The sequence below is a fragment of the Tenacibaculum gallaicum genome, assembly GCF_003387615.1.
GTDB lineage: Bacteria > Bacteroidota > Bacteroidia > Flavobacteriales > Flavobacteriaceae > Polaribacter > Polaribacter gallaicus.
Genome location: NZ_QUNS01000004.1, coordinates 57,672 through 115,342, shown reverse-complemented (window position 1 = coordinate 115,342; position 57,671 = coordinate 57,672). Strand labels below are relative to the sequence as shown.

Genomic DNA, 57,671 nt, shown 5'->3' with positions numbered 1-57,671 from the left:
GTAAAATCGTAAGAACGGCAACAGAACCACTAGCTAAAGTGAAATCAACAAAACGTAACAACCATCTAATTAAATAACTTCCAAAAGTGGGTTTAGAACCATCTAATTTAACCACTCTTATTTGATTAAAGTATTTACCAGGCGTTTGTCCATTCATTAAAACTTCAAAAAGTAAGCTATAAAAGAATACAGGAAGTCCTAACAAAACAAATAGGCTCATATATTCCATACTCATAGGAACGTCTAACATTCCTATTATAATGGCAATGATAATGTAATACCCAAGAATAAATAACGCATCAATTAAATATGAACCAATACGAGTGGTAACATGAGCTACATTTTGACTGATAGCAATGTTTTGGGCTGTTTCTATTTGAAATTTATCCATTAATTAGTTTTTCGCTTTTTTTTGTTGATATTTATGCAACTTTTTTTAGTTTAGCGAAGATAAAAATAATCTATGATTAGAGAAATTTCTCAACAAATATGCTTTAATTTTTTTAATACATGAGAGAAGCCGCTTTTGTAAATAAAAATAAAGAAAAGTGGCAGCTTTTTGAAGATGCGCTGTATAATAAAACAGTTATTTCACCAGATAAACTATCTGATTTATATGTGGAGTTAACTGATGATTTGAGTTACGCCAAAACCTTTTACCCTAACGGAAATACGGTGATATACTTGAATTCGATAGCATCCGCAGCACATCAAAAAATATATAAAACTAAAAAAGAAAGTAAAAATAGGTTTGTTAGTTTTTTTAAAACAGAATTTCCTTTGATGTTTTATAACCATCAAAAACAATTATTGATTGCATTTTTAGTATTTGCTTTTTTTTCTATTTGTGGTGCTTTTTCAGCAGCAACCGATATTGATTTTGTCCGTTTGATTTTAGGTGATGGTTATGTAAACATGACCCTAGAGAATATTGAAAACGGTGACCCAATGGCTGTTTATAAAAAAGCTAATGAAGTAGACATGTTTATTGGAATTACTGTAAATAATATAAAAGTTGCCATGTATGCCTTTGTATTAGGAATGCTGTTTTCGGTAGGAACCTTATACATTATGATGCAAAACGGAATAATGTTAGGCTCTTTTTTGTATTTTTTTTATGAAAAAGGATTGTTTTGGGAATCGTCAAGAACTATTTGGATTCACGGAACTATAGAGATATCAGTAATTGTTATAGCAGGCTGTGCAGGTTTGGTATTAGGTAACGGATTACTATTTCCTAAAACCTACTCACGATTAGAATCGTTTAAAAGAAGTATGAAAGATGGATTAAAAATAATGGTTAGTACCATTCCGTTTTTTATTGTTGCAGGTTTTTTAGAAGGGTTTGTAACCCGTCATACAGAAATGCCCGATTGGTTAGCAATCTTAATTATAGCTACTTCGTTAGCACTCATTATATTTTATTACGTTATTTACCCAATTAAAGTTTATAAAAATCAACAAACCCATGCATAAAGAATACGTAGAGTTTAAAAAAGAAAGAGACTTAGGAAGTATCATTTCAGATGCTTTTAAGTTTATACGATTAGAAGGAAAACAATTCTTTTTAACGATATTAAAAGTAGCTGCAATACCAATTGTTATAGCGGTGGCTTCTATGATTTATTACATGATGTCTATTTCTTCAATAATGAGTCAAGATACAAGTGCAGTTGCTGGTATGGTAGGAGCTGTGTTTATTATGATGATAGCTTATTTAGTAGCTATTGTTTTTATAAACTTGGCAGGTATGTATTATATTAAATCGTATATAGATAATAAGGGGGTAGTTAGGAAAGAAGATGTTATAACCAACACAAAAGCTAAGTTTTGGTCGTTTACAGGCTTCGGTATTTTAGCAGGGTTACTATTATTTGCTAGTGCAATGCTATGTGTATTACCTGTATTTTATACTTGGCCAGCATTATCTTTAGGAGCTTCAATTTTAGTATTTGAAAACGAAACAGCGTCTGGAGCAGTAGGGAAATGTTTCAACTTTATAAGTGGATATTTTTGGGAAACTTTTGGTGTGGTTTTCGTTGTTTCTATTCTAGTAAGTATCCTTGGTTATGTATTTCAAATACCAGCAACCATATACCAATTAATAAGTATGGGAATAGGTTCGGGAAGTGATGATCCAGCACAGATTTTTGGTTTTTTTAGCGATCCTATTTATTTAATTTTAAATGTTATTTCAATAGCAGGTCAACTACTATTTTATTCAATTACTTTAATAACCAACGTACTTTTATATTTCGATATTAATGAAAGAAAAAACCTTACAGGAACCATTGAAAGAATTGATAGTATAGGACAATAATCTTTTGAAGCAGTTTCTTTTTTACATAGCGTTTTTTATTTGTTCAATCACTGTTTTTTCTCAGGAAGAAAAAACAGAGGTTCGATATGATGATACTATTATTGAACAAAAAAAGTTTGATGCTCAAAAAATAGAGGAGTACAAGCAAAAAGATGAATTTATATACATCGTAGAAAAAAGAGAACCTACTATTTTAGAAAAAGTATGGGATTGGTTAAAACGAACCGTCATAAAAATACTCTCTTATATTTTTGATGATATCACCCCAGCAGTGGGGTTCTTACGTGTTGTTTTAAAGATTTTACCTTATGTAATTGCAGGCTTAGTATTATTTTTTATTATAAAATTCTTTTTAAAAGTAAATGCACGCAATATTATTGATGGTAAAAAGGCTAAACCTATTGTGCACTTATCGGAGGAAGAAGAGTTAATTAAAGACAAAGACTTACCAAAGTTAATTCAAGAAGCAATTTCTGTAAGAAATTATCAATTAGCTATACGTTATTACTACTTGCTATTGTTGAAAAGTTTGTCAGATAAAGAGTTTATTTCTTGGCAACAAGAAAAAACAAACGAAGATTATATAAAAGAACTAGCATCTAAAAAACAATTGTATAGCGATTTTAAAAAGCTAACTTATTTATACGATTATGTGTGGTATGGTGAGTTTTCAATAGATGAAGAAAAATTCATACAAGCAGAGAGTAATTTTAAAAATACACTAGCTAAAATTTATTAATTTGGATAAAAAACTTAAAATATACATTGGTTTATTAGTGCTTATAGTGCTCGGGATTTTTTATGTCGAGTCTGTAAAGTCTAAAGAAATCAATTGGTATCCAAGTTATGCTGCAAAACATAAAATTCCGTATGGTACGTATGTATTGCATAAAGAAATGTCGAGCTTATTTCCAAAAAGAGAAGTAAAAGATGTATATCAAAATCCGTATGTATATTTAAAAGATGATAAGAATAACGGAACCTATTTTTTTCTTGATAATAAAGTAAGTTTTGAGAAAGATGAGTTGAATGAGCTTTTAGAGTTTGCAGATAGAGGAAATGATGTGTTTATTGCAACTAATGGAATTTATTTAGATACATTGCAAACAAAGACAAGTTATTTAACTACTTCCGCGTTTGAGGAAAAAGCGTACCAAAAAATGAATAATCCTATTTTTGGAGGAAAAGAGTATCATTTTGATAGAGATTTTTCAAAACTATATTTTTCAGAAGTAGATACGCTCAACACAACTATTTTAGGTGAGTTAGTAATACGAAATGAAAAAGATTCCATCATCAGTAAAAAGCCAAATTTTATCAAAGTAAAACACGGGGAAGGAAATTTTTATTTACACACTTTTCCGCAAGCTTTTACCAATTATAACATGTTGTTGGATAATAATTATGAGTATGTAGCTAATGTATTGTCGTATCTAAATAGCCCGAATAAAGAAGAAGAAGGAGTTGGTTCTAACAGTAGCAAGGCTATTTTATGGGATACCTATTATAAGACGGGAAAAAGTAGAATTACTTCTCCAATGCATTATATTTTATCAACCCAATCGTTAAAATGGGCATATTACATAGCGTTGATAGGCGTATTGTTTTTTATCATTTTTAAAGGAAAACGTAATCAGCGATTAATTCCTGTAATTACACCATTAAAAAATCAAACACTGGCTTTTACACGCACCATAGCCAATATGTATTACGAAAAGTCTGATCATAAAAATATAGTAGAACATAAAATCAATTATTTTTTAGAATATATTAGAATCAAATACAGATTGTCAACCTTAAAAATAGACGAGCGATTTTATAAGAACCTTGCTAACCGAAGTGGTAATTCAGAAGAAAAAGTAGTTGCTTTATTTAAAACTATACAGCAAATACAAATAAAATCAAGTATAACCGAAGAAGATTTAGTAGCCCTAAATAAAGCTATTGAAAATTTTAAAGCATATAAAAAAGAGTAGGATGCAAACAGAAAACAATCCAACAGAAAACACGAACGAGCTATTTTCAAGTAGAGTAGACTTGTCGAAATTAAAAGAAGCTGTGATTAAAATTAAAGAGCAGTTAGGAAAAGTAATAGTTGGGCAAGAAGAATTTATGGAGTTGTTGTTAGTTTCTTTACTTGCAGATGGTCATGTATTGATAGAAGGAGTTCCAGGAGTAGCCAAAACAGTAACAGCAAAGTTATTGGCAAAAACCATTGCAACCGATTTTAGCCGAATTCAGTTTACACCAGATTTAATGCCTTCGGATGTATTAGGAACTTCGGTACTAAACATGAAAACATCTGATTTCGAGTTTAAAAAAGGGCCTATTTTCTCAAACATTGTATTGATTGATGAGATTAACAGAGCGCCTGCAAAAACACAAGCAGCGTTGTTTGAGGTGATGGAAGAAAAACAAATTACTATGGATGGAACTCAATATACTATGAGCCCTCCATTTATGGTATTAGCAACTCAAAATCCAATAGAACAGGAGGGAACGTATGCTTTACCAGAAGCACAATTAGACCGTTTCTTATTCAAAATAAATGTTGGGTATCCAAATTTAGATGAAGAAATACAAATTATCACAGCTCATAACGAGCGTAAAGGAGCCTTACCACAAACTCAAGTGGAAGCAGTATTAACTGAAGCTGAATTGTTAGAATATAGAAGCAAAGTTTTTGAGGTATTAGTAGAGGAAAAAATTATCAAATACATAGCACAACTTATTTCTAATACACGTAACAATGCACATTTGTATTTAGGAGGTTCACCAAGAGCAAGTATTGCTGTGTTAATGTCGTCTAAAGCATTTGCAGCGATTAACGGACGCGATTTTGTAATTCCTGAAGATGTAAAGAAGAGTATTTATCCAGTATTACGTCATAGAATTATGTTAACTCCTGAACGTGAAATGGAAGGAATGACAGCCGATAAGGTTATTGAAATGATTGTACAATCTGTAGAAGTTCCAAGGTAGTGATTCAATTTTTTAAATCGTTATACGTACACAATCGCTTTTTTATCTATATAAGCACTGTTTCGGCTTTATTCTTACTGTCGTTTTGGATTCCTGCACTTTATGCAGCAACGTGGATGTTGGTGTGGCTATTTTTGATAGCAATGTGTATTGATGTGCTTATTTTATATCGGTTTAAAAACGGATTTTCAGCTAAAAGAATCGTATCAGAAAAATTATCAAATTCTGATGATAATGAAATAGCTATAACCTTAGAAAATAACTATCCGTTTCAAGTTTTTATTTCATTGATTGATGAATTACCACCGCAATTTCAAAAAAGAGATTTTGAGCATGCAACGTCATTACAATCAGGAGAGAGATCAACCTATACATATAATGTCCGACCTGTTGAAAGAGGAGAATACAAATTTGGAAGAGTAAATGTGTTTGTATCTTCTTTTTTACAGATATTTTCTAAACGTTATTCGTTTTCTGCAGAAGAAAGTGTGAAAGTATACCCGTCGTACATACAGATGAAAAAGTACGAGTTTTTGGCAATGCACAATAACTTGACGGAATTTGGTATGAAGAAAATCCGACGTATTGGGCATACTATGGAGTTTGAACAGATTAAAAACTACATTCCTGGTGATGATGTACGTACCATAAATTGGAAAGCAACTGCTAAGAGAGCTGAATTGATGGTGAATCAATACCAAGATGAAAAATCCCAACCTATTTATTCTATTATTGATTTAGGTCGTGTCATGAAAATGCCTTTTGAAGGGTTGAAGTTACTAGACTATGCAATTAATTCAACCTTAGCCTTTTCAAACATAGCTTTATTAAAAAATGATAAAGCAGGTATGCTGACGTTTTCTAAAAAAGTAGAAAAAATAGTAGCAGCCAGTAATAAGAAAACAAATCTGTCGGTCATAAACGAAGAGTTGTATAATATTACAACCGATTTTTCAGATGCTAATTTTGCGTTGTTATATGCAAATATTAAACGGAAAATAAATCAGCGAAGTTTACTGATTTTATATACCAATTTTGAGCATATTTCAGCTTTAAAAAGACAATTACCATATTTAAAAGTAATAGCTAAAAAACATTTATTAGTAACCGTTTTCTTTGAAAATACAGAGTTAGATACGTTAATTACTGAAAATGCAGAGGACTTGCAAAGCGTATATCATAAAACTATTGCAGAAAAATACGCCTACGAAAAACGTTTGATGATAAAAGAACTAGAGAAAAATGCGGTACATGCTATTTTAACCAAGCCACAGCATTTATCCGTAAATGTAATTAATAAATATCTGGAGTTTAAAGCAAAAGGAATGATATAAAAAAGCGACCATTTGGTCGCTTTTTTATATAATTATTTATTATTGATACTGTTCTAAAGCTCTGTTGTACTCTTCCATAAGAACATCCCAATCTGTTGTAGCGACTCTATATATAGTCATTGATAAATAAATTGCATTTAGTATCAAAGCAATCATAGCTACAGTTTTAGCTGTTTTTATAGATTTTATTGTAGCAGCATTATATTGCTCAGGGTTCGCTTCAGCTTCTTTTAGTTTGTTGTTAGCCATTATAAAAGCTGGTGCAGCTAATATAATACCTAAACCAGCAAAGCAACAGCATAAAAAACTGATTATCGATAATACATAAATAGCAGTTGGATTGAATTGTTTTTCCATAGTTTTTACTAAAATTTAAATTAATTGATTTATTTTTATAACATAACTACTTACAATGATAATTATGTTAATAATAGCCAATATACTGATTATTTTTTGTGCATATTTCATTTTATAGAAGAAGTTAATCCCCACAATAAAAGCTAAAAGTAGTAAAGTGTATATAGCTGGATACATTTTAAAGGCAGCTACAAGTTCTCCTTGAAAAATTAGACTTAAAGCGCGCTGTATACCACAACCTAAACAATCGATTCCAAAGAATTGTTTGTTTAAGCAAGGTAACATATAATCTTCTAGTTGTAAGAACATAAGATATTATTTAAACATATCCATTCCAGGAATGTTAGGCATCCCGCTTTTAGCGGCAACAGCCAATTCTTGCTCATTAATTTCACCAGCACGTTTCAATGCTTTATTTAGGGCTAAGATTAAGTAATCTTCTAATTCTTCTTTATCTTCTAATAAAGATTCATTAACGCTAATAGCTTTTACTTCACGATTAGCAGTCACCGTAACTTTTACGTTTCCATCTGCAATTGCTTCATCTATTAAAACGGTATCTAATCGCTTTTTTGTTTCTTCCACCTTTTGTTGGGCTTCTTGTAATTTACCCATCATTCCAGAAATATCTCCGAACATTGCTGTACAGTTTTTTATGATTTACTTAACAACAAAAATAGTATTTTCACAAGAAATATAAAACAACTTAAAAAATGAAAAAAATAATGCTACTGGCTTTGTTTTTTAGTCTTATTTTTGGTTCTTGCAAAAAACAAGAAATGAATAAAGATATCAAAGCCCCAGTTGCTGAAAAGCAACCAACTACCTTAGAGAAACACGGAGATATACGTACTGATGATTATTTTTGGATGCGTTTAACTGATGCTCAAAAAAATACAGAAGCTAAAGACGAACAAACTCAAAAAGTATATGATTACTTAAATGCTGAAAATGCCTATTATGATGAAATGACAAAAGAAACAAAAGAGTTTCAAGAGGAGTTGTTTCAAGAAATGAAAGGTCGTATTAAAGAAGATGACGAGTCAGTACCGTATAAAAAAGACGGATATTTTTACATAACTCGTTATGAAAAAGGACAACAATACCCAATTTATAGCCGTAAAAAGGAAACTTTAGAGGCTGAAGAACAAATTATGTTCAATGTAAATAAAGAAGCAAAAGGATATGATTATTTTCAGTTAGGCGGATTAAGTGTATCACCAGATAACAAAATGGTGGCTTTTGCTACTGATACTGTAAGTCGTCGTCAATATTTTATCAGAATTAAAAATTTAGAAACGGGTAAGATTTATAAAGATATTATTGAAAATACCACAGGTAGCTCGGTTTGGGCAAATGATAATAAAACGTTGTTTTATGCTAAAAAAGATCCTGTAACGTTACGCTCATCAAAGATTTATAAACATACCTTAGGTTCTGATGCTTCTTTAGATGAATTAGTGTATGAAGAAAAAGATGATACGTTTGGAGCTTTTGTAACTAAATCAAAATCAAAAAAATATATTATAATTGGTTCTTATAGTACCGTTTCTACAGAGTACCATGTGTTAGAAGCGGATAATCCTGATGGAGAATTACGAGTAATTCAACCTCGTGAACGTGATTTGGAATATGACGTGGCACACTACGGAGATCATTTTTACATTAAAACTAATAAAGATGGAGCAACCAACTTTAAGTTGATGAAAACTCCTGAAGATAAACCAGGAAAAGAAAACTGGGTAGATGTTATTCCACATAGAGATGATACGTTATTTGAAGATTTCTCAATTTTTAAAGACTATTTGGTTTTAGAAGAAAGAAACGAAGGGTTGAATAAAATCCGTATTAAGAGATGGGATGAAACTGAAGATTATTATTTACCTTTTGATGAAGAAACCTATTCAGCAGGTGTATATGGAAATCCAGAATTTGATACTGAGGTAATTCGTTATTCATATAACTCAATGACTACTCCAAGTTCGGTGATTGATTTCAATATGAAAGACAAATCAAAAGAAATTAAAAAAGAACAAGAGGTTTTAGGAGGAAAATTTGATAAGAACAATTACGTAAGCCAGCGTATTTGGGTGCCTGCACGTGATGGTAAAAAAATAGCCTTATCAATCGTACATCATAAAGATACGAAGCTAGATAAAAACACGCCAATATTACAATACGCTTATGGTTCTTATGGATATACAATTAGTGATGGATTTTCAACAACACGTTTAAGCTTATTAGATCGTGGATTTGTATACGCTTTAGCACATATTAGAGGAAGTCAATATTTAGGGCGTGAGTGGTACGAAGATGGTAAAATGTTGAATAAGAAAAATACATTTACCGATTTTATTGATTGTTCTAAATATTTAATAGATAGCGGTTATACATCACCAGAACATTTATATGCTATGGGAGGCTCAGCAGGAGGTTTATTAATGGGAGCAATTGTAAATATGAACCCTGAATTATATAACGGAATTATTGCTTCAGTACCGTTTGTTGATGTGATTTCTACGATGTTAGACGATAGTATTCCGTTAACAACAGGTGAGTATGATGAGTGGGGTAACCCGAACGATAAAGAATACTACGATTACATTAAGTCGTATTCTCCATACGATCAAGTAGCAGCAAAATCATACCCAAACATGTTGGTAACCACAGGTTTACATGATAGTCAAGTACAGTATTGGGAGCCTGCAAAATGGGTTGCGAAACTACGCGATGTAAAAACAGATAATAACCTACTATTCTTACATACAAATATGGAAGCAGGTCATGGAGGAGCCTCAGGAAGGTTTGATGCTTTAAAAGAAACTGCAGAAGAATATACGTTCTTTTTAATGTTAGAAGGTAAGTTAAAAAAATAATTATATTTTTGCGCTCGATTGAGTGTAAGTGTCATTGTGAAAGCAACGAACAATCTCAACAGATTTTTCGTGTCTGTTTTTCGTAATGACACTTTTTCTTATTTAAAAACTATAATGGAGAGACATCAAGGTATAACCAATTCAATAATAGATTTAGTAGGTCAAACCCCCATGATTCAACTGCATCGAATTACCCAAGACTTACCGGGTACATACTATGCAAAAGTTGAAGCATTTAACCCAGGGCACTCTGCTAAAGATAGAATTGCATTGCATATCATAGAGACAGCAGAACAAAAAGGAATAGTAAAAGAAGGAGATATTATTGTTGAAACAACTTCTGGTAATACAGGTTTTTCATTAGCAATGATAAGTATTGTAAAAGGATACAAATGTATTTTAGCAGTAAGCGATAAGTCTTCTCAAGATAAAATAGACATGCTAAAATCGATGGGAGCAGAGGTGCATGTATGTCCTGCGAATGTTACACCAGATGACCCTCGTTCGTATTATGAAGTAGCCAAACGATTGCACAGAGAAAATCCAGGATCTATTTATATCAATCAGTATTTTAATGAATTAAATATTGAAGCACATTACAAGAGTACAGGACCAGAAATTTGGAAACAAACCGACGGAAAAGTAACCCACGTAGTTGCAGCAAGCGGGACAGGAGGAACGATTTCTGGAACAGCACGTTATTTAAAAGAACAAAATCCTGATATTCAAATTTTAGGAGTTGATGCGATGGGCTCAGTGATTAAAAAGTATCATGAAACAGGTGAGTTTGATTCAAATGAAATCAGCCCCTATAAAATAGAAGGTTTAGGTAAAAACTTAATTCCAACCTCTACTGATTTTGATGTAGTAGATGTGTACGAAAAAGTATCAGATAAAGAGGCGGCTTTAAAAGCTAGAGAATTAGTAAAAGCAGAAGGAATTTTCGCTGGATATACATCAGGAGCAGCCCTACAAGCTACACAACAATATGCAGATAACGGATTTTTTGATGATAATAGTGTGGTGGTGGTAATTTTACCAGATCATGGTTCTCGTTATATGAATAAAATTTATTCGAATAACTGGATGAAAGAACAAGGTTTTTTATAAAACTCTTATTTGTTATCGTTGTCTTCAGGAATATTTAAAGTGAATTGTTTCATTTTCCTCTCTTTTAATTGACAATCTAGCAAACTGGGGAATTGAATACAGGCAATTGGTGTATAAGGAAGAGGAAATTAAAAAAATGGAATAACGTTTATCAGGCTGTGGTTCTTGTTATGTGAATAAGGTTTATTAGTGAGGTATAAATAGGCTGATTTTTTTTATTTGTCAATGGAATAGGGGGATTAAGTGTTATGAAAAAAATGCATAGCCTTTTGTAGAAGAAGGGAGAAAGATACTTTAAATTTAAAGAAACTATTTTTTTAATTCACGTTGATAGAGAAATAAAGGTAATCCAGCAGAAATACCTATAGTAAAAGTAGCCAAAATTGGAATCCAGTAGTTTTTAACACCAGTTTTTTCATTTAAAATAAAAACTAATAAAACGATAGCTGAAATTATTATATCGTAAGCAAAAAACCTACTTATTCGAGTTGCAATCAATTGATCTAAAAGCAGCTTGAAATCAAATCCATTTTCAAAAATAAAACTAATAAATTCATAGTATGGAACAACCACACCTACTATAAAAAGTAAAAAGTATATATTTTTTATTTTCATAAAAACAATAAATTACAGTGTTTCATTACTCATACAACAAATACTGTTCACGCACTTTTTTAAAGTCGTTTAAACCTTGTTGCCAACTTTCTTTAATTTCCTCTTCCGAAAGTCCCTGTTCAATTTGTTGTTGTAATTTTTTAGTTCCTGCAAGTTTGGTGAAAAAGGAATTGAAAAATTCTTTTTTAGGAGATTGTTGATAAGCTTTTAACAACCAACTAAGGTTCAGGTTGACCAAGCTTTCAGAAGCGCTTAAATCCTCTCCAAAGCACATCTTTTCTTTATGTTTTGGATGTTTTGCACCTTCATTGGATTTTGGAGTAAAATTAAAACTGCTTTTTTCTAAAAAAGGTGAGCCATACACTTGAAATTGTTTGTTAGTTCCTCTTCCAGCAGATACGTTTGTTCCTTCAAAAAAGCACAAACTAGGGTATAAGTTAATCGAAATATCGTTCGGTAAATTAGGCGATGGTTTTATTGGTAAACTATAGGTTGATTGATGCGTATAATTTTCTAACGGAATTACGGTTAAGTCACACTGAACACCATTTGCTAACCATTTTTCTCCATTTATCATTTGTCCGTATTCACCAATGGTCATTCCATATACGACAGGTACAGGGTGCATTCCTACAAAACTTTTGTGTTCCAATTCTAAAACAGGTCCGTCAATATAATGTCCGTTAGGATTGGGTCTATCTAATAAAATCACAGGAATATTTGCCTCTGCACAGGCCTCCATTACATAATGTAAGGTAGAGATATAGGTGTAAAAACGCGCTCCTACATCTTGAATATCAAAAACAACAACATCAATTCCATTCAATTGTTCTGGTGAAGGTTTTTTGTTTTTTCCATACAAAGAAATAATAGGAATCCCTGTTTTTACGTCTTTTCCATCCGCTATGGCTTCACCAGCATCCGCTTTTCCTCTAAAACCATGCTCAGGAGCAAAAACTTTTTGTACGTTAATTCCTTCGTAATTATGGAGGTAATCCACTAAATGATGTGTAATTTGCTTAGATTCCATTACATTTGGTGCAACTTCCGCTCTTTGTAAAACTTGTAAAGCTGAAGTTTGATTAGCAACAATGGCTATGTTTTTATTTTTTAACAGTGAAAGGTATTGGTCGGTTCTATCAGCACCTGTTTTAATAGTTTTTGATTCTTCTTGTTTTATAGCTTCTTTAGTGGTAGATTTTTTTTGTTGTTGTGCACAAGAATAAAATTGAAAACTGAATACTAAAAAAAGTAAAAAAATGGAATTAAAAGAAAGCTTCATCTATAAAAAATTAAAAGATAAAGGTACAGATTTCTATTTTTTAAGAATAAAAAAAGTTAAAGAATTAAAACCTAGGTATTCTTCTCTTTCTTTACACAAGAATTAGTTACTTTTGGTTTTGTAAAAAATACAACCATTTGAATTTCGAACTATTCATAGCAAAACGAATCATTGCTGGAAAACAGTATAAAAGCAGTATTTCATCACCTATTATTACCATTGCTACCATTGCTATTGCTTTGGGGGTAGCTATTATGTTAATTGCGGTGTCAATTACCTCAGGATTTCAGAATAAGGTGCGTGATAAAATGACAGGCTTTAAAGGGCATATTCAGATTGTAAATTATGATAATAACAATTCGGATGTTTCTACGGTTCCGATTGATATTAACCAAGAGTTTTATCCAGAATTTAAAAATATTGACGGCATAAAAAAAGTGCAACCTTTTGCCAATGTGGGGGGAATCATTAGAACTCCAACTGATTTTGAAGGAATTATTTTTAAAGGCGTTTCGAGTGATTACGATTTTACATTTTTTAACGAGTGTTTAGTTGAAGGTCGTATACCAGATTTTACTCAGGATAGAAACCGAGAAATTCTAATTTCTGAATCTATAGCAAACCGATTACATTTTAAGCTCAACGATACAATTCAAACTTGGTTTGGAGCAGAAAATAGTAGTTTAAAGTTCAAATCTAGAAAACCAATTATTGTAGGCATATACAACACAGGTTTTGAACAGTTTGATAAGATTATGCTGTTAGGGGATTTAAGAGAAGTACAAAAAATTAACCGTTGGCAAGACAACGAGGTAGGAGGTTTTGAGGTATTGATTGATGATTATAATAAACTCAAAGAAAAAGGAGATGAAGTGTATACAAGCATTGGCGCAACCTTAAATAGTATTACAATTGTAAGTAATTACCCAGCTATTTTTGAGTGGTTAAAACTACTAGACAATAATGTGTGGTTTATTATCGGAATCATGGTATTAGTTGCAGGAATAAATATGGTAACAGCCTTGTTAGTACTTATTTTAGAGCGTGTACAAATGGTTGGTATTTTAAAAGCATTAGGAAGTGTAAATTGGAGTATCCGAAAAATATTTTTATACAATGCTTCTTACTTAATTTTAAAAGGATTGTTCTGGGGAAACCTTATTGGGCTTAGTATTCTTTTAATTCAGAAGTATACGAAGTTAATAAGTTTGGATCCTGAAACTTACTATGTATCAACAATGCCTGTAGATATTAATTTCTTAGCAATTCTATTGTTGAATATAGGTACGTTAGCCTTGTGTTTTTTAATGCTAATTGTTCCTTCATACATCATCACAAAAATCCGACCTTCAAAATCCATTCGATTTGCTTAGTTTTGCATAACATTATTTAAGATATGAAGTACGCAAAAAATATATTAGAAACTATTGGTAACACACCTTTAGTTCAATTAAACTCAGTAACAAAAGAAGTAGATGCTTTAGTATTGGCTAAAGTAGAAACATTTAATCCAGGAAACTCTGTAAAAGACCGTATGGCACTTAAAATGATTGAAGATGCCGAAGTAGATGGTCGTTTAAAACCAGGCGGTACTATTATTGAAGGTACTTCAGGAAATACAGGAATGGGATTAGCATTAGCGGCTATTGTAAAAGGGTACAAGTGTATTTTTGTAATTTCAGATAAACAATCTAAAGAGAAAATGGATATTCTACGCGCAGTAGGAGCAGAGGTAGTTGTTTGCCCTACAAATGTAGAGCCAGACGATCCTCGTTCATATTATTCTGTATCTAAGCGTTTAGGTGAAGAAACACCAAACTCTTGGTATGTAAATCAATATGACAATCCATCAAATGCACAAGCGCATTATGAGCAAACAGGACCAGAGATTTGGGAACAAACAGATGGTAAAATCACGCACTTTGTAGTTGGAGTAGGAACCGGTGGAACAGTTTCTGGGACTGCGAAGTTTTTAAAAGAAAAGAATCCAAATATTAAAATTTGGGGAGTTGATACGTATGGTTCGGTTTTTAAAAAGTATCACGAAACTGGTGTTTTTGATGAGAATGAAATCTACCCATATATTACAGAAGGAATTGGAGAAGATATTTTACCAAAGAATGTTGATTTCTCTTTAATTGATGGATTTACGAAAGTAACCGATAAAGATGCTGCTATTTACACACGTAAAATAGCGAAAGAAGAAGGTATTTTTGTTGGAAACTCAGCAGGATCAGCCATTAAAGGATTGTTACAGTTAAAAGATGAGTTTAAACCAGATGATGTAGTGGTAGTATTATTCCATGATCATGGAAGTCGTTATGTAGGAAAAATGTTTAACGATGATTGGATGCGTGATAGAGGTTTCTTAGATGAAAAAATTACGACTGCAGAAGATTTAACTAAAGATCATATAGATAAACCATTAGTAACTGTTCAAACAGAAGAATTAGTGTCGCATGCTATTGAAAGAATGCGTGCATTTAAAATATCACAAATCCCGGTAAGAGATGTAAATGGTTTTGTAGGTTCTGTAGATGAATCAGCATTATTACATAGTTACTTAGAAGATAAAAATATAGCAGAAAAGCCTATTAAAGATATAATGGGTAAAGGATACCCAATAGTTAAAAAATCAGCTTCTATAGACGAAGTGTCGAAGTTAATTAACAAAGAAAATCAAGCTGTGTTAGTTGATTTAGAAAACGGAAAACACCATATAATTACTAAGTATGATATTATCAGAGCTATTTAAGTAGTTCTATAATAAATAAAAAAACAGGAAGCCCGCTCAATTGAGCGGGCTTCTTTGTTAATCAACTAATTCAAATAATTTACACAATGAAAACAATGTTACTTGCTTACGGTATTGTTGTTTCCAATATCTGTGCCAAAATTATAAATAAAAAGCTGTACTTTATTTAACTTTTAATTATTTGACATTTTTTTAACGTTAAAGCGTTAAAAAGTTAATAATTCTTTAATTTAATGTTAGCTAGCGTGTTTATGTGCTTTATATGATGAACGTACTAAAGCACCGCTTTCCACGTACATAAAGCCCATTTCTAACCCTAATGTTTCGTATTTCTTGAACTGGTCAGGTGTTATGAATTCCTTAACAGGTAAGTGTTTTTTACTAGGCTGTAAATATTGACCAATGGTTATAACATCTAATCCAACACCGCGTAAGTCTTTCATGGTTTGTATTACTTCGTCTTCTGTTTCACCTAAACCAAGCATAATTCCAGATTTGGTACGCATTCCGCTATCTTTTAGGTATTTTAAAACACCTAAACTACGATCATATTTCGCTTGAATACGAACTTCACGAGTTAAACGACGCACAGTTTCCATATTGTGAGAAACTACTTCAGGAGCTACTTCAATAATACGGTCTATTAACTTTTCGTTTCCTTGAAAATCTGGAATTAAAGTTTCTAAAGTAGTATTTGGATTAGCTCTACGGATAGCTTGTACCGTTTCAGACCAAATAATAGAACCTCCATCTTTTAAATCATCACGGTCAACCGAAGTAATTACCGCGTGCTTAATATCCATTATTTTTATTGAACGAGCCACTTTTTCAGGTTCATCCCATTCTACAGTATCAGGACGTCCAGTCTTAACACCACAAAATCCACAAGAACGTGTACAGGTATTCCCTAAAATCATAAAGGTAGCTGTACCCTCTCCCCAGCACTCTCCCATGTTAGGACAACTTCCACTGGTACAAATGGTGTTTAGTTTATATTTATCAACAAGCCCTCTTAGTTCTGTGTATTTCTTTCCTACAGGTAATTTTACACGCAACCATTTTGGTTTTTTCGTTCTTTCTGGTGTTGCTACAGTTTCGTTTGCCATTCCATAAAAATTGAACTGCAAATTTACAAAGAAAAGATTTATAAACTAAGTAAAAACCAAATACTAAATCCAAACAAAAAAACAATACCTACAAGACTTAAAATACGTAAACCTATACCTGGTCTGTGTTTTTTGGGTGTATACTTACCAGTGATTAAAATATAGTTTAGGATTGCATAAAAAGGAGCTGTTAGAAAAGATAATACTGTGGCTATTCGTACAAGAAAAATCATATCACTTAAAAAATAGTACAAAATAACTGAGGTTCCAAGCGTTAGCAGTATTAACCAAAACCAATAACCTAATTTTATTTTTTTAGGGAAAAGTAAAAAAGAAGATTTTTCCATGGCTCTTGGAGAAGCATCTAAAGTTGTAATAGTAGTACTAAACATAGTTGCAAAAGCTGCTACTCCAATAAAAACAGAAGAAAATTCTCCTAAGTTTTTAGTATATAAGTTGATGAGTTGAGAGGCAAAAGTGATTCCTTTACTAGAGAAAGATTCTCCTGATTGATACATAACCAATGCTCCTAACATAACGAAGCATACTCCTAAAAATAAAGCTCCTATATAGCCAAAGTTAAAATCAAAAATAGCTTGTTTAGGTTTTATTTTTTCAAAAGTAACTTTGTCTTTTTCTACCGACCATAAAGAATGCCAAATAGAAATATCTAACGGTGCAGGCATCCATCCTAAAAAAGCAATTAAAAATGTTACTTGAGCAGTTCCGCTAGGTATTATTTGTTGAAAACTAAAACCTTTATTGGTTTTAAATAAAGCAATGTTTACTGCTACTATAGTACTAATGGTTAAAATAGCAATAATGTACTTCATTAGGTCGTCTAAAAACTTGTATTTTCCTATGCCTAAGAGTACAATACTAACGAACATAATTAGTACAGACCAAGTAACTAAATCAAAAGAAATACCAAAAAGGTTTGAAGCCAAACTAGCTGTAACAATGGTAACAGCTGCTTGAATGGTAAACATGGTAGCGATATTTAAGATAAAGTAGCTTATTAAAACTCCTTTTCCTAATTTTTTATATCCATCTAACAACGTTTCACCTGTTGCAGCTGCATATCTAGGCCCAAACTGAAAGAATGGGTATTTAATAATATGTACTAAGAGTAATGCCCAAAGCAAACCAAATCCAAAATCGGCACCAGCTCTGGTTGATTGTACTAAATGAGAAACACCTATGGCAGCTCCAGCAAATAAAATTCCAGGACCCAATAAGTTTAAAAGAGACTTTTTCATTGATTGGAGAGGATTTTAGTTTACTATAAAACCTGTTTAGGTTCTTTTAAGCTGTTAGAAAATAATTTTAAAATCATAAAAACCTGAATTTTAAAGGTTTTTGCAATTTATGATTTCTTTATTATTTCAGCTAATAATTTTTTGGCACGAAGTAATTTTACCTTTACATTATTCATGGGCTCTCCAATTTGTTCAGAGATTTCTTTATAACTTAACTCTTGAAAGTAACGAAGATTGATGACTTCTTGATATTTTGGTTTTAATTTTTTTATGTCCTTTAGAAGCTTTGCTAAATTTTGCTCAGTAATAATTTTGTCTTCTGGAGAAGGAGCATTATCAACAACAGCATATACCTCTTTTTCTTGCTCTTCAGTTGTTTGTGTGTAGATGGTAGATTTTTTCTTTCGAAGAGAATCTATATATACGTTTTTAGAAATTGTAATTAACCAAGTTTTAAATTGATAACTCTCATCGAAAGTCTCAATTCTATCAAAAGCTTTAGAAAAAGTTTGAATGGTAATATCTTCAGCATCGTTATCATTTTTGGTTTTTTTCAGCTGAAAAGCGTATACAGTTCCCCAAAAAGTGTCTAACAAATAATTAAATGATATTTGATTCCCGTTTTTTGCTTGTTGAATGTGATGAAGAACTTTTTCTTGATTTATTTCCAATGCTTAGGTTTCGAAATTTGACTTGATATAAAGATACTAATTTGCAGCAATACTAAACAAATATCAAGGAATGGTAGCAATAAAACAATATTTTTTATGCAGTTTTGATTTTCTAAGAGGGATATCTTGAATAAGATAACAAGTAATCATAAAGGAAAAATACATCACTTGCACAGCCATAACTACTACAAAAGTGTAGAACAGGATAATAAATATCATAAAAAAAGCAAAAGGTTAGTTGAGAAGTGTTATGCTTAATTATGTTCTGGTTCACTACATGTATCGAACTGATCTGGGGTTTTACCACAAAATCCACAAGCTTCACCACTTTCGTTTAACATCGGGTTTTGGCTAGCACAAGTACCAGCAAACTCTCCGTCTTTTTTTGCCCAAATTTTAATGGCAATTCCAGCAAATGCTAACGCTAATAATCCTATGGTAACAAAAATTAATTTCATGACGTATTGTTTTGTAGTGCAAAGATACGAACTTCCTGTTTTTCTATATAAAATAAAGAGAGATTTATAAGATTGTGACTTTTATGTATTTGAGGGTCTTAATTGTATAATCAATTAATTTAAAGACATAGATATGAAAAAATATTTTGCTGAGTTTTTCGGAACATTTTGGTTAGTTTTTGGAGGTTGTGGTAGTGCTATTTTTGCAGCAGGTTTTCCAGAGTTAGGAATTGGTTTTGCAGGCGTTGCATTGGCTTTTGGTTTAACAGTGTTAACAATGGCATATGCTGTTGGACATATTTCTGGAGGTCATTTTAATCCTGCCGTTACTATAGGTTTATGGGTAGGAGGAAATCATACAACAAAAGAGGTATTTCCTTACATTATTTCTCAATTAGTTGGTGCTGTTTTAGCAGCTACTTGTTTGTACATAATCGTAACAAATAATAGCGGGTTTGAATCATTAGGTGGTTTTGCTGCGAATGGCTATGGAGAGTTGTCTCCTGGAGGGTATAACTTAACAGCAGCTTTTGTAGCGGAGTTTTTGTTAACCATGTTTTTCTTGCTAATAATTTTAGGAAGTATTCATAAAAACGCACCTAAAGGTTTTGCTCCAATTGCTATTGGTTTAGGATTAACTTTAATTCATTTAATAAGTATTCCTATTACAAACACTTCTGTGAATCCAGCACGTTCTATGAGTCAAGCATTATTTACTGGTGGAGGTTATTTGTCACAAGTATGGTTGTTTTGGGTTGCACCAATTGCAGGAGCAGTTGTAGGAGGCTTAATTTATAAAACTTTATTAGATAAAGAGTAGTGTAAGTGATATAGAAATAAAAAAAAAGAGAATCTTAGGGTTCTCTTTTTTTATTTAATAATATTAACTTCTATTTCAAGATTTATGTCAAATTTATCTTTAATAGTCTGTTGGATTTTTTGCGCTAATTCGTAAATTTCTTTGCCCGAAGCATTACCATAGTTAACTAAAACTAAAGCTTGTTTTTCATGAACTCCGTAATTACCAAAACTCTTTCCTTTAAATCCGCTTTGTTCAATAAGCCAACCAGCTGGTACTTTAATTTCAGTGTCTGAAATTACATAGGAAGGAATATTAGGGTGTTTTTCTTTAAGCTTTTCAAAATGATCTTTAGAAACTACTGGGTTTTTAAAGAAGCTTCCGCTATTACCAATCTCTTTTGGGTCGGGTAATTTAGATTGACGAATAGCAATAACAGCATCAGAAATATCTTTAATAGTCGGATTTGTAATTCCTTTTGAAGATAACTCAACCTCAATAGCTCCGTAAGAAGTATTAAGTTTATGGTTGTTTTTTGTCAATTGAAAACTAACAGAAGTTAGTATGTATTTTCCTTTAGCTATATTTTTAAAAATAGAATTTCTATATCCAAATTTACATTCTTCCGAAGTAAAAGAAATTAGCTTTCCTGTTTCAATCTCAATAGCATCTACTTTTGTTATAGTGTCTTTTACTTCAATACCATAAGCTCCAATATTCTGGATTGGGCAGGTACCTACATTCCCAGGGATAAGTGACAAATTTTCTAACCCACCATAATTTTGAGAAACACACCATAAAACGAACTCATGCCAGTTTTCACCAGCATTTACAGTTATGTGGATATCGTTATGATTTTCTCGATCTATTGAAATTCCTTTAATATCAATATGTACAACTAGTGTTTCAATGTCTTTAGTAAGTAACATATTACTACCACCAGAAATTAAAAAGATGTCTTTTTCTTCTTTTAGAAGTTGTTGTAGTTGGTATACAGAAGTAATAGAAACAAAACGTTTGGCATTTACATTAATACCAAACGTGTTGTACTCTTTTAAAGATATGTTTTCTTGAATATTCAATTAACTATTATATTTTTCTAAGGCGATTTTTAATATTTCAACCGAACGTTTTAAATCAGTTTTGTTTAAAACATAAGCAATACGAACTTGATTTTTTCCTTCACCTTTGGTAGAGTAAAAACCACTTGCCGGGGCTACCATTACAGTTTCGTTATTATCATTAAATTTTTCTAAAATCCACTGTGCAAAATCGTCAGTATCTTTAACTGGTAATTCAGCCACACAGTAAAAAGCTCCTTTAGGGTTGGCAACTTTTACACCATCAATTTTCTGTAAATCAGTAATTAATGTATTTCTACGATCTTCATACTCTTCAATAACTTCATCAAAATAACTTTGAGGAGTCTCTAAAGCAGCTTCACTAGCAATTAGAGCATATGTTGGTGGGCTTAGACGTGCTTGTGCAAATTTAAGAGCAGTATTAATGAATTCTTCGTTTCTTGAAACTATACAGCCAATTCTTGCACCACACATACTATAGCGTTTCGAGACAGAATCAATCATAATAGCATTTTGCTCTAAGCCTTCCAAAGTCATTATTGAGTTGTGTTTTTCTCCACCGTACGTAAACTCACGATACACTTCATCAGCGATTAAAAACAAATCATGTTTTAATACAATTTGTTTTAACTTTTCAATTTCCTCCTTACTATATAGGTACCCGGTTGGGTTTCCTGGGTTACAGATTAAAATTGCTTTGGTTCTTGGAGTGATTAATTTTTCAAAATCTTCAATTGCAGGTAGGGCAAAATTATTTTCAATTTTAGAAATAACAGGAACCACTTTTACTCCTGAAGCAGTAGAAAACCCATTATAGTTAGCATAAAAAGGTTCAGGGATAATTATTTCATCACCTGGATCAGTTATACTACCAATACTAAAAAGTAGAGCTTCTGACCCTCCAGTAGTTGCAATAATATTATTTGCAGTTACATGAATGTCGTTTTTAGCATAGTAGTTTGCTAATTTTGTTCTGTACTCTTCAGAACCTTCAGATCTGGCGTATGATAATACTTCAATAGTATTATTTTTTACGGCATCTAAAGCGACTTGAGGTGTATTAATATCTGGTTGACCAATGTTTAGGTGGTAAACCTTTGTTCCGTTTTTTTTAGCAGCCTCAGCAAAAGGAACCAATTTACGAATTGGTGATTGAGGCATAGCATTTCCTTTACTAGAAATAAATGGCATTGTGTATTAAATTAGTCGTTTGAATGGCAAATTTGCGAAATATATTTGATAAAGTTAGATTGTTTTTAAGGAAAAAAACGGTTAAAAAAATCATAAAAACCAGAATTTCTAAAATGAAGATTGTATCTTTAAGTATATAACCATAAAATAAGTTCTTTTGAATAAAACATTACTCTACTTTTTTACACTTCTTTTAAGTGTGTCTGCCTTTACTCAACAAGATTTTCAGTTTTTAGGCAATGAAACAAATAAACAATCAATAAGATTTCAATTAATCAACAATTTAGTAGTTGTTCCATTGGAAATTAACGGGCATCAGTTATCATTTATATTAGATACAGGTGTAAATAGAACAATCTTATTTAATCTAACTTCTAAAGATAGTATTGGTTTACACAATGTAAAAAAGGTATTTATAAGAGGTTTAGGTAGTGGAGAACCAGTAGAAGCCTTATTTTCTAGAGGGAATAATTTTAGAATTAAAAATATTACTAGTTCTAATCAAGGCTTATATGTTATTTTAAAAGATGCATTTGATATTTCTGCTAAAATGGGGACAACTATTCACGGTATTATAGGGTATGATTTATTAAAAGATGTTATAGTTAAAATTAATTATGTAAATAAACGAATTGACTTTTATAATCCTAAAACATATGATCTGAATGTATGTAATAGGTGTGAAAGTTTTCCTCTACAATTTTATAGAAATAAACCTTATATAAATGTTAAGGTACAGGTTGATACGGTGGGAACTACAATGTTACCAGTAAAACTTTTGATAGATACAGGAGGTAGTGATGCTGTTTGGTTATTTGAAGGAACAAAAGAAGAGCTGAAAACGCCTAAGAAGTTTTTTAAAGATATAATAGGGGAAGGTTTTAGTGGTACTATTTATGGAAACCGAAGTAGAATTCAGAAAATTTCTATCGGAAAGTTTAAAATAGGTGAACCAACAGTGTCTTTCTTAGACTCTTCATCAACTTTTAATGCAAGACAATTTAAAGAAAGAAATGGTAGTATTGGTGGAGGTATTTTAAAACGATTTAAGGTTTGGATTGATTATCCGAATAAAAGAGTTGTTCTTAAAAAGAATGCTTCATTAAATAAAGGGTTTTATTACAATATGAGCGGGTTGCATATTGTGTATGATGGACAAGAGTTAATAAAAGAGAAAGGAACAACTAAATTTACAGATAGTTATAGTACAAATAATCAGACTCCAAAAAATAATATAATCTCTTTAGTAAGCACTTTCTTTTATCGTTTTAAGCCTAAGTACAAAATAGATAAAGTAGTAGAAAACTCACCTGCTTTTAAAGCTGGTCTTCTAGTAGGAGACGTAATAAAAAGAATTAATGGGAAAGCTGCACATGAATATCATTTGAATGAAATTATAGATATGTTTCATACAAAACCTAATAAAAAAATAAGGATGGAGGTTGAAAGAAATGGTGTTAAACTTAAATTTATGTTTAGGTTAGAACAAAGAATATAAAAAAAAGCTCAACTTAAGTTGAGCTTTTTTTTATAATAAGATAAGTTTTTAGCTATCACTTACTGTACTTTTCTCTTTTGCAGGAGTAGCATCTTTTACAATAAATCCTTTAATTTTAACTCTTTTTCTCTTGTTTTTAGCATTTGAAATAACAGTTAAAGTTTTAGAGAAACCTCCTAATCTTTTTGTGTCGTAAGAAACTTCAATTTGTCCTTTCTTACCAGGCATAATTGGTTCTTCAGGTTTAGTAGGTACTGTACATCCACAAGGAGATACAATATCCTTTATGATAATTGGAGATTCTCCTACGTTTGTGAATTCAAATACGCGTTTTCCTTCAGACCCATGAGCTATTTTTCCATAGTCAATAGTTTCAGATTCAAATTTAAATTCTTGAGCGCTTACTGTTAAGGTAATAAAGCAAACAGCGATAAATGATAAAATTGTTTTCATAATGGTAAAATTAATTTTTTAGGGTATTAACCGCTACAAATTTAGTATTATTTCTTTAAGTTCTAAAAAAACAACCTCTAATTTTCTGTACCTCATAGATAGTTGTATTTTTGCTAATCGAATTTCAAAAACAATGCCAAAGGTTAAAAAATGTTAAATTATTAACCATAAAGATACACATAACATATGAATATTCCATCAAAATATAATTCTAAAGAAGTAGAAGGAAAATGGTACGATTACTGGATGAAACATAATTACTTTCATTCAGAAGTAGATGAACGCGAACCTTATACAATTGTTATACCGCCACCAAACGTTACAGGAGTATTGCATATGGGACATATGTTAAATAATACAATTCAAGATGTGTTAATTCGTCGTGCCCGTTTGCAAGGAAAGAATGCATGTTGGGTTCCTGGTACCGACCACGCTTCAATCGCTACTGAAGCAAAAGTAGTAGCGAAGTTAAAAGAACAAGGAATTGATAAGAATGATTTAACTCGTGAAGAGTTCTTGGCACATGCTTGGGAATGGAAGAACGAGTATGGAGGAATCATTTTAGACCAATTAAAAAAGTTAGGAGCTTCTTGTGATTGGGAACGTACCGCATTTACTATGGATCCTGCATTATCAGAATCGGTAATTAAAGTGTTTGTCGATTTATATAATAAAGGATTAATTTATCGTGGTTACCGTATGGTAAACTGGGACCCTGAAGCAAAAACTACACTTTCTGATGAAGAAGTAATCTACGAAGAACGTCAAGGAAATTTATACTACTTACAGTATAACATAGTTGATTCTGACGAAAAGGTGATTATTGCAACAACACGTCCAGAAACTATTTTAGGAGATACTGCAATCTGTATCAATCCAAACGATGAACGTTTTACACATTTAAAAGGTAAAAAAGCAGTTGTACCTTTATGTAATAGAGAAATACCAATTATTGAAGATGAATACGTAGATGTTGAATTTGGTACGGGGTGTTTAAAAGTAACTCCTGCACATGATGAGAATGATAAAGCTTTAGGTGATAAACACAAATTAGAAGTAATTGATATTTTTAATGAGGATGCTAGTTTAAACTCATTCGGATTACATTATGAAGGAAAAGATCGTTTTGTAGTTCGTAAAGAAATTACCAAAGAATTAGAAGAAAAAGGGTTTTTGGTGAAAACTGAAGTTCATACCAATAAAGTAGGAACCTCTGAAAGAACTAAAGCGGTAATTGAACCAAGATTATCAGATCAATGGTTCTTAAAAATGGAAGACTTAGTAAAACCAGCTATCGATGCTGTTTTAGGAGAAGATAGAGAGGTAAAGTTATTTCCAAAAAAGTTTGAAAATACCTATCGTCACTGGATGGAAAACATTCGTGATTGGAATATTTCTCGTCAATTATGGTGGGGACAACAAATTCCTGCGTTCTATTTTGGAGATGGTAAAGAAGACTTTGTTGTTGCTGAGAATATTGAAGATGCAGTAAAACTAGCTCAAGAAAAAACAGGAAATACATCGTTAACTGCTTCTGACTTAAAACAAGATCCAGATGCCTTAGATACATGGTTTTCTTCTTGGTTATGGCCGATGTCGGTTTTCGACGGAATTCGTAATCCTGAGAATGAAGAAATCAAGTATTATTATCCAACAAACGATTTAGTTACTGGACCAGATATTTTATTCTTCTGGGTAGCACGTATGATAATTGCTGGATACGAATACAAAGATCAACGTCCGTTTGAAAATGTATACTTAACAGGATTGGTGCGTGACAAGCAACGTAGAAAAATGAGTAAATCCTTAGGGAACTCACCAGATGCGTTAAAGTTAATTGAAGATTTTGGTGCTGATGGAGTTCGTGTAGGATTGTTATTAAGTGCTGCTGCTGGAAACGATTTGTTATTTGATGAAGATTTATGTCAACAAGGAAAAGGCTTCGCTAACAAAATTTGGAACACTTTCCGTTTAATTAAAGGATGGGAAGTAGATGAAAGTTTAGCCCAACCAGAAACTGCTAAAATAGGACTAGCTTGGTACGAAGCGAAGTTTAGTAAAATATTACTAGAAATAGAAGATCACTTTAGTAAGTATCGTTTATCGGATGCATTAATGGCTATTTACAAGTTAATTACTGATGATTTTTCTTCATGGTTATTAGAAATCGTTAAACCAGGGTACCAACAACCAATTGATGCAAAAACATACAAGGCTGTAATAGAAGTATTAGAGAATAATTTAAAAGTATTACATCCATTTATGCCTTTCTTAACAGAGGAAATTTGGCAGCATATTACAGAAAGAACTCCAGAAGATGCTTTAATTATAGCAAAATACCCAACTGTAGGAGAAACAAACGAAGAATTAATTACAAATTTTGAGTTTGCTACAGGTGTGGTTTCAGGAATTAGAACGATTAGAAAAAATAAAAATATTTCATTTAAAGATGCGATAGAATTATCTGTTGTAAATAATGAAAACTTTACAAAAGAGTTTGATGTAGTAATTCAAAAGTTAACCAATGCTTCAGAAATTAACTATGATGTTACTGATAAAGTTGAAGGAGCAGCATCATTCCGTGTGAAATCAAACGAATATTTTGTTCCAATTTCATTAGATACGATTGATGTAGAAGCTGAAATAACGAAGTTAAATGGAGAGTTAAAACGTGCTGAAGGCTTCTTAACAGGAATTCAAAAGAAGTTGTCTAACGAACGATTTGTAAGCAATGCGCCAGAGCAAGTGATCACTTTAGAGCGTAAAAAAGAATCAGATACCTTAGCTAAAATTGAAACTATTAAAGCTAGTTTAGCTTCGTTGCAATAAGAAAATAAATTTAGGTGAATAAAAAATCCGCTGTAAACTTACAGCGGATTTTTTGTAGTTGGTAAAGGTGTTTTAATTTCTATCAATGACGCTTCCAGAACCTAATGCAGTCTTGTCTATATCTGATGGTTTCCCTTTATAATATATACTCCCAGAACCTACTATTGTAGCTTTAATTCTATTATTAACAGTGGCTGATACATCACCAGAGCCAGCAATGCTAGCTTTTAAAGAGCTTGTTTTTAAATCGTATGCTTTTACATTTCCCGAACCACCAATAGAACATTTTAAGTTGTCACTTTTTCCTTTTAGCATAATGTTTCCTGAACCGCCAATAGAAGTTTTAACAGTATTAGCGTCTACACTAGCTATAATGTTTCCTGATCCTCCTAAACCAAAAGAAACTACATCTGCTTTTATACGCTTTTTTGCAATTACATTTCCTGAGCCTCCCAAAGCAACAGCTTCAATTTTTTCAAAAGGAATGGTTACAGTTAATTTTTTTGTGGCTTTAATATTGGTATTTTGTTTAAAGTGCACATTTAATTTTCCGTTTTTAACTTCAGTTTCAATATATTTTAAAATGTTTTCTTCTCCTTCTAAAGTAAGTTTACCCTCAGTTCCATCTATTAAATAAACATCAAAGGAACCTCCAACGTTTACTTTATCAAAAGAACTAATCTTTCTAGTTTCTGTAATAACTTTTCCGTTACCTTTAATTTTTTTTGAATTCCACCAGCTTTGTGCCTGTATTTGGAAACTAATAAAAAGAGTTAATAATAAGATTGCTGATTTTTTCATCGTAGTATAATTTATAAGTTGGTTAATCATTTAATTTTAAAGAAACGCCTCCATATTTAGATTTTATAGTAATGGTAGAATTAGAATTCCCTTTACCAAAAGCCCCTTCATAATATTTTTTTGACGATTTATTAATGCTTTTAAACATGTCTACATGGTTTTCAGGATATCCAAATCCGGCATACCCCAAGTCAACAGTAAAATTAAAGCTGTTATTGCTATTAGTACCAAGTTTAATTCCAGCATAACTTCCATCAATAACAATGTTTTCAAACCCTTTTTCAATATTTCTAACTCTAACACTACCATAATCGGTATTAATCTTTAAGTTTTTTCTAAGAGTTCCTATTTTTATACTTGCGTAATCAGAGTTACCACTAATATTAGAAGCATCACCTATAGAAATACTTCCATAATCAGTATTAAAATCAACATTGGTTGCAGTACCAATTTTCATAGTAGAATAATCGGCATTAACTTTTAAGTTTTCTGATTTTATAATAGCTAACTTTGAGTAATCAACACTTAAGCTTCCAGATTTCATAAAGTTAATTTCAGAAGTACCACAGTAATCTAAATTAATATTATTAGTTTCATTTAATAACTGGTCTATTTGAATTTTACCATAATCACAATTAATATTGGATTTACCTTCTAGTTTATCTAATTCAATGTTTCCGTATTTATTATTTAAATCGGCATTATTGGTAATTGGCATCTTAACAAAGTAATTAATCTTATAGTTTGTGTTATTACTGCCCCACCAAGACCAACTAGATTTTGTTTTTTCAATAATTGTTCTTGCTTCTACTAAGCTAGGAGTAGCTTCAAATTGTACATCAATAGCTTTTAGTTTACGTTCAACGTTAGATAAATCACTCCCTTTTACGGTAATTTTTACGTTGATTTCTATTCTGTTTTCATTCCAAGTAGTTACGTTTACATTACCGTATTTATTGTTAATGTATAAGGTAGCATTTTTGTTAACAGAAAAAGTTTTACGTATGTTTTTGCTTTTTTCGTGCTTTTTATCATTAGCTACTAAAAGTGTAGGAATGAATAAGAGTAGGAAAAGTAGTTTATATAATTTCATCTTCTAATATTTCTAATTTTGCGGGGTTTTGTTGTAATTCTAATCGTAAAAGAAGTTTCTCTAAGACATCTAATCGTTGTTGATAATTTTGTATCATTTCTCTGATGATTTGATGTTTATTTTCTCTTTTAGATAATTCTTTTACAAGAGCTTTATATTGGTCTTCTAGCTCTTCAATTTCATTTAAAGAATCTTCAATAACGATTTCAGTTTCTAAACTTCTATATTGTTCAACCTCTTTTAGTTCTTGATTTATGGTTGTAACAAAAAAGTTTTGAGCTTCTGCCATTTTAGGTGAAACATCAGCTAAGTCGTATGTGTTTTTTTGCTGGTAGCTACCAAGGTAAAAACCTAAAACCAACACTACAGATGCTGCAATACTCATCCAAAAAAACGATGGTTTTTTAGTTTTTTTTGGAGCTTCTAGCTTGCGCTGAAATCGATTTAAATGTCCTTGATGAGGCTCAAAAACATCAAAATCATTTTCTTTAAAAAATTGATGCAGTTTATCCTCCATATACTTGTGTTTTATTAGTATTACTAGTTAATACTTGTTTTAATTTCTTTTTTGCTCTTGATACTGTTGTTCTTACATTTTCGTTAGTATAATTTAGTATTTGAGCGATTTCTTCATAATCATAACCTTCAATTAAGTTTAAAGTCAATATAATTCTGTAATTATCCTTTAAGCTTTGTAAACAGTTTATAACTCTCTTAACTTCTAGTGAGCTATAATCTATTTCAATATCTTTCACTTCACAGCTAGGAATCACATCCATTCTTACTTCATCATATCGAGTAACTTTTTTTAATTGGGTTAAACTCTTGTTAATTACAATTCTTTTTAACCAAGCTCCAAAAGTAACTTCACCTTTAAAAGTATCCAATTTCGTAAAAGCAGTTAAAAATGCTTCTTGAATTAAATCTTCTGCTTCGAATTCGTCTTTTAAAATACGATATGATGTATTATACATAGCTTTGTAATAGCTTTCATATACCTGCATTTGTGCAGAGTTATCGTTTTTCTTACAGCGTTCGATTAGTTGGTTGATATGTGTTTGTTGCGACTCCAATGAAATCATTCTATACTAGAGACAAATTAACTTTTAAATTGTGACAGTTTATTTTCAATAAAAATAAATTTTTTAAATAGAATTTTCAGAATTTAAACTTTTTTATTTGGTACTTTATTGATAGTTAATTAATTGCATGTTCTTTTTTTAGTTGAATTAGAGCAAGTAACACAAGGTGAAAAAATGAATCAAAATATGTATATTTGGCACAATGGTTAACAGTGTTAAAATTATTGAATGTCCAAGGGACGCAATGCAAGGAATTAAAAGCCATTTTATTCCCACAGAGGCGAAGGCAGCATACATCAATTCACTGTTAAAAGTGGGATTTGATACGATTGATTTTGGAAGTTTTGTGTCGCCAAAGGCAATTCCACAAATGAGAGACACCGCTGAAGTTTTATCGAAATTAGATTTATCAGCAACTAAAAGTAAACTTTTAGCAATTGTAGCAAATGTACGTGGAGCAAACGATGCATCTCAGTTTGAAGAGATTGATTATTTAGGATATCCTTTTTCGATATCAGAAAATTTTCAAATGCGAAATACGCACAAAACAATTGAACAATCTATTGATACTTTAAAAGAAGTATTGGCTATTGCTAACCGAACAAACAAAGAAGTAGTAGCTTACTTGTCAATGGGATTTGGAAATCCTTATGGAGATCCATGGAGTGTGGAAATAGTTGGAGAATGGACAGAAAAACTTTCGGCGTTTGGTGTTAAAATCTTATCTTTGTCAGACACAATTGGGAGCTCAACCCCTGAAGATATAGACTACTTATTTTCAAACTTAATATCTAGTTATCCTCAAATAGAATTCGGAGCTCATTTACATACAACACCAGCTAAATGGCATGAAAAAGTAGATAGTGCTTTTAAAGCAGGTTGCCGACGTTTTGATGGAGCTATAAAAGGGTATGGGGGTTGTCCAATGGCGAAAGATGAGTTAACAGGGAATATGCCAACAGAAAAGCTATTGTCTTATTTTACAGCAAATAAAGTAACAACTAATATTAAACCAATGAGTTTTGAAAGTGCTTATAACAAGGCACTAGAAGTTTTTTAAAGATGACGAAATTAAATATTATTTTTCTTTTTTTCTTTTTTTCAGCCTTTTCACAATCTGTAGATAGTGAAAGGATAGGAGTATGGAATGTGAAAGGGAGTAGAATAATTAAAAATCAGTCAGTAAGCGATGAATTAGCAGCCTATTATTGGGGTGAATTTAATAGGATTTTTCCAAAAGAACTCACTCAGAAATATATAAAACGTATCGTTTTAATGACGGACGGAGTGGATGAGAAAACTGGAGCTTTAGTTGCATTGAGTTCAAAAAATGACAAATGGCAATTAGAAATTGATATTAGAGATGTTAATTTTGAAACTAAAGATAAAAGAAGGCTTCATGAGTCTGTGTATACTTTAGTACACGAATTTGGACATTTACTAACATTAAATAGAACTCAAATAAGACCTACAAATAAAAATCAACAAGAAGAAGGAGAATTGTATTTAACTCTTGAAGGTGAGGCCTATAAAGATAGTTATATCAATAGGTTTGTTAATATTTTTTGGAAGGGTTCTTTATTAAACCGTTGGGATGTTATTCAACGAAAATATTGCTATACGGAAGCAAATTGTGTAGAAAAACTGTATGATTTATATTTAAACAACCGAACAGAGTTTCTTACAGATTATGCTGCTGAAAGCCCAGAAGAAGACATTGTAGAAAGCTGGACTGCTTTTGTGTTAAGACCTAGAATAAAAAAGCCTAGAACAATAGCACATAAAAAAATAAACTTCTTTTACCAGTTCCCAGAACTGGTAGAATACCGAAAAATGATTAGGGAAAACACACGTCAATATCTTCACTAGAATTCGTAAATTTGGTTTCCTTATAAAGAAAAACCAAATGAAGCAATTTAAAACCTTATTACTACTTTTAGCAACATGTTTTTTAGTAAGTTGTGGCTCTTCTCAGAAGAAAACTAACACAATCTCTTCAAAAACAGCGTATCAGTTTAAAAAAGATACTGATAAAACCTATTTTACAGTACTACAACTAAACGATGTATATGAAATAGCTCCAATTCAAGGAGGAATGTATGGTGGAATGGCTAGGGTTGAAACGGTACATAAGCAACTTTTAAAAGAAGATAAAAATACGATGTTAGTGTTGGCAGGAGATTTTTTATCCCCCTCTTTGCTAGGAACAATGAAGTATAATGGAGATAGAGTAAGAGGGAAACAGATGGTAGAAGTTATGAATGCTATGAATTTTGATCTTGTAGCATTTGGAAACCATGAATTCGATTTAAGTTACACACACTTACAAGACCGCCTAAATGAAAGCAAGTTTAATTGGATATCTGCCAATGTGTTACATAATGTTGATGGTAAACACTCTTATTTCCATAAAATTGTTGATGGTAAAAAAGAAACTTTAAAAGATTCTTTCATTAAAGAATTTAAGAATTCTGATGGAACGAATTTAAAAGTAGGATTTATAAGTGTTTGCATTCCTTCAAATCCAAGAAACTATGTGCATTATGGAGATATGTACAAAGAGATACAACGTTCATACAACGAAATAAAAAACAATGTTGATATTGTATTAGGATTAACTCACGCATCACTTACACAAGACAAAAAAATAGCAAAACTTTTACCAAACGTGCCACTAATAATGGGCGGGCATGAACATACCAATAGTTATGATAAAGTAGGGGAAGTGACAATAACTAAGGCAGATGCTAATGCAAAAACAGCCTATATTCATAGGTTTGAATATAATCCTAAGACAAAAGAAGTTACCTTTAAATCAGAGCTAAAAGAGATAAATAAATCTATCTCTGAAGATCCTAAGGTAAAAACTGTAGTAGATAAATGGCAAGTGGTTTTAGAAGATAAAATAGGAGAGGTAGTTTCTAATCCTTATGAAGTAATATACAAAGCAACCGAACCTTTAGATGCAAGAGAAAGCACTATTAGAAGTGTACAAACTAATATGGGGAAAATCATAGCTGAGTCTATGAGCTTAGCATATAATGATGAAGTTGATTGTGCTTTAGTAAATGGTGGATCTGTAAGAATAGATGATGTGTTGGCTGGAGACGTAAATGCTGTAGATATCTTTAGAGTGTTACCATATGGAGGTGAGATTTTAAAAGTTAAAATTAAGGGAAATTTATTAAAAAAGGTATTAGAGTTTGGAGTAGAATCTTCAGGGACAGGAGCTTATTTACAACGATTTAATGCTAATAAAACGAACGGAGGATGGATGCTTAAAAATGGTAAACTTCAAGAAAACGAAACCTATACTGTTGCTTTCTCTGATTACTTATTAAGAGGACTTGACATTCCAGTATTGTCAGATAAAAGTGAAGGAGTTTTAAATATTTATACACCAAAAAAGGAAGAAATAGCACACGATATACGTAAGGCTGTTGTTAATTTTCTTAAACAAAAGTAGTTTTAAAGTGTTATTAATTATGTAAATAACTAAAATTGCTGAAATTTATTTAAAATAAGTCTTAATAAGATTTGTGAGGTTAGATTTCTTATATAAATTTGCCGAATAAAATTAATTAAAACTTAATCTAAATAAAAATGAAAAGAGTAATCCTTTCTATGATAGCTGTGTCAGCTTTAGTATTTACATCTTGTTCAGATGATAATGATGTAAAACAACCAGTAGAAGCTCCAGCTACCTATGTTTTTAATGGAAAAGACAATAAATCTAACGTTAGTTTTTCAGGACAAGTAGCACGTTTAAAAATGGCTAAAGAGTTAAAGGATGCGCTTGGAATTAATACCAAAACTCAGGCTCAGTTAGAAGAAATGTTTAAAGAGGGTACAGGTTTTGAAGATGCATCATTAAACACTTCAGGGAAAAAACTTAGAGGTACTGTGGCTTCTGCTACAAACTCTAACGTAGATGCTGTAGAAACAGATGAGTTAAGGTTAAAAATGGATGGATGGATTGAAGACCATGCCACAGAAGTATATGCTAATTGGAATACAGATGCAGCCGCAGGTACAGCAGGAAAACTAATTACAGGTAGTAGAACAGTTTATGTAAGTGCTAAAGGAGTTGAGTACAATCAAGCAGTAGCTAAAACATTAATAGGTTCTGTGATTGCAGATCAAATGATAAACAAATATGTTTCTCAAAAATTTATTGATGATAATAAAGCAGATCATGAAGCTGGAAAACCATATAAAGGAGATGACACCAAAAATTATACAGCTTTACAACATGGTTGGGATGAAGCTTATGGGTATTTATTTGGTTTAGAAGAAGATCCTGCAAAACCAGTTAATTCTTTAAACGACAGAAAAGGTTTCTTGAACTCTTATATTAAAAGTGTTGATAACGATAGTAAGTTTAAAGGAACTTTTGATGATGTGTACAATGCATTCAAATTAGGAAGAGCAGCAGTAGATGCTAATGATTATGAATTAGCAAGCAAGCAAGCTGAAACTATTAGAGTATCAGTATCTAAAGTAATAGGGGTTATGGCTGCACATTACCTATTAAAAGGAAAAGGAGCTAAAGATGCAAATAGTTTACATGCATTATCTGAAGCATATGGTTTTTTACAATCACTACGATTTGTTGAAATTAACGGACAACAAGTTGAAAAAAATCAAATCGCAGGTACTATAACAATGTTAGAAGCTGATAATGGTTTATGGTCTATTACAGATGACCAATTAGATCAAATTGCATCTAGGTTAGGAACCTACTTTGGTTTTACAACAGAAGATGTAGTTAGTTTAAAAGACTAAACTATTAAATGAGATAAATTAAAAATAGCCATGTACAGTTACGTGGCTATTTTTTTTTATTTTTGCGTGTTTATTTAGATTAATAAAAAATTAATTAAAACAAGATGAAAAAAATCGTATACATATGTGTACTCTCTTTAATTGTTGCTTGTAGTTCAAGTAGTAATGATGATTCCAGTACATCAACACCAGATGATTTTAATAGAAAAGAAATGTTGACTTTTTGGGCTGATCAAATGATTATTCCTGGATATAATGATTTTGTAGAGAAAACAGAGTTCTTAAATGAAACAATAAATAAATTTATAACAACAGCAAACACAGCTAATTTAGTTGAGGCAAGAACTGCATGGAAAAATGCTTATATAACTTGGCAAAAAATTTCTTTATTCCAAGTAGGTAAAGCCCAAGAAATAAACATGGTTGGTTATATGAATACAATACCAACGAATGCTACTCAGTTAGATGATTATGCTAAGTCGGGAACTTATAACTTAGAATCACCTAATTTAATAAGTGTACAAGGTTTTCCTGCTTTAGATTATTTACTTAATGGAAAAGGTACTGATGAAGAAACAGTAACTTTTTATACAACAGCAGAAAATGCAGCTAAGTATACACAATATTTAAAAGATGTAAGTAACAGAGTTTACAATTTATCTAAACAAGTTAAAGATGATTGGAACGGAGGTTACAGGCAAACTTTTATTGAAAATGATGGATATTCTATATCAAGTAGTGTAGATAAATTAGTAAACTTTTATGTTATAGCTTTTTTTGAAAAACAATTAAGAGATCCTAAAATAGCAAATCCATCAGGAGCAAGAACAGGTATACCAGATGTTACATTGGTTGAAGGCTTTTATAAAAAAGACATCTCTAAAGAATTATTTATAACCGCGTTAACAACAACAAAAAACTTTTATAAAGGAATAGGTTATAATGGAAATAATGGAAAAAGCTTACAGCAATATCTTGAGTTTCTAAAAAGAAAAGATTTAGCGGATTTAATAAACACAAACTTTACAAAAATAGAAGATAAAGCAAGTTTATTAAAAAATGACTTTACAGATCAAATTCAAAATGACAAAAATGTGTTTTTAAATACTTACGAAGCTATGCAAACAGTATTGAAAAACTTTAAACCAGATATGATGAGTGCTATGAGTATTAAAAATACTTCGAGCGACGCTGATAATGATTAATACAGTACAAAAATATTTTAAAAAAAATACGGAAGCTGCTACACTTGTAGTATTTCGTATTTTTTTTGGTTTTATGATGTTTTGTAGCATACTACGTTTTTGGTTAAACGGATGGATAGAAGAACAGTACATAAAGCCAAAATTTTTCTTTTCATACTACGGATTCGAGTATATAAAACCATTAGGTAACTATACCTATTTATTATTTTTTATTTGTGCAATAGCTGCCTTACTTATAATGTTAGGTTATAAATATAGAGCAGCAGCAATTACGTTTTTTTTAAGTTTTACTTACATTGAATTAATGGATAAAAGCTATTATTTAAACCATTATTACTTTGTAAGTTTAGTAGCATTTATTCTAATTTTTTTACCAGCAAATGCTTATTTTTCTGTAGATGCAAAACAAAACGAGAAAATAGCCTATCAAAAAATACCTAATTGGACTATAGACGCAATAAAGTTACTATTAGGTATCGTATATTTTTATGCAGGATTAGCAAAGCTAAATTCCGATTGGTTGTTTAGAGCCTCTCCATTAAGCATATGGTTACCCGTACAAAATAATCTACCATTAGTAGGTTTTTTAATGTCTAAAACATGGTTTCACTTTGCTATGAGTTGGGCAGGAGCCATATACGATTTAACAGTACCTTTTTTATTATTAAATAAACGAACACGTACCATAGCATTTGTTACAGTAGTTGTTTTTCATGTATTTACACGAATACTATTTTCAATAGGAATGTTTCCTTATATAATGATTGTCTCAACCATTATATTTTTCAATCCAAAAGTACACCATAAAATACTAAATATCATAGCAGCCATATTTAGAATTTCTAAGGATTATTTCGATCAAGGAAAAACCTTGGTAACTACCCAAAAACTAACATTAACAAGAAAGTTTTTAATACTGTTCTTTATACTACAAATCATTATTCCTTTTAGGTATTTGTTGTACCCCGGAGAATTATTTTGGACAGAAGAAGGATACCGTTTTTCTTGGCGTGTTATGTTAACAGAAAAAGCGGGCTATGCAGAGTTTAAAATAATTGATGAAGAAACAAAAAAGCAAGTATATATTGACAATAGCGACTATTTAACAACATTACAAGAAAAACAAATGAGTTTTCAATCAGATTTTATACTTGAATTTGCTCATTTTTTAGGGGATACCTACAAAAAGAAAGGAATGAAAAACCCTAAAGTATATGTAGATAGTTATGTAACATTAAACGGTCGACTTAGCACACAATTTATAAATCCAAAAGTAGATTTATACCAACAAAAAGAAAGTTTTAAACACAAAAATTGGATTATACCATTTAACCATGAAATCAAAATTAAAGGTCTGTAGCATTATTTTTATCTTATTTTTAGCTGTGCAAACAGTGGTAGCACAATATACCATTTCAGGAAAAATAATTGATAAAAAAGGAAACCCTATTAATAATGTTGAAGTTTTTGATGCTTCAGGCGGAAAGTTGGCAACATCAGACGCTCAAGGAAATTATAAAACCAAACCATTACAATCAGGAAACTATTCATTGGTATTCTTTTCTTATAACTTCGAGATGAAAGAAGATGTATTAACTATTGGAAATAAAAATATAGTAGTAAACATAACTCTTTTAAAATTAGACGAAGAACTATCAGAAGTAATCATCAATCAAAGGCTAAGAAAAGTATTTAGTTTAAAAAGATTAAAAGCAGTGGAAGGAACTGCTATTTATGAAGGAAAAAAAACAGAAGTAGTTTTATTAGATCAAACAGTAGGAAATAAAGCGGCGAATAACGCACGCCAAATATACAGTCAAGTAGTTGGACTCAATATTTACGAAAATGACGATGCAGGATTACAGTTAAACATTGGAGGTAGAGGCTTGGACCCTAACAGAACATCAAACTTTAATACACGACAAAACGGTTATGATATTAGTGCAGATGTATTAGGATATCCAGAAAGCTATTACACTCCACCAGCAGAGGCCTTACAAGAAATACAAATTGTAAGAGGAGCTGCATCATTACAATACGGAACACAATTTGGAGGGTTGTTAAATTTTAAATTTAACGAACCCAATAAGAGTAAAGAATTTGAGTTCATAACAAGACAATCTACAGGATCTTTCGGTCTTTTCAATTCTTTTAATAGTGTTGGAGGTACAGTTGATAAAACAGGTTATTACGGTTACATAAATTATAAACGAGGAGATGGTTTTAGACCAAATTCAGAATTTAACTCAATAAATATTTATGGTCATGTAGATCATAAACTATCAGAAAAAACAACTTTAACAGTAGAGGCAACATATTTAAATTACTTAGCAAAACAAGCAGGAGGGTTAAATGATAGAATGTTTAATGAAGATCCTTTTCAGAGTAACAGATCAAGAAATTGGTTTCATGTAAATTGGAATTTATGGGCGGTAAAACTAGACCATAATTTTACAGAAGACACACGCCTAAGTGTTAACTTATTTGGATTAAATGCTTCGAGAAAAGCCATAGGGTTTAGAGGGAATTATAAATCAAGTAATGTAAGTCCTATAACCTATGTAGATGAACCTTTTGCAGATGGAAATTATGCTACAAGAGATTTAATTAACGGACAATATAAAAACTGGGGAACAGAAATACGTTTTTTATCAAACTATAATTTTAGAGGGCAAAAGAATACCTACTTACTAGGTGTAAAATATTACAAAGCAAATAATTCTGAACAACAAGGAGCAGGATCTAATGGTGTAGATGCAAACTTTACATTTGCTGATGTAAATGCCTATGCCTCATCTAATTTTAAATTCCCAAATACGAACGTAGCACTATTTGGAGAACATATTTTTAAACTATCAGATAAATTCTCAATAACTCCTGGGTTTAGATTAGAATACATAAAAACAGGAAGTAATGGTGATTATAAAACAGTATTGTGGAATAATGAAGATCTACAAAACGGAGTGCCGTTACCTAACGGAATTAATATGTTTAGAGACGATAGAACAAAAGAAAGAAGCTTTGCTTTATTGGGTATTGGAGCAAGTTATAAACCATCAACAAAGTTAGAAATTTATGCAAATGCTTCTCAAAACTACCGTTCAGTAACCTTTAATGATATCCGTACGGTAAGTCCTACTTTTAAAGTAGATGAAAACATAGATGATGAAGAAGGAGGAACAGCAGATATTGGAATAAGAGGAAAGATTAAGAACATAGTAACCTACGATCTAAGCGGATTTGGACTGTTTTACAACAAAAGAATCGGAATTTTTTGGGTAAGTAGCGGACCCGATGCAGGAGATAGGTTAAGAACTAATGTAGGAGACGCTTTTATTTATGGTTTTGAAGGTTTTACAGATGTTAGTTTGGCAAATGCATTTAAACTGTCACCAAACTACGTGCTAAATACCTATGTAAACCTAGCGTTAACACAATCAGAATATACAGATTCATTAGAAAAATCAGTAATAGGAAATCAAGTAGAGTTTATCCCCAATCTAAACTTAAAAACAGGAGTGAAGTTTGGATATAAAAACTTTTTAAGTAGTTTACAGTTAACGCATTTGTCAGAACAACAAACAGATGCTACACATGCAACAGTAGATAGCACACACCCTAGTTACGGAACAATAGGTCCTATACCAGCATATACAATTGTAGATGCTTCTTTTTCATATTCGTATAAAAAATGGAAGCTAGAAGCAGGAGTAAACAACTTGTTAGACGAAAAATACTTTACACGTAGGGCAACAGGGTATCCAGGACCAGGTATTATACCATCATCTCCAAGAAACTGGTATGTAACATTACAGTTCAAAATTTAAAATAAAGGGAGAAGCTTCGGTTTCTCCCTTTTTTAGTTACATGGTATTAGCACCCTAGTTTCATTGTGTTTATAACGGTTTTTATATACTGTAAATAATATTTACTCTCCCAATAAGAATATGAGAATTTTTACAAAATAGAATTATCTTTATAACCTCTATAAAATAGTAACAAACTATTTTTTCTTTTCTTTTTATAATTGTAAATTTAGCCAATAACCAAATTTAAATTATAAAACATGGGAAACCCAGTAAACGTTAACGGAGTTACATTAACATTAAAAAGCTTTAGTAAGTTTGACACAAATATTAGTGAAGAAAATGTACCTACAGGCCCTTTAGTAAACATGTCTAGAGATGAATCAGGAAACAGTGAAACTCCTAATATCGTAACGGTTTTAGCATATTTACCAGACAATACATTAAACCCAGTAGACAATACAAGTGGATTGCAATTAGAAGGAAACAAAGTATACTTAAATTACTACGGAGTTACGCCAACTAAAATCTTAAACAAAGATGGTGGGTACGATACTGTAAGTTGTAGAGACTTTAGAGTAGAATTTAATTGCGATGAAGTAGCTAGCCAATACGATTTATATTATGTACAGTTTGCTTATCAATTAGATGAAGGAACCCCTTCTGTAGATATGATTTTAGTACGTAGTGAAAACGATGATCCAGAATTAGATAGAGGAACTGTAACTACGCCTAAAGGTAATGGTTAATAAGAAAATAGTTCTTTTTATTTTTTTAATATTATCAGCTAGACTTTTTTCTCAATCTTATAATGATAATATGAGGGAAATGTATAGAAAAGTATGCGATAAACAAAGAGTTAATTTTTGTAAGGCTTTTGAGTTCTATGAAAATAAAAATTATGATTCTTGTTACGTATACGCTGGAAAAGCTTTATCAATAGCTAGCTTAAGTGATGAAAAAGATATTTTAAACTATATTCAAAGTGCTAGTGCTATAAATAAAAAATTATTTAAAAAAGCATTAGAAAACTTAACTAAGATGTCTGATAATGAAAAGTTAATTGGATTAAAGAAATCTCAACTAGGTTTGTTACATCTTAATATCAAAGAGTATAGAGACGCAATAAAATATTATAATGATTGGTTAAAATTAAGTTCTAATTCGAGTGTCAAATTTAAAAAGAATAATTATCACAATATAGGATTGTGTTATATTCATATAAAAGATTACGAAAAAGCTAAGCTTTTCTTTGAAAAAGAATTAGAGTTGATAAGTACAAAGGATACTTTAGATTTAATAACACTTAAAATGGAATTGGCTAATGTATATTATGAGCAATATTTAGATGATGATGCTATTCCGTTGTTTAAAGAGGCTTATGATTTAGCAAAAAGTTTTTCTGATTTAGAATTGAAGCAAAATTCTGCTAGAAACATGGCGGTTGTGGAGAAGAATAGAAAGAACTACCAAAAGAGTGTGGACTATTATATAGAGTATGGTCGTTGGAAAGACTCTATTTGGAACCGTGATAAAATTTGGGAGCTTACAGAAAAAGACAAACAATTAGCCGTTGCCCAAAAGCAACAAGAAATAGCTTTACAAGATGAACAACTGAAGCGTCAAGCAGTGGTGCAAAAGAGTTTGGTAATAGGAGCTTCGGGTTTATTAGTTTTTCTCGGATTTTTAGGCTATTTTTATAGAGAGTTAAGAAGTAAAAATAGGTTTATAACTCAGCAAAAAGAGGAGTTAAACGTAGCAAACAAAACCAAAGACTATTTGTTTTCTGTAGTGTCTCACGATTTACGGTCACCAATAAATACAATTAAGCGACAACACGAAAAGCTAAAACGACAGTTAAAAAACAAAGAGTACGATGCCGTAAGTGAAACTACTAACAATGCTATTGCATTAACAGAAAGTACAAGCCACTTATTAAACAATGTATTACATTGGTCGTTAGAGCAAAACAATCAGTTATCGTTTAAGGCAGAAGAGTATCCTTTAAAACCATTGGTAGAACAGGCTGTTTATAACTTTGAAGAGATTGCAGAAGCTAAAAATATTACACTAACTACAAAGTTAGAAGCTACTATTTTGGTAAAAGCAGACAAAGAATCTTTAAAAATAGTATTGAGAAATTTGTTAGATAATGCACTAAAATACACAGGAGAAAACGGTAAAATAGCAGTAAAAACCTATACCGATTCTGAAGAATTTAGTACGATTGAAATTAAAGACACAGGTTTTGGAATTTCAAAAGAAAAACTAGCAAAAATTAAAGGATTAGAAGATTTAAGTATTGACAAAATTAACAGATCTGAGGGCGTAGGGTTAGGTATGTTACTGTGTCAAACACTTATTAAGAAGAATAATGGAAAATTACTCATAGATAGTGAGTTGGAAGTGGGGACAACTATACGAATTTTGTTACCCAACGCAAGCGCATAAATTATGAAAAAACTACAATTATTATTGTTAGAAGACTTAGAGGAAGAAGCTTTAGAACTTTCTTCTTTTTTGGAAGATAATGATTACGAAGTATCGTTAGCAAAAAATGCGGTAGAAGCAGAAAAGCTGATTAGAAATTGTTTTTTTGACGTCATTATACTAGATATTATGATTAACGGAAAACCAGACGGAATTTCGTTAGCACACCGTTTAAATAAAGAAGGAATAAATGTTCCTTTCTTGTTTTTGACAAGCATGCAAGGAAGAGAAATTTTTGATGAAGCAAAACTAACCAATCCGTTAGTATATTTATTAAAACCTTATAACAAACTAGAATTGTTGTTCTCTTTAGAATTAGCAATAGAGTCTTGTTATCAGCAAAGTAATAGTATAAGCTTAACATCAGATAATGGAGTGTTAAGTCCCGCTTTTTTATTTATAAAGAAAAAAAGAAGTGTAGTGAAAGTAGATGTAGCTGCTATCAATTATGTAGAAGTGAAAGAAAAATACTGTAGCTTAATTTGCGATTCAGGAAATTACCTAATAAAGTTGTCATTAACCAAGCTAAAAGATATGTTGTCTAATCCAGATTTTAGACAAGTACATAGAAATTACTTAGTAAACGTTAAGAAAATTAAAGAAATTTACTTTGAAGACAACCTTATTATTTTAGATAATGAAGAAAAAATTCTCTTTAGTGAGCGTTATAAAACAGCCTTTATAAAAGAGAATACAATCTTTAGATAGTTACACTACTTTAGAAACTAAACTTATTACAAAGCCAAAGCCATTTTCAATATTAGAAATAGCTTTGGCTTTTTCATTATTACTAATAGTAGCATCATCAATAAGTTTAAGTGTTTTTATGGCGTTTGTATTCGTAATTTTACTTTCTTTAATAAAAGCATCCACTTCGCTAAGCTTTAGGTTAGTTAAACTAGCCAACTGTTTGTTAAACTCAGCATTAGTTTGTGAAGCAGCTTTTTGGGCTATATTGTTCCAATCTATAGAATTCATAATTGTTATTTTTCAGTAATTACTTTTTCAATTGTTATCAATTTATTTAGAGTATTCCCCGTTTTTTCAATAGTATTGTTAATAGTATTTTCAACCTTTTTTATATCAATCTTATCACCTGTAAGTTGATCTATCGCTTGCAAAGCCTCACTTTCTGTGGTTTTTACTTTTACTACAGAGTTAATTAAATTTTGAAGTGAAGTAGTAGCTTTATTATACTCACTATAATTAGAGTTTAGCTGGTTTAAAATATCTTGTCTTTGTGAATCTAATACACTTTGAAGCGAGTCTTTTTTATGATTAATAACAGGAACAATACTGTTAAGAATGTTTGGTAATTCCTTTTTATAATCTAAAGAATCTGGTAATAAACCTTCATACTTTTTTAGTAGTGTAGGAGTATACTTATTTTCAATAAATAAGTTTATTTTTTCCTTTCGCTCATCAAAAAGTCTGTTGATTAAAGACACATTTAAAGCATGCATATTATCAGCTTCTTTAATAACTTCTTTGGTTAGTGTAACCGTAGAACTTGGAATGCTAGCACAAGAAAGTAGAAAAAAGCTAAGAATTGATACGTAAAAATACTTCATAAGTGTAATTTTAAAATTAAAAAGAGGTTGCTACAATGTTGAGCTAAGTTTGGTTAGTATGCTGTAAGCTCTATTAATAATCACTTAATGTAACAACCCCTTTATTTTTTAGTAATAGTTATTTTGTATTGGGTTTAGGTACGATAAAAATGGACTTAACTCTATCTATAATACCTTGTAATATGCTAAAAATAGCTTCAGAAGAAAACCCACCAATCAGTGCTAAAACACCTTTATTAAAAAGATCGATGTCTTCAGGGGTTTTCGTGTAAAATGAAATGATTTCAGACATTATAAGTCCAGCAATAATACCAAGTACTATTTGTGCCAAATAAGAAATAGATTCTTCAGAAACCATGGTTGAATTCTTAATAGAGTCACTAACTTTTTTCAATAAATAAAAAACAACGCCTAGACCAGCAACAGAGGCTAAATAAGAAAGGTTTAATAATAAAGGTAAACCAGAGTTATTCATTAAACCTTTATCTAATGAGCTATTATTTACATCAGGAGAAAGCGCAGTAATAATAAATAAAATCAAGAAGAAAAGAGCTAGTAAAATAAGATTTCTAACTATAGGAAGCTTACTGAAAATAGATTTATTTTGTCCTTCATTACGAAGAGTTTTGGTATATTCTATAGATTTTGGCGTTGCAGGAGTAATGTTTTTAACAAGAATATTGTGCGCGTTAATCAAATCATTTAAATCCTTGCTCTCAATCAAAGAGTTCACTTCAGTATTAATAATAATACCATTGTAAATAGCATACGATAGCATATTGTTAATTTCAGTGATTAATTCTTTAGACACTTTAGGGTAAACATCAGTAGTGCTAGCTACTTTCTTAGTGTCTTTTATGAGGGTACTGGTTTCCATTAGTTGTAGGTTTATGAATTGGAATGGGGTAAATACATACTAAAATTAAGAATGATTTAGAAAAGAATATAAAGAGAAACCTTAAGCGTATAAAAGTTGATTATTAGCGTTATTGATCGAAGGTTAAAGAGAAAATAAAAGGTAAAAGAAAAATGAATTACTTAACTTAAAATTAAAGATTGTTTTTACATTATTTGTAGTATATTTGCATGCAATTAATTAACAACACACTAAATTGATTGCATATGCAAGCTCATCAAGATAAAATATTAGGTGAAGGATTAACGTATGACGACGTTTTATTAGTTCCTGCCTATTCAGAAGTACTTCCAAGAGAAGTATCAATCCAAACAAAATTTACCAGAAACATAACAATCAATGTTCCAATAGTGTCTGCAGCTATGGATACAGTAACCGAATCTGCTATGGCTATTGCTATTGCGAGAGAAGGAGGAATAGGAGTGTTGCATAAAAATATGACAATTGCTCAGCAAGCTCAGGAAGTGCGTAAGGTAAAACGTGCAGAAAGCGGAATGATAATCGACCCGATTACTTTATCGTTAAGTGCTATTGTTTTAGATGCCAAACAAGCAATGCGTGAGCATAAAATTGGTGGAATTCCAATCGTTGATGAAGCAGGAAAATTAGTAGGAATTGTAACCAATCGTGATTTACGTTTCGAAAAAAATAACGAGCGTCCTATTGTTGAAGTTATGACTTCAGAAAATTTAGTAACAGTTGCTGAAGGAACTTCGTTAAAAGATGCTGAAGTTATTTTACAAGAAAATAAAATAGAAAAGTTACCAGTTGTTAATGATGATGATAAGCTTGTAGGCTTAATTACCTTTAGAGATATAACAAAACTTACACAGAAGCCAACAGCAAACAAAGATACTTTTGGACGTTTACGTGTAGCTGCTGCATTAGGAGTAACACACGATGCGGTGGATAGAGCAGAAGCATTGGTAAATGCAGGAGTAGATGCAGTGATTATTGATACAGCACACGGACATACACAAGGAGTAGTGTCAGTATTAAAAGAAGTAAAAGCAAAATTTTCGAAATTAGATGTTGTTGTAGGAAACATTGCAACACCAGAAGCAGCAAAATATTTAGTAGAAGCAGGAGCAGATGCAGTTAAAGTAGGAATAGGACCAGGGTCTATTTGTACAACTCGTGTAGTTGCTGGTGTAGGGTTTCCACAGTTTTCAGCAGTATTAGAAGTAGCAGCTGCTATTAAAGGAAGTGGAGTTCCAGTAATTGCCGACGGAGGTATTCGTTATACAGGAGATATTCCTAAAGCTGTTGCAGCAGGAGCAGACTGTGTAATGTTAGGATCGTTATTGGCAGGAACGAAAGAATCTCCGGGAGAAACTATTATCTACGAAGGAAGAAAATTCAAATCGTATCGTGGAATGGGATCAGTTGAAGCAATGAAACAAGGTTCAAAAGATCGTTACTTCCAAGATGTAGAAGACGATATTAAAAAGTTAGTTCCAGAAGGAATTGTAGGACGTGTTGCTTACAAAGGAGAATTACAAGAAAGTATTCATCAGTTTGTAGGAGGGTTACGTGCAGGAATGGGATACTGTGGAGCAAAAGACATTGAAACATTAAAAAATACTGGAAGATTTATCCGTATTACTGCAAGTGGAATTAACGAAAGTCACCCACACGATGTTGCTATTACGAAAGAAGCACCTAACTATAGTAGACGATAAAATATAAAGTTATTGTAAATCCAATATTTCGGATGAAAGCAATCTAAAATATCAAACGCCGTTAATTTAATTATTAAAGGCGTTTTTTTATGGTTTAAAACCTTCTTTCTCAAGAATGTATTCAGTAATAGGGTCTAACTCCTTTAGAGTTTCAGGATGTACACCTCTAGCCGTAAAGAATTCTCGTTTACCATCTTTATTACTTCCATACCAAAAATTCTCCTTACCATCAGTAAAAAACTCCATGCCTTTGGTAAGTGTTACCTTTTTAAAGCGGTCAATATCTATATGGTAAGTTGTATTATCTATTGAATTAAGATAGTAACAAGGGGCTTTTGTATAATGGTCTTTTTCCCAAACGATACAGTTATAATCCATAAAAAGTACATTTTTGTAAGAGAGGGAAAGAACCAAAAGAAGAACTATTATAGAACTAGTGATAATGTAGAAATGTTTCTTACTTATTGCTTTGCCAGTTCCTTTTGGAAAATTACCATTATTTGGTTTTTTTGATTCAAAATCGGGATAATCATCGAATCCTAAGTACTCAGCTATTAAGTTTTTTAATTGTAGTGTTGGTTCTTTAGAACTATTTATTCTTCCTTCTACATGCTTTTCATAATAATTCTTCATTGTTTTGGATTTAACCATGTAATCCTTGTACTTGTCAAAACGCTTTTGAGTTAATATTTGCTCTTCGAAAAAATCAAAATTTCCAGTCTTGTTTTTCCTATCATTTTCACTTTCATTTTCAAGCTTTATATAAAGAAGTCTAAGTAATTCTTTAAGCATCACTATTTTTTATTGGTTTTTCCAAAGTTAAAAATTATAGAAAAAGTATGGAAAAGGAAACCCGTAAAATTGGAAAAATCTTTTCCAATTCTTTTCTGTTTATTTTCTATAGCTTCCTAGAGATCAGCTCTATGTTTGTACCAGAATTAATCGAGAAATCAAAAAGAAAACAAATTGATTGGTTCTAATTAAAAGATGAACTATCGGTAGAATTTCTTAGGGGGGAAGCTACTTAATAATACCGATGTTCATCTCTACTTCCCGCGAAAGAGGCGCGCGACTCTTTTAAAAATTCTACACCCAACATGGTGTAACTGTAGCTAAGCAAAGTGCTTGGACAGGATAAATATTATCAATTTTTAAAAGTAACAAAATGAACAAGGTTTTATTAATTATAACGTTCTTAGTAACAAACGGAATCTATACTATAAATACAAACTCAACCACTGTAGTACCACAAACCAATTCTACAGAAACAACGACAAGTGATACTGGTGGGGAAGATGAACAAGATCCGATAGAAGATCCAGATAAAGAGACTAATGGCTAGGAAATAGTTATAAAAGTTAATTAAAAAAAGGGAGGTAATTTTATTACGTCCCTTTTTAATTGATATTTTAGTGACATGAAACAGTCAGAAATGAAAAAAGAATTAACTTTATTATTATTATTAATATCAATTACTTTTAGTTATGCTGGTTCTTTTAAAGAAAAAGATTCTCTGCATTTAAGAGAGTTAAGAAACAAATATTCTTATTACAAGAAGGAAAAACTAAAAGAAAAAACAATACTTTATGCAGATAGTATTGTCACCATATTAAAAGCAGCAACGAATAATAGTAGAGAAAAAGAACTAGAATTAGCTGATGCTTATAGTAGTTTAGGTTACTCTTATATATCTAACAATCAAACAGCAGAAGGATACTTAGCTTATAAAGAGTCAGCATATATTTATATCAAGTTAAAAGACAGTGTAAGAGTAGCTGATAGATTAAAAGCGTTGTCGACTATGGAGTCAGACTTTGGGTTATCATATAAAAGTGATTCCACGGCTTTAAAAGCTCTTAGTTATACTAGGACCGATAATAAGTTACGGTCTAGTATATATAATTGTTTAGGAATCAACCATAAAAAGAGATATGATTACAAAGAAGCTATTAATTGGTATAAGAAAGCATTAGAAAGTACAGAAAATGAAGAAAAAATATACAGGTATAAAAATAATATAGCTAATTGTTATCGAGAGCTGAAGCGATATGATAAATCGCTAAGTATATATGAAAAGATATTAATAAGTGATTATTTTAAGGAGTTACCTAATATTACTAGAGCTAGATTATTAGATAATTATACCTATACGAAATGGTTAAGAGGAGATAAAATATCCCATTTAGATTTCTTTATACCTTTAAAGATAAGGGAAAAAGAGATAGATTATAAAGGGATGTGTGCCAGTTATTCTCACTTGTCAGATTATTACAATAAATCTAATGAAAAAAATAAAGCTAAAGATTGTGCTTTGGAAATGTTAAAAGCAGCTAGAAAAACAAAAAACAAAAAAGAAATAAGAGAAGCTTTAACAAAGTTATTATTATTTAAAACAAAGAGGCAAGATGATTATTATAAAGAGTTTCTTTTTTTAACGGAAGAATTGGAAAGAGAAAGAGCAACGACTCAAAATAAACAAATAGCAACAATTCATAGAGTAAATGAGGTAACTATTAAGGGACAGAAATTAGAAAAAAAAATTATAACCAGTGAGTTGTTAGCAGAACAACAAAAATCACAAAAACAACTCTGGATTTTTACAGTAATTCTTACCATTCTATCCTCAATAGTCTATTTCTTTTATAAAAGAGAAAAAAATAAAAAAGAAAAAGCCATAGAAGTCTACAATACAGAAACTCGCTTAGCAAAAAAAATACACGATGAATTGGCAAACGATGTATACGCGGTAATGAATACACTACAAAATACATCAATAACAGATGAAAGGTTGCTAACGAGAGTAGAGAAAATATATGCACAGACAAGAGATATATCTCACGAAAATAGCCCTGTGCTCACAGGTGAACACTTTGAGAATTTCTTAAAGCAACTGTTTTTAGACTTTACGAACGATCGTTGTAAAGTAATCCATAAAGGATTGCAAGAAGTAAACATAAACCAGTTGGCTAAAGAAAAACAAATAGTAGTGTATAGAGCCTTACAGGAACTCTTGGTAAACATGAAAAAGTACAGCGAAGCAACGTTGGTGCTTATCGCTTTTTCAGTCGAAAAAAACAAACTATCAGTAGCCTATCAAGACAACGGAAAAGGAGTTGAAAACCTCTCTGTAAAAAATGGTTTACAAAATATGGAAATCCGTATTAAATCAGTAGGAGGGTTTATTACTTTTGAATCAAAGCAAGAAAAAGGATTTCAAGCAAAGTTTCAATTTAAAAAGTAGTTATGTTCAAAAAAGTATTGATAGCCGAAGATGCTGATTTTATGTCAAGCGGAATAAAAGTAGCCTTAGAAAACATGCAAATTCCTAATGTTGAATATGCACAATATTGCGACGAGGCTTTTTTAAAGCTAAAAAAAGCATGGTTAGATAAAGAACCGTTTGATTTATTAGTAAGTGATTTATCATTTAAAGACAATATACATAAGCAACGACTCGAATCAGGTGAAGAGCTCATAGCCGAAGCAAAAAAACTACAACCAACTTTAAAAACAGTCGTATTTTCTGTAGAAGACAAACCATATAGAATTCAGCAATTATGTAATGAATTAGAGGTAAATGCGTATGTATGGAAATCTAACCACGGACAAAGAGAGCTAAAAAAAGCAGTACAAAATGTGTTTAACGGAGAGTTTTTTATCACTCCACAATTAGCACATGCGCTACGTGATAAAGAAGCCTTTGAAATTACAGATTATGACGTGTTTTTACTAGAACATTTAGCAGAAGGTTTAGATCAAAAAGAAATTAGTGAAGCATTAAAAAATAAAGACATAAAACCGAGTAGTGTTAGTTCGGTAGAAAAACGCTTAAAGCTATTAAAAGAAAATTTTAATGCTAGTAATCCAACACAGCTTATAGCAATCACCAAAGACTTCGGACTCATTTAAAATTTATGTAAAAAACAGAATAATCAACGTCATAACGAGGAGTGTTAACGACGTGGTTATCTTATACAAAGGAGTAGCAAATATTCTTAAGATTTCTCCCTCAGGTCGAAATGACGCAAACTAATAGCAAACCTTCATTCCGAACGGTAGTGAGGAATCTCAATCAAAAATGTTACTCTTATTTTTTTATTACAATCACTGTCAGTTCGAGTGATTTTTATAGAGTGATAACGAAGTAAAAACTGTACTTCGGCTACGCTCAGCAGAGTTAATGAGGATTGTTAGAATAGTTCTAAACTCATTTTAACAGCGAAGCAGTCTTTTGTCTAAGGTCAAACACAAAACAGTATAAGTACTTACTAAGTACAAATAAAGTACAGGCTCCGTATTTGGTTAGTACCAAGATATTTAATGAAAAATATTTTAGTTTTTTAAGTGGGAAAATTGTAGGTTTGATACGTTGAAATTGCTAAGTATTACTTCAACAAGAAAAAAATATAACTTAAAAACGATGCTATGAAATATAGAACGATACTGTTGTTTAACAACAGAGAGGTAGAAGTACTAACCTATAACTTTGGTTTTAATAGAAACATAAACGTTTCTGACCAACCCACAAGCTCCGCTAGCTTTGCAGGTCTAGAAGTAGAAATAGAATCAGGTAGTAATACTGATTTTGAAGAATGGGCTTGTAAAGAAACGGCTATAGACCAACTAGAGTTAAAAATATACTATCCATATTTAAAAGGAGGCTCTAAAACAATGACTTTCTTTGATTGCTACCTTAAAAAGTTTGAAACTATTTTTTCTAGTACAAACGATCAACCCATAAAAGACCGATTAATAATTACGTGTGCAGGGGTAAAAACACCCAACTCTTCACTAGAATATTCTACGTATTGGAGAAAAACACTTTCAGGAGCCCAAAACGAAGTAACTAATAGCGGAGATACTGCTTCAGGAGGTGGTGATACAAACTTTAGTGTAACCCCAAAATTATCGTAATATGCCAAGTTTTGTCCCCCTAGGAATAGCTGATTATAGCGGAACTAACGAAAGAGGCTTTGTACAATTTACTTACCAAATAGCTGATAATAACGCCAAAAAACTAACGCTACAAATTAGAGACGGAAGCTCGGTGATTTATGAAGAAAAAATAACTGATGCTAACAAACTAAAACAAGGAGAACACATTTGGAAATGGGATGGATTTGATAGTGGAGGAGTTTTAGATACGGCTAAACTAACACAATACGAAAATTTAAACCTGTATACTATTGGCGTAGATAGTTCAAATAACTACAGTAGAAAAAAGTTAGATTTTAGTATGCGTTACGATGAGGTAAAATGGGTTGATGTAAAGATTGATAAAAACTCTAAAAGAATAGATGTTACATTACGTGTTAACTTAAAAGATGGAGGAGCAAGAGGAATAGAGTGTTATGAAAAAGATATTGACCCCGACCCAAAACTTAGAGTTCCAATGAAAGTATGTCCTTGGGATAAAATACCACAGGGAGACTTGATTACTGGTAAACCTCCTTTAACAGCACGTACAAAAAGTTTTGAAGATTTAGAAAGATTGGCTTTAGAAGGGCTAAATTACCATTGGGGAAGAAACAGGAATCATTATATAGCCAAAGATGTTGATATTAATGGAGAAAAATATGAAGTTTATGTAAACGCAATAAATACAACGGAGAAAACAATGGATGATGTTAGTTTAATCTTTAATACAAATGGTGATTGGATGCGCTCAGGAAACCCAGGAACCGTGGAAGACCCTATTTCTTTTGTAGGAAATATTGTTTCTAGAGAAGCTGTGTGCTATAATGTTGGGTATATTTATGAGTATTTTTATGTTGATAGTTGGGATTATCAAACCTCAATTAATGAAGATAACGAGTTCAAAGAAACTTCAGCGCATGAAATAGGGCATACTATTTTAAAAGCATATGGAGGCACATTTTATTCGTATGGTCACAAAGGAAGCGTAAATACTATTACTCAAAAACAAAAATCATCAGCCCCAGCTTACCCAGTTTCTGGAGAAGTTGATATTATGCCATATTTGAAAAAGAATAAATATGGAGGAAAACGAAGACAACCTAACATATATAAAAGACTTGTAGCTTCAGAAAAAGATGTGTTAAGTTTACTTTGGTTAACTAAATTAAAATTGAAATGAGAAAGCTGTTTTTAATAATTTTATTGATTGTAATAACTCAATCTTGTTCAACAAAATATCACGGTTATGTTTATGACTTTGATAAAGAAACTCCTTTAAATAAAGTGAAAGTTTATTATAAAGATTCTACAGATTTTGTTCTTAGTAATAAAGAAGGATATTTTGAGGTAAAAAAGAGTACTACAATAAAATACCTTCTCTTTGAAAAAGAAGATTATCGAAGATTTAGTTTAAGTACATTCGATAGACAAAATGAGTTTATAAAAGAACAACCTTTTGGAGATACTATCTATTTAATATCAAAAAATAGTAAACATAGAAGACCTCAAATAGCATTACCTATTAGAAACTAAAAAATGAGGCTTTGTTACTTACTAATAATGACGTTTATTTTAAACTCATGTTCATCAAGAATAGAAAGACCTGAAATTAAAGGAACACATTAGGTTTACTTTGGTTAACAAAAATAGAATTGAAATAATGAAATCATATATAATTTATATTATCATATTCTTTACTTGTACTTCGTGTGATTCTGAACATATTTTGATTGGAGACATAAAAGGTTTTGTTTATGATAAAACAACAAATAAACCTATTGAAGGAGTAACTCTGTATACCGACTCACTATCTTTTAATTACTTTGGGAAAAGTAAAACAGATAAAAATGGTTTCTTTTATATAAAAGGAATGAAGACTAAAGACTATGATTCTTATTATATAGCTATCAAAAATATATCTTATAAATTGATTTTGGAATCAGAAAACTATATTACAGATACAATTGATTTGGAGAAATATGATAAGAATATATTAGATAGTATAAATTTAAAAACGATATACCTAAAACCACTTGAAAAGTAAGTGTGTTATGATACGCTATGTAGCTAAAATGAAAAAATTATTTTTATTTACTCTCTTGTTGTTTTTACTTTCTTGTAAGAAAAAGACAGACTATTACCACGGTTATATTTATAGTAAAGAGAAAAAGCCTTTAAGAAACTTAAAAGTAGTAGAAGACGACAACCTTAAAACTTTTAGTTTAACAGATGAAAAGGGATACTTTAACATACCTGAGTTAAATAGTTTTGGAGGTAATTTAGTTGTATATACAGAAAATAATAAGGTGATTGATACTATACACACGATATTCTCAAATCGTGGAGAAAAATTAAATTATCGTTTTATTAATGGAAGAAACGACACCCTTTTTATAGACACGAGTAGGTTTAAATAGTTAATTTATAAAATGAAAATCCACCATTCATTATTCGCTTTTATCTTTTTAATACAAAGCTGTAATACTAACTATAGCGGATATATCTATGATATAGATACAAAAGACCCCATAAAAGGTGTTAAAGTATATAGTTTACAAGATGATAAATTAACTCAAACAGATGAGAAAGGTTTTTTTACTCTAAAAGAAGAAATATTAATAGGGAATGAAATTATCTTAAAAAAAGAGAATTATAGAATAGATACATTGCCTGTATATAGTACTCATAATGGAGAGTTTATAAGCAGAAACTTTACAGGAGATACTATTTATTTAATTAGCCATAAAAGTAAATACATTAAGTATTTTCAATAAAATAAAAAAGAACAAAAGGAAGTTTTGGAGAAGAGACAATATTATATGATTCAATTTTCCAAAAGTCAATTGAAAAATAAACGTATTCTAGATACGCTATGCAGCTAAAATGAAAAAACTAATTCTTCTCTTCAGTCTAATTTATTTAGCAAGTTGTACTAATCATGTAAAAGTGAAGGTTAAAGGACATATTACTACAAGTAATGACTATAAAATAAAAAAGATAGAGGTTGGTCAAAAAATAGTACACTCTCCAATAAGTTCCAGTTATTCAAAAATACTAGATATAAAGTTAACAAAGGATGGTTATTTTGAATTTGAAATTCAAAGAAAGGAAATGAAAGGAGACAGTAATTTTGCTATTATATTTAAAGAAGAAGGATATGAAACAGAATATAAGTTTGTAGATATAAGAAAAGAGAAAGAAATTGATTTAGGTACAGTTCTTCTAAAATTAAAAGAATAACATTAATGTGGTATGAAAATGAGAAGAATAATTTATATATGTATCCTTTTGTTTATAGTATCTTGTTCAAAACATAAATATTATTTATCACCTTTTATTCAAGGAAATATTTATGATGTTAAATCTAAGAAGCCAATAGATAGTGTGAAGCTATCAATAAATTTATTAGAGAAAAGTACTTTAAAAGTAGTTTCACAAAGGGAGACTTTATCTAGCAAAGATGGTTTTTTCTCATTAAACTCAGATCATATACTGTATACAGGAGATGGAAGAGAAGAATCTTCTCTTTTCGATGGGAGGTATACGAGTTTTTTAATACTTGAAAAAAGAGGTTGTAAAAAAGACACTATACAAATAGAAAAACACTGGAAACGAAATGATACAATTGCTAAACTGGATTCAATCTTCCTAAAACCACTTGACAAGTAAGCGTATTCTAGACATGTGATGTAGCTAAAATGAGAAAGCAAATATTATTAGTTGTATTAATTACATTGTTTACTTCTTGTACTGAGGGTACAAAAGAGTATTTTGAGGGGTATGTTTATTACAAAGAAATTCCCCTCAAAGGTGTAGTAATAACTGAGGGACACTCTGAGCCTAATAACGTGTTTTCAACAACAGATAGTTTAGGGTATTTTAAACTAAAGCGATTTTCACAAACTTATGCAGATAAACTAATATTTAGTAAAAAAGGATTTAAAACAGATACCGTTTTCTTATCAAGAGGTAGACATTCACCTCCATTTTATCGTTTGTTTTTACGTGAACAATCAGACACTTTATTGATGAAGAGGAAAGAATAAAATGAGAAAAGTAGTATTTATATTTATAATAGTAACATTAACAAGCTGTTTTGTTAAAAGAGTTAGTAGACCTCCTATTATAGGTTATATATATAACTCTGAAACATTACAAAAAATAGATAGTGTTGATGTGGTAACTTGGGATTCAGCAAAAAAAGATTATTCTATTGAAACCAGTAGTGATGTAAACGGAAGTTTCTTTTTAAGAATAAAAACTTACTACGATAAAATGGCTATAGGAGGTGAAGCTCCTATGGGCTTTTTTAAGTTTCGCTTAATAAAAAAAGGATATGAAAAAAAAAGTATTGAGAGAAGAGGTAGGTATGGTTTTACAAAAGACACTATAAGATTCGACTCAATCTTCCTAAAACCACTTGAAAAGTAAGTGTATTCTACACATGTTATGCAGCTAAAATGAAAAACGTATTATTACTAACACTATTACTTTTAACAGTTTCTTGCAAGCAAGAACTATGTGATTGTTATCACGGTTATGTATTTGATGAAAGCAAAGAGCCAATAAATAACGTACAAATAATAGAAAGCTCATCTTATTCACAACATACCTATTCTAAAAGTGATGGTTATTTTTATCTAAATAGAAAAGCTAACTTTATTAGTGAATTAATTTTTATTAAAGAGGGCTATATCTCAGATACTATTTCTCCTTATACAGCGAACAGAAGAGGAGATAAATCGTTATTCGTTCATAGAAAAGACACTTTATTTATGAAGAGAAAAGAATAAAATGAGAAAACCTCTATTCATATTTTTCATGGCTTTAGTACTATCCTGTAAAGAAAAAAGTAATATCTTACATAGAAGATTAAAATTATAATGAAAAAGTTATTATGTTTTATGACCTTCAAGAAAATCTTTGAAAATCAAGACAGCAGCGATGGATGTAAGATAAAAAGCTGTTTGAGCGATAGCGAGTTCTTTTTATCAGTGGAAGGTGTCGTAGTATTTTCTTACGATTTTATTGTACGTCTTGATTTTTGTTTCTTTTTATCAAGAAAAAGAATATAAAACTCCTTTTTATCGTTATCACTCTCAATGACGCAAACTAATAGCAAACCGTCATTCCGAACGATAGTGAGGAATCTCACTCAAAAGTAGTACTCTTATTTTTTATTACAATCACTGTCAGTTCGAGTGATTTTTATTGAGTGATAACGAAGTGAAAATTGTATCGAGAACTATTAGAAAACTTCTCGATACAAAATTATTTTTATTTCATTTAAATAATTTTACTCGAAGTGACACTAGATGATAAAAAGAATATAGAACAAAGACCTATAAATAAGTCTTTACTCTAACAGCGAAGCGGTCCATTCTCTTAGCTCTAAAATAACCGTCATAACGAAGAACGATGAAACACCGTATAAAACATTGAGAATTTTGTTAGTTATACTAGTTAACACCTAATTCCCATTAAAAACCACAACAAATAAGAAATATAAAAAAAGTACGAGCATGTGCTCGTACTTTTTACGTTATTAAACTTTGTATTAACCTTCATACACTACTGTATGGTGTCACTGGATACTACTGTATGGTGTCACTCGACACTACTGTATAGTGTTACGATACAGTAAGAGTATATGTAGACTCAGCCATCATAATATCTTTTAAAAATCGATCAGCACTAGAAGTAGCCTGCGTTTTAATTCTAACACGATAGTTACCCGCAGCAAGGGCAGGAGCTTGACCAATAATCTTCTTATAGCTGTTTTGAGCTAAATAAGACACCTTAGTTTCGGTACCATTTTCAGCAACAAAATACAAACCAACTTCAGGTAGGTCACCAGCAACCTTTAAACGCAAACCGTTCAACTCAAACAATCCGTTGGCAGATAAGGTAGTATTCGTAGTTGCAGAGGTAATATCTTTTAAGTTAGTAATAACCGTGTTGGTAATAGGTGCAGTTACTTTTTGTAGCGGAATATCGTCTTTAATTTCATTGATTAACTTTCCGCTGTTGAGGTTAACGTGTAGCTTATGAGTATCAGGATTAAAACCATCTTCCTCCGTATCAAAAACCCCAGAAATAGAGTAGCCAATATTTAGTAAGGGTAGGTTAATATTATCACCGTCTTCTATCGATTCGATAATCTCTTCATAGTAAGAATTAAGCACCGCCACAATATCGGTTTTGCTTACTAGGTTACGTTTACTCAACATTTTATCAATCAACTCGTCTTGATTAATAGTACGCTCTGTTAATACGCGTGCTGAGTAGTTGGTTTCATCGGTTAACTTGTTTTCAATTAAATAGTACTTCATCATATTGATTTTTA

The 57,671-nt window shown here is 31.1% G+C and carries 60 protein-coding genes (1 of these 60 only partly in view); 38 read left to right on the top strand and 22 right to left on the bottom strand.

The window, feature by feature from the left end:
• On the bottom strand, positions 1–391 hold the 5' portion of the coding sequence (locus C7448_RS09300; protein WP_115901104.1) for an RDD family protein. The gene continues 326 nt to the left of window position 1, outside the view; only the first 391 of its 717 coding nucleotides appear in the window; its start codon is at positions 389–391; its stop codon lies beyond the left edge, outside the window.
• Between the two features lie 119 nt (positions 392–510).
• Here C7448_RS09300 and C7448_RS09295 point away from each other — a divergent pair, with 119 nt between their 5' ends.
• Genes C7448_RS09295 through C7448_RS09270 form a run of 6 tightly spaced genes read left to right on the top strand, consistent with a single transcriptional unit; the run spans position 511 to position 6,636 of the window.
• Positions 511–1,476 (top strand): stage II sporulation protein M, encoded by a 966-nt coding sequence (locus C7448_RS09295; RefSeq protein WP_115901103.1) that lies wholly within the window; start codon positions 511–513, stop codon positions 1,474–1,476.
• A complete protein-coding gene (locus C7448_RS09290; RefSeq protein ID WP_115901102.1) occupies positions 1,469–2,320 on the top strand; it encodes a hypothetical protein in 852 nt (283 codons plus the stop codon). The genes C7448_RS09295 and C7448_RS09290 overlap by 8 nt, the downstream gene beginning before the upstream one ends.
• A 4-nt stretch (positions 2,321–2,324) precedes the next feature.
• Positions 2,325–3,059, top strand: coding sequence for a DUF4129 domain-containing protein (locus C7448_RS09285; RefSeq protein ID WP_115901101.1), 735 nt, complete (start codon positions 2,325–2,327; stop codon positions 3,057–3,059).
• A 1-nt stretch (position 3,060) separates the two neighbouring features.
• Positions 3,061–4,296 carry a DUF4350 domain-containing protein gene (locus C7448_RS09280; RefSeq protein WP_115901100.1) on the top strand — a complete coding sequence of 412 codons (1,236 nt, stop codon included), beginning with the start codon at positions 3,061–3,063 and terminating at the stop codon, positions 4,294–4,296.
• A gap of 1 nt (position 4,297) precedes the next feature.
• Positions 4,298–5,302 carry an AAA family ATPase gene (locus C7448_RS09275; RefSeq protein ID WP_115901265.1) on the top strand — a complete coding sequence of 335 codons (1,005 nt, stop codon included), beginning with the start codon at positions 4,298–4,300 and terminating at the stop codon, positions 5,300–5,302.
• Positions 5,303–5,304: 2 nt separating this feature from the next.
• A complete protein-coding gene (locus C7448_RS09270) occupies positions 5,305–6,636 on the top strand; it encodes a DUF58 domain-containing protein (RefSeq protein WP_115901264.1) in 1,332 nt (443 codons plus the stop codon).
• Between the two features lie 39 nt (positions 6,637–6,675).
• Here the strand turns inward: C7448_RS09270 and C7448_RS09265 are convergent, their stop codons facing one another.
• The 3 genes from C7448_RS09265 to C7448_RS09255 are packed head-to-tail and all read right to left on the bottom strand — an operon-like array spanning position 6,676 to position 7,632.
• Positions 6,676–6,993: a CCC motif membrane protein gene (locus tag C7448_RS09265; RefSeq protein WP_115901099.1), complete on the bottom strand. Its 318-nt coding sequence runs from the start codon at positions 6,991–6,993 to the stop codon at positions 6,676–6,678.
• A 15-nt stretch (positions 6,994–7,008) separates the two neighbouring features.
• Positions 7,009–7,302 carry a DUF2752 domain-containing protein gene (locus C7448_RS09260; protein WP_245939460.1) on the bottom strand — a complete coding sequence of 98 codons (294 nt, stop codon included), beginning with the start codon at positions 7,300–7,302 and terminating at the stop codon, positions 7,009–7,011.
• Positions 7,303–7,308: 6 nt separating this feature from the next.
• The gene (locus tag C7448_RS09255; protein ID WP_115901098.1) at positions 7,309–7,632 is read right to left on the bottom strand and encodes a YbaB/EbfC family nucleoid-associated protein; all 324 of its coding nucleotides are present in this window, start codon (positions 7,630–7,632) and stop codon (positions 7,309–7,311) included.
• Positions 7,633–7,706: 74 nt separating this feature from the next.
• On the opposite strand from C7448_RS09255, the gene C7448_RS09250 reads away from it, so the two are divergent.
• Complete coding sequence (locus C7448_RS09250) at positions 7,707–9,869, top strand: S9 family peptidase (RefSeq protein WP_170137029.1); 2,163 nt, start codon at positions 7,707–7,709, stop codon at positions 9,867–9,869.
• A gap of 114 nt (positions 9,870–9,983) precedes the next feature.
• On the top strand, positions 9,984–10,979 hold the full coding sequence (locus C7448_RS09245; RefSeq protein ID WP_115901097.1) for a PLP-dependent cysteine synthase family protein: 996 nt from the start codon (positions 9,984–9,986) through the stop codon (positions 10,977–10,979).
• A gap of 309 nt (positions 10,980–11,288) precedes the next feature.
• Here the strand turns inward: C7448_RS09245 and C7448_RS09240 are convergent, their stop codons facing one another.
• Both C7448_RS09240 and C7448_RS09235 read right to left on the bottom strand, forming a co-directional pair.
• On the bottom strand, positions 11,289–11,594 hold the full coding sequence (locus C7448_RS09240; RefSeq protein ID WP_115901096.1) for a DUF2834 domain-containing protein: 306 nt from the start codon (positions 11,592–11,594) through the stop codon (positions 11,289–11,291).
• A 25-nt stretch (positions 11,595–11,619) separates the two neighbouring features.
• Positions 11,620–12,876 carry an exo-beta-N-acetylmuramidase NamZ family protein gene (locus C7448_RS09235; RefSeq protein WP_115901095.1) on the bottom strand — a complete coding sequence of 419 codons (1,257 nt, stop codon included), beginning with the start codon at positions 12,874–12,876 and terminating at the stop codon, positions 11,620–11,622.
• Between the two features lie 137 nt (positions 12,877–13,013).
• Here C7448_RS09235 and C7448_RS09230 point away from each other — a divergent pair, with 137 nt between their 5' ends.
• Positions 13,014–14,249 (top strand): ABC transporter permease, encoded by a 1,236-nt coding sequence (locus C7448_RS09230; RefSeq protein ID WP_115901094.1) that lies wholly within the window; start codon positions 13,014–13,016, stop codon positions 14,247–14,249.
• A 23-nt stretch (positions 14,250–14,272) separates the two neighbouring features.
• Positions 14,273–15,631, top strand: coding sequence for a pyridoxal-phosphate dependent enzyme (locus C7448_RS09225; protein WP_115901093.1), 1,359 nt, complete (start codon positions 14,273–14,275; stop codon positions 15,629–15,631).
• Positions 15,632–15,867: 236 nt separating this feature from the next.
• On the opposite strand, the gene lipA is transcribed toward C7448_RS09225, so the two are convergent.
• From lipA to C7448_RS09205, 4 genes are all read right to left on the bottom strand, one after another.
• Entirely contained in the window at positions 15,868–16,737 is an 870-nt protein-coding gene (gene lipA, locus C7448_RS09220; RefSeq protein WP_115901092.1) for a lipoyl synthase, read from the bottom strand.
• A gap of 38 nt (positions 16,738–16,775) precedes the next feature.
• A complete protein-coding gene (locus C7448_RS09215; protein ID WP_115901091.1) occupies positions 16,776–17,996 on the bottom strand; it encodes an Nramp family divalent metal transporter in 1,221 nt (406 codons plus the stop codon).
• A gap of 107 nt (positions 17,997–18,103) precedes the next feature.
• On the bottom strand, positions 18,104–18,667 hold the full coding sequence (locus tag C7448_RS09210; protein ID WP_115901090.1) for an RNA polymerase sigma factor: 564 nt from the start codon (positions 18,665–18,667) through the stop codon (positions 18,104–18,106).
• A gap of 254 nt (positions 18,668–18,921) precedes the next feature.
• A complete protein-coding gene (locus C7448_RS09205; protein WP_115901089.1) occupies positions 18,922–19,125 on the bottom strand; it encodes a membrane or secreted protein in 204 nt (67 codons plus the stop codon).
• A 133-nt stretch (positions 19,126–19,258) separates the two neighbouring features.
• Here C7448_RS09205 and aqpZ point away from each other — a divergent pair, with 133 nt between their 5' ends.
• On the top strand, positions 19,259–19,945 hold the full coding sequence (gene aqpZ / locus C7448_RS09200) for an aquaporin Z (protein ID WP_115901088.1): 687 nt from the start codon (positions 19,259–19,261) through the stop codon (positions 19,943–19,945).
• A gap of 50 nt (positions 19,946–19,995) precedes the next feature.
• On the opposite strand, the gene murB is transcribed toward aqpZ, so the two are convergent.
• Together murB and C7448_RS09190 are read right to left on the bottom strand one after the other, a co-directional pair.
• On the bottom strand, positions 19,996–21,006 hold the full coding sequence (murB, locus tag C7448_RS09195; RefSeq protein WP_115901087.1) for a UDP-N-acetylmuramate dehydrogenase: 1,011 nt from the start codon (positions 21,004–21,006) through the stop codon (positions 19,996–19,998).
• The gene (locus C7448_RS09190; protein ID WP_115901086.1) at positions 21,007–22,197 is read right to left on the bottom strand and encodes a pyridoxal phosphate-dependent aminotransferase; all 1,191 of its coding nucleotides are present in this window, start codon (positions 22,195–22,197) and stop codon (positions 21,007–21,009) included.
• A gap of 157 nt (positions 22,198–22,354) precedes the next feature.
• On the opposite strand from C7448_RS09190, the gene C7448_RS09185 reads away from it, so the two are divergent.
• Positions 22,355–23,695 carry a retropepsin-like aspartic protease gene (locus C7448_RS09185; protein WP_115901085.1) on the top strand — a complete coding sequence of 447 codons (1,341 nt, stop codon included), beginning with the start codon at positions 22,355–22,357 and terminating at the stop codon, positions 23,693–23,695.
• A 48-nt stretch (positions 23,696–23,743) separates the two neighbouring features.
• On the opposite strand, the gene C7448_RS09180 is transcribed toward C7448_RS09185, so the two are convergent.
• Entirely contained in the window at positions 23,744–24,148 is a 405-nt protein-coding gene (locus C7448_RS09180; RefSeq protein ID WP_115901084.1) for a DUF1573 domain-containing protein, read from the bottom strand.
• A 186-nt stretch (positions 24,149–24,334) separates the two neighbouring features.
• Here C7448_RS09180 and C7448_RS09175 point away from each other — a divergent pair, with 186 nt between their 5' ends.
• A complete protein-coding gene (locus C7448_RS09175; protein ID WP_115901083.1) occupies positions 24,335–26,977 on the top strand; it encodes a valine--tRNA ligase in 2,643 nt (880 codons plus the stop codon).
• Between the two features lie 72 nt (positions 26,978–27,049).
• On the opposite strand, the gene C7448_RS09170 is transcribed toward C7448_RS09175, so the two are convergent.
• From C7448_RS09170 to C7448_RS09155, 4 genes are read right to left on the bottom strand one after another with little or no spacing between them, the layout of a single operon-like run.
• A complete protein-coding gene (locus C7448_RS09170; protein WP_170137028.1) occupies positions 27,050–27,778 on the bottom strand; it encodes a head GIN domain-containing protein in 729 nt (242 codons plus the stop codon).
• 22 nt (positions 27,779–27,800) lie between these two features.
• Complete coding sequence (locus tag C7448_RS09165) at positions 27,801–28,871, bottom strand: DUF4097 family beta strand repeat-containing protein (RefSeq protein ID WP_115901081.1); 1,071 nt, start codon at positions 28,869–28,871, stop codon at positions 27,801–27,803.
• Positions 28,858–29,388 carry a hypothetical protein gene (locus C7448_RS09160; RefSeq protein WP_115901080.1) on the bottom strand — a complete coding sequence of 177 codons (531 nt, stop codon included), beginning with the start codon at positions 29,386–29,388 and terminating at the stop codon, positions 28,858–28,860. Before C7448_RS09160 ends, C7448_RS09165 begins: the two co-directional genes overlap by 14 nt.
• Positions 29,378–29,944 carry an RNA polymerase sigma factor gene (locus tag C7448_RS09155; RefSeq protein ID WP_394342461.1) on the bottom strand — a complete coding sequence of 189 codons (567 nt, stop codon included), beginning with the start codon at positions 29,942–29,944 and terminating at the stop codon, positions 29,378–29,380. The genes C7448_RS09160 and C7448_RS09155 overlap by 11 nt, the downstream gene beginning before the upstream one ends.
• Before the next feature lie 211 nt (positions 29,945–30,155).
• On the opposite strand from C7448_RS09155, the gene C7448_RS09150 reads away from it, so the two are divergent.
• The 10 genes from C7448_RS09150 (at position 30,156) to C7448_RS09105 (ending at position 42,947) form a co-directional block, all read left to right on the top strand.
• On the top strand, positions 30,156–31,013 hold the full coding sequence (locus tag C7448_RS09150; protein ID WP_115901078.1) for a hydroxymethylglutaryl-CoA lyase: 858 nt from the start codon (positions 30,156–30,158) through the stop codon (positions 31,011–31,013).
• Between the two features lie 2 nt (positions 31,014–31,015).
• Positions 31,016–31,822, top strand: a complete 807-nt coding sequence (locus C7448_RS09145; protein ID WP_115901077.1) for a hypothetical protein — start codon at positions 31,016–31,018, stop codon at positions 31,820–31,822.
• 37 nt (positions 31,823–31,859) lie between these two features.
• Positions 31,860–33,419, top strand: coding sequence for a bifunctional metallophosphatase/5'-nucleotidase (locus C7448_RS09140; protein WP_115901076.1), 1,560 nt, complete (start codon positions 31,860–31,862; stop codon positions 33,417–33,419).
• 137 nt (positions 33,420–33,556) lie between these two features.
• The gene (locus C7448_RS09135; RefSeq protein WP_115901075.1) at positions 33,557–34,738 is read left to right on the top strand and encodes a DUF4856 domain-containing protein; all 1,182 of its coding nucleotides are present in this window, start codon (positions 33,557–33,559) and stop codon (positions 34,736–34,738) included.
• Positions 34,739–34,842: 104 nt separating this feature from the next.
• Entirely contained in the window at positions 34,843–35,943 is a 1,101-nt protein-coding gene (locus C7448_RS09130) for an imelysin family protein (RefSeq protein ID WP_115901074.1), read from the top strand.
• Positions 35,936–37,303 (top strand): HTTM domain-containing protein, encoded by a 1,368-nt coding sequence (locus C7448_RS09125; protein ID WP_115901073.1) that lies wholly within the window; start codon positions 35,936–35,938, stop codon positions 37,301–37,303. The genes C7448_RS09130 and C7448_RS09125 overlap by 8 nt, the downstream gene beginning before the upstream one ends.
• A complete protein-coding gene (locus C7448_RS09120; protein ID WP_115901072.1) occupies positions 37,278–39,770 on the top strand; it encodes a TonB-dependent receptor domain-containing protein in 2,493 nt (830 codons plus the stop codon). Before C7448_RS09125 ends, C7448_RS09120 begins: the two co-directional genes overlap by 26 nt.
• A gap of 239 nt (positions 39,771–40,009) precedes the next feature.
• Entirely contained in the window at positions 40,010–40,498 is a 489-nt protein-coding gene (locus C7448_RS09115) for a hypothetical protein (RefSeq protein WP_115901071.1), read from the top strand.
• Positions 40,499–40,577: 79 nt separating this feature from the next.
• Positions 40,578–42,200 carry a tetratricopeptide repeat-containing sensor histidine kinase gene (locus C7448_RS09110; RefSeq protein WP_170137027.1) on the top strand — a complete coding sequence of 541 codons (1,623 nt, stop codon included), beginning with the start codon at positions 40,578–40,580 and terminating at the stop codon, positions 42,198–42,200.
• A gap of 3 nt (positions 42,201–42,203) precedes the next feature.
• The gene (locus tag C7448_RS09105) at positions 42,204–42,947 is read left to right on the top strand and encodes a LytR/AlgR family response regulator transcription factor (RefSeq protein ID WP_115901069.1); all 744 of its coding nucleotides are present in this window, start codon (positions 42,204–42,206) and stop codon (positions 42,945–42,947) included.
• On the opposite strand, the gene C7448_RS09100 is transcribed toward C7448_RS09105, so the two are convergent.
• From C7448_RS09100 to C7448_RS09090, 3 genes are all read right to left on the bottom strand, one after another.
• Positions 42,948–43,217 carry a hypothetical protein gene (locus C7448_RS09100; RefSeq protein WP_115901068.1) on the bottom strand — a complete coding sequence of 90 codons (270 nt, stop codon included), beginning with the start codon at positions 43,215–43,217 and terminating at the stop codon, positions 42,948–42,950. It abuts the gene before it with no gap.
• Positions 43,218–43,222: 5 nt separating this feature from the next.
• Entirely contained in the window at positions 43,223–43,810 is a 588-nt protein-coding gene (locus C7448_RS09095; RefSeq protein WP_115901067.1) for a hypothetical protein, read from the bottom strand.
• Between the two features lie 118 nt (positions 43,811–43,928).
• A complete protein-coding gene (locus tag C7448_RS09090; protein ID WP_115901066.1) occupies positions 43,929–44,687 on the bottom strand; it encodes a hypothetical protein in 759 nt (252 codons plus the stop codon).
• A 245-nt stretch (positions 44,688–44,932) separates the two neighbouring features.
• Here C7448_RS09090 and guaB point away from each other — a divergent pair, with 245 nt between their 5' ends.
• Positions 44,933–46,408 carry an IMP dehydrogenase gene (gene guaB / locus C7448_RS09085; RefSeq protein ID WP_115901065.1) on the top strand — a complete coding sequence of 492 codons (1,476 nt, stop codon included), beginning with the start codon at positions 44,933–44,935 and terminating at the stop codon, positions 46,406–46,408.
• 87 nt (positions 46,409–46,495) lie between these two features.
• Here the strand turns inward: guaB and C7448_RS09080 are convergent, their stop codons facing one another.
• Positions 46,496–47,200 carry a hypothetical protein gene (locus tag C7448_RS09080; RefSeq protein ID WP_115901064.1) on the bottom strand — a complete coding sequence of 235 codons (705 nt, stop codon included), beginning with the start codon at positions 47,198–47,200 and terminating at the stop codon, positions 46,496–46,498.
• A 373-nt stretch (positions 47,201–47,573) separates the two neighbouring features.
• Here C7448_RS09080 and C7448_RS15835 point away from each other — a divergent pair, with 373 nt between their 5' ends.
• From C7448_RS15835 to C7448_RS09015, 14 genes are all read left to right on the top strand, one after another.
• A complete protein-coding gene (locus tag C7448_RS15835; RefSeq protein WP_170137026.1) occupies positions 47,574–47,750 on the top strand; it encodes a hypothetical protein in 177 nt (58 codons plus the stop codon).
• Between the two features lie 90 nt (positions 47,751–47,840).
• Positions 47,841–49,649, top strand: a complete 1,809-nt coding sequence (locus tag C7448_RS09075; RefSeq protein ID WP_170137025.1) for a tetratricopeptide repeat-containing sensor histidine kinase — start codon at positions 47,841–47,843, stop codon at positions 49,647–49,649.
• A gap of 2 nt (positions 49,650–49,651) precedes the next feature.
• A complete protein-coding gene (locus tag C7448_RS09070) occupies positions 49,652–50,317 on the top strand; it encodes a helix-turn-helix domain-containing protein (RefSeq protein ID WP_115901062.1) in 666 nt (221 codons plus the stop codon).
• A gap of 516 nt (positions 50,318–50,833) precedes the next feature.
• The gene (gene tssD / locus C7448_RS09065) at positions 50,834–51,322 is read left to right on the top strand and encodes a type VI secretion system tube protein TssD (protein WP_147300519.1); all 489 of its coding nucleotides are present in this window, start codon (positions 50,834–50,836) and stop codon (positions 51,320–51,322) included.
• Between the two features lies 1 nt (position 51,323).
• Positions 51,324–52,505: a hypothetical protein gene (locus C7448_RS09060; protein ID WP_115901060.1), complete on the top strand. Its 1,182-nt coding sequence runs from the start codon at positions 51,324–51,326 to the stop codon at positions 52,503–52,505.
• Positions 52,502–52,858, top strand: coding sequence for a hypothetical protein (locus C7448_RS09055; RefSeq protein WP_115901059.1), 357 nt, complete (start codon positions 52,502–52,504; stop codon positions 52,856–52,858). Before C7448_RS09060 ends, C7448_RS09055 begins: the two co-directional genes overlap by 4 nt.
• Before the next feature lie 127 nt (positions 52,859–52,985).
• A complete protein-coding gene (locus tag C7448_RS09050) occupies positions 52,986–53,369 on the top strand; it encodes a carboxypeptidase-like regulatory domain-containing protein (RefSeq protein WP_147300518.1) in 384 nt (127 codons plus the stop codon).
• 28 nt (positions 53,370–53,397) lie between these two features.
• Positions 53,398–53,742 (top strand): hypothetical protein, encoded by a 345-nt coding sequence (locus C7448_RS09045; protein ID WP_147300517.1) that lies wholly within the window; start codon positions 53,398–53,400, stop codon positions 53,740–53,742.
• A gap of 12 nt (positions 53,743–53,754) precedes the next feature.
• Positions 53,755–54,099, top strand: a complete 345-nt coding sequence (locus C7448_RS09040) for a peptidase associated/transthyretin-like domain-containing protein (RefSeq protein WP_115901056.1) — start codon at positions 53,755–53,757, stop codon at positions 54,097–54,099.
• 109 nt (positions 54,100–54,208) lie between these two features.
• Positions 54,209–54,565, top strand: a complete 357-nt coding sequence (locus C7448_RS09035) for a hypothetical protein (RefSeq protein ID WP_115901055.1) — start codon at positions 54,209–54,211, stop codon at positions 54,563–54,565.
• Between the two features lie 18 nt (positions 54,566–54,583).
• Positions 54,584–54,994, top strand: a complete 411-nt coding sequence (locus tag C7448_RS09030; RefSeq protein ID WP_147300516.1) for a hypothetical protein — start codon at positions 54,584–54,586, stop codon at positions 54,992–54,994.
• Positions 54,995–55,023: 29 nt separating this feature from the next.
• Positions 55,024–55,371, top strand: coding sequence for a hypothetical protein (locus tag C7448_RS09025; protein ID WP_115901053.1), 348 nt, complete (start codon positions 55,024–55,026; stop codon positions 55,369–55,371).
• 1 nt (position 55,372) lies between these two features.
• Positions 55,373–55,756 (top strand): hypothetical protein, encoded by a 384-nt coding sequence (locus C7448_RS09020; protein ID WP_115901052.1) that lies wholly within the window; start codon positions 55,373–55,375, stop codon positions 55,754–55,756.
• Between the two features lie 29 nt (positions 55,757–55,785).
• A complete protein-coding gene (locus C7448_RS09015; protein ID WP_115901051.1) occupies positions 55,786–56,118 on the top strand; it encodes a peptidase associated/transthyretin-like domain-containing protein in 333 nt (110 codons plus the stop codon).
• Positions 56,119–56,955: 837 nt separating this feature from the next.
• Here C7448_RS09015 and C7448_RS09010 read toward each other — a convergent pair.
• Entirely contained in the window at positions 56,956–57,657 is a 702-nt protein-coding gene (locus C7448_RS09010) for an HU family DNA-binding protein (RefSeq protein ID WP_170137024.1), read from the bottom strand.
• Positions 57,658–57,671 lie beyond the last annotated feature (14 nt).

Excerpts from the sequence above, each read along its gene's own strand:
- C7448_RS09015 (WP_115901051.1), top strand. The coding sequence starts at position 55,786 with ATGAAAAACGTATTATTACTAACACTATTACTTTTAACAGTTTCTTGC.
- C7448_RS09095 (WP_115901067.1), bottom strand. The coding sequence starts at position 43,810 with ATGAAGTATTTTTACGTATCAATTCTTAGCTTTTTTCTACTTTCTTGT.
- C7448_RS09135 (WP_115901075.1), top strand. The coding sequence starts at position 33,557 with ATGAAAAGAGTAATCCTTTCTATGATAGCTGTGTCAGCTTTAGTATTT.
- C7448_RS15835 (WP_170137026.1), top strand. The coding sequence starts at position 47,574 with ATGAACAAGGTTTTATTAATTATAACGTTCTTAGTAACAAACGGAATC.
- C7448_RS09180 (WP_115901084.1), bottom strand. The coding sequence starts at position 24,148 with ATGAAAACAATTTTATCATTTATCGCTGTTTGCTTTATTACCTTAACA.
- C7448_RS09290 (WP_115901102.1), top strand. The coding sequence starts at position 1,469 with ATGCATAAAGAATACGTAGAGTTTAAAAAAGAAAGAGACTTAGGAAGT.
- C7448_RS09250 (WP_170137029.1), top strand. The coding sequence starts at position 7,707 with ATGAAAAAAATAATGCTACTGGCTTTGTTTTTTAGTCTTATTTTTGGT.
- C7448_RS09265 (WP_115901099.1), bottom strand. The coding sequence starts at position 6,993 with ATGGAAAAACAATTCAATCCAACTGCTATTTATGTATTATCGATAATC.
- C7448_RS09040 (WP_115901056.1), top strand. The coding sequence starts at position 53,755 with ATGAAAATCCACCATTCATTATTCGCTTTTATCTTTTTAATACAAAGC.
- C7448_RS09225 (WP_115901093.1), top strand. The coding sequence starts at position 14,273 with ATGAAGTACGCAAAAAATATATTAGAAACTATTGGTAACACACCTTTA.
- C7448_RS09030 (WP_147300516.1), top strand. The coding sequence starts at position 54,584 with ATGAGAAGAATAATTTATATATGTATCCTTTTGTTTATAGTATCTTGT.
- C7448_RS09130 (WP_115901074.1), top strand. The coding sequence starts at position 34,843 with ATGAAAAAAATCGTATACATATGTGTACTCTCTTTAATTGTTGCTTGT.
- C7448_RS09105 (WP_115901069.1), top strand. The coding sequence starts at position 42,204 with ATGAAAAAACTACAATTATTATTGTTAGAAGACTTAGAGGAAGAAGCT.
- C7448_RS09140 (WP_115901076.1), top strand. The coding sequence starts at position 31,860 with ATGAAGCAATTTAAAACCTTATTACTACTTTTAGCAACATGTTTTTTA.
- C7448_RS09025 (WP_115901053.1), top strand. The coding sequence starts at position 55,024 with ATGAGAAAGCAAATATTATTAGTTGTATTAATTACATTGTTTACTTCT.
- C7448_RS09175 (WP_115901083.1), top strand. The coding sequence starts at position 24,335 with ATGAATATTCCATCAAAATATAATTCTAAAGAAGTAGAAGGAAAATGG.
- C7448_RS09275 (WP_115901265.1), top strand. The coding sequence starts at position 4,298 with ATGCAAACAGAAAACAATCCAACAGAAAACACGAACGAGCTATTTTCA.
- C7448_RS09055 (WP_115901059.1), top strand. The coding sequence starts at position 52,502 with ATGAGAAAGCTGTTTTTAATAATTTTATTGATTGTAATAACTCAATCT.
- C7448_RS09150 (WP_115901078.1), top strand. The coding sequence starts at position 30,156 with ATGGTTAACAGTGTTAAAATTATTGAATGTCCAAGGGACGCAATGCAA.
- C7448_RS09100 (WP_115901068.1), bottom strand. The coding sequence starts at position 43,217 with ATGAATTCTATAGATTGGAACAATATAGCCCAAAAAGCTGCTTCACAA.
- C7448_RS09120 (WP_115901072.1), top strand. The coding sequence starts at position 37,278 with ATGAAATCAAAATTAAAGGTCTGTAGCATTATTTTTATCTTATTTTTA.
- C7448_RS09050 (WP_147300518.1), top strand. The coding sequence starts at position 52,986 with ATGAAATCATATATAATTTATATTATCATATTCTTTACTTGTACTTCG.
- C7448_RS09010 (WP_170137024.1), bottom strand. The coding sequence starts at position 57,657 with ATGAAGTACTATTTAATTGAAAACAAGTTAACCGATGAAACCAACTAC.
- tssD (WP_147300519.1), top strand. The coding sequence starts at position 50,834 with ATGAAATATAGAACGATACTGTTGTTTAACAACAGAGAGGTAGAAGTA.
- C7448_RS09125 (WP_115901073.1), top strand. The coding sequence starts at position 35,936 with ATGATTAATACAGTACAAAAATATTTTAAAAAAAATACGGAAGCTGCT.
- C7448_RS09110 (WP_170137027.1), top strand. The coding sequence starts at position 40,578 with ATGTATAGAAAAGTATGCGATAAACAAAGAGTTAATTTTTGTAAGGCT.
- C7448_RS09245 (WP_115901097.1), top strand. The coding sequence starts at position 9,984 with ATGGAGAGACATCAAGGTATAACCAATTCAATAATAGATTTAGTAGGT.
- C7448_RS09060 (WP_115901060.1), top strand. The coding sequence starts at position 51,324 with ATGCCAAGTTTTGTCCCCCTAGGAATAGCTGATTATAGCGGAACTAAC.
- C7448_RS09260 (WP_245939460.1), bottom strand. The coding sequence starts at position 7,302 with ATGTTCTTACAACTAGAAGATTATATGTTACCTTGCTTAAACAAACAA.
- C7448_RS09215 (WP_115901091.1), bottom strand. The coding sequence starts at position 17,996 with ATGAAAAAGTCTCTTTTAAACTTATTGGGTCCTGGAATTTTATTTGCT.
- C7448_RS09170 (WP_170137028.1), bottom strand. The coding sequence starts at position 27,778 with ATGAAAAAATCAGCAATCTTATTATTAACTCTTTTTATTAGTTTCCAA.
- C7448_RS09020 (WP_115901052.1), top strand. The coding sequence starts at position 55,373 with ATGAGAAAAGTAGTATTTATATTTATAATAGTAACATTAACAAGCTGT.
- C7448_RS09165 (WP_115901081.1), bottom strand. The coding sequence starts at position 28,871 with ATGAAATTATATAAACTACTTTTCCTACTCTTATTCATTCCTACACTT.
- C7448_RS09240 (WP_115901096.1), bottom strand. The coding sequence starts at position 11,594 with ATGAAAATAAAAAATATATACTTTTTACTTTTTATAGTAGGTGTGGTT.
- C7448_RS09070 (WP_115901062.1), top strand. The coding sequence starts at position 49,652 with ATGTTCAAAAAAGTATTGATAGCCGAAGATGCTGATTTTATGTCAAGC.
- C7448_RS09190 (WP_115901086.1), bottom strand. The coding sequence starts at position 22,197 with ATGCCATTTATTTCTAGTAAAGGAAATGCTATGCCTCAATCACCAATT.
- C7448_RS09045 (WP_147300517.1), top strand. The coding sequence starts at position 53,398 with ATGAAAAAATTATTTTTATTTACTCTCTTGTTGTTTTTACTTTCTTGT.
- C7448_RS09295 (WP_115901103.1), top strand. The coding sequence starts at position 511 with ATGAGAGAAGCCGCTTTTGTAAATAAAAATAAAGAAAAGTGGCAGCTT.
- guaB (WP_115901065.1), top strand. The coding sequence starts at position 44,933 with ATGCAAGCTCATCAAGATAAAATATTAGGTGAAGGATTAACGTATGAC.
- C7448_RS09205 (WP_115901089.1), bottom strand. The coding sequence starts at position 19,125 with ATGAAATTAATTTTTGTTACCATAGGATTATTAGCGTTAGCATTTGCT.
- C7448_RS09255 (WP_115901098.1), bottom strand. The coding sequence starts at position 7,632 with ATGTTCGGAGATATTTCTGGAATGATGGGTAAATTACAAGAAGCCCAA.
- C7448_RS09075 (WP_170137025.1), top strand. The coding sequence starts at position 47,841 with ATGAAAAAAGAATTAACTTTATTATTATTATTAATATCAATTACTTTT.
- aqpZ (WP_115901088.1), top strand. The coding sequence starts at position 19,259 with ATGAAAAAATATTTTGCTGAGTTTTTCGGAACATTTTGGTTAGTTTTT.
- C7448_RS09145 (WP_115901077.1), top strand. The coding sequence starts at position 31,016 with ATGACGAAATTAAATATTATTTTTCTTTTTTTCTTTTTTTCAGCCTTT.
- C7448_RS09115 (WP_115901071.1), top strand. The coding sequence starts at position 40,010 with ATGGGAAACCCAGTAAACGTTAACGGAGTTACATTAACATTAAAAAGC.
- C7448_RS09160 (WP_115901080.1), bottom strand. The coding sequence starts at position 29,388 with ATGGAGGATAAACTGCATCAATTTTTTAAAGAAAATGATTTTGATGTT.
- C7448_RS09090 (WP_115901066.1), bottom strand. The coding sequence starts at position 44,687 with ATGGAAACCAGTACCCTCATAAAAGACACTAAGAAAGTAGCTAGCACT.
- C7448_RS09080 (WP_115901064.1), bottom strand. The coding sequence starts at position 47,200 with ATGCTTAAAGAATTACTTAGACTTCTTTATATAAAGCTTGAAAATGAA.
- C7448_RS09235 (WP_115901095.1), bottom strand. The coding sequence starts at position 12,876 with ATGAAGCTTTCTTTTAATTCCATTTTTTTACTTTTTTTAGTATTCAGT.
- lipA (WP_115901092.1), bottom strand. The coding sequence starts at position 16,737 with ATGGCAAACGAAACTGTAGCAACACCAGAAAGAACGAAAAAACCAAAA.
- C7448_RS09035 (WP_115901055.1), top strand. The coding sequence starts at position 54,209 with ATGAAAAAACTAATTCTTCTCTTCAGTCTAATTTATTTAGCAAGTTGT.